The organism is Bradyrhizobium sp. ISRA430, from assembly GCF_029909975.1.
Lineage (GTDB): Bacteria > Pseudomonadota > Alphaproteobacteria > Rhizobiales > Xanthobacteraceae > Bradyrhizobium.
Map to the genome: position 1 here is coordinate 3673216 of NZ_CP094516.1, position 55819 is coordinate 3729034.

A 55819-nucleotide genomic window follows, 5' to 3' on the forward strand; every position below is an offset into this window, starting at 1 on the left:
GGTCATCACCGCGATGGGCCCGGAAGGCACTTTCGATGCGCGCTGGGACAGCCCCATCGCCAATGCCTTGCGCGACTGCGCCGGCAGCATCTCGAAGCGGCTCGGCCACGGGGTGACGCTAGCGGCGGAGTGAGCGCAGGCTGCCGCATATAACAACCGCAGTCATGCCCCGCGCAGGCGGGGCATCCAGTACGCCATGGCGCCTCGGTTCAATCGCAGGCGTCACGGAGTACTGGATCGCCCGGTCAAGCCGGGCGATGACACCGGAGGATGCGGAGCCTACTTCTCCTTCACCGGCACCGTATAGTTCAGGATCAGCCGGCCGCCGTCCGGATAGATCGTCTGTCCGGTGATGTAGGACGCATCGTCGCTCGCCAGGAACGCGACGACGGAAGCGACCTCGCTCGGCTCGCCGCCGCGGCCGATCGGGGTGCGCGATAGCACGTTCTTGCGAGCATCCTCGGAAGTGTAGATCGCCGACGCCACCATGTCGGTCAGGATCGTGCCCGGCCCGACCGCCACCACGCGGATGTCGTGCGGAGCGAGCGCGACGGCAGCGACCGACGTGAGCTGCTTCATGCCGCCCTTGGAGATGGCGTAGGTCGCGAGCGTCGGGATCGCCAGCAGCGCGTTGACCGAGGACATGTTGATGATGACCCCGCCGCCGCCTTGCGCGATCATCTGCTTCGCTGCCGCTTGCACGCCGAAGAACGCGCCCTTCAGGTTGATGGCGATGACGTCGTCGAAATCCTGCTCGGAAATCTGCAGGATGTCCTGGTTGCGGGCGACGCCGGCATTGTTGACCATGATGTCGAGCCGGCCGAATTCCTTGACGGCGGTTGCGACGAGCTGGTCGACGTCGGCGCGCTTGGCGACATTGCCAACGACGGTGCGCAAGGCATCCGGCTGTCCGAGCTCGGCGGCCGTCTTGGCGAGGCCATCGGCATCGACATCCGAGATGACGACCTTGACGCCGTCGTCGAGGAATCGCTGTGCGCAGGCCTTGCCGATGCCGCGCGCCGCGCCGGTGATGGCAGCGACCTTGCCGGAAAGTTTCATGGGTCTCACTCCAGAATAGCTGCTCGCGGCGGGCCCACGCCGGGTGAGAGCTCCGACCTAGAGCGCCGCAAAGCCGAGATGAGCACGGAACCGGTTCGTGATAAAGACGGCATCGCGTGAGGGCAGCGAGCGCGCCGGATTTTCCGCCCGCACCTTGATGACGAAAAGGCGCGGCCCGTCGGCGGGCTCGCCGATTTGCGCCGCGAGGAGCTCCACCTCCTCGATCGTTCGCACGGTTCCGGTCGTGGCGAAGCCGCAAGCCGCGGCAATCGCCGTGAGATCGACGCCGCGCCCGGTGTGGCTCGCCTGCATGCCGGTCTCGCCAAAGTGCTGGTTGTCGATCACGACGATGTCGAGATTGCGCGGGCGCGCGACACCGACGGTGGCGATGCCGCCAAGCCCCATCAACTGTTCGCCGTCGCCGGTCAGGACCAGGATTCGCTTTTCCGGTTGCGCCTGCGCCAGGCCAAGCCCGATCAGCGCGGCGCCGCCCATCGCCCCCCAGAGATAGAAATTGTCGTCGCGGTCGCCGACCGCATGCAAGTCATAGGTGGGGGAACCGAGGCCGGCGACGATCAGCGTGTCCTGGCGATGCTTCAGGAGGGTCGCCACGGCGGCGCGGCGTTCGAGCTGGGGTTGGAGCGAGCTAGGCATGTGCAATCACCACTTCTTCCGGCCGATCAGGCGCTGTCCGATCAGCACCGCGATCTGCTGATCGGCGTCATAGGCGAGCGCCGCGGCGGATTGTACGGTCTCGATCAGGTCATCCGGCGTCTCGGCGCGCATCACCGTGACGCCGATCGCCTCCAGCGACGGCTGCGTCGCGCGGCTCATCGGCACCTGCCAGGGATTGAACTCGGCCCATTCGCCGCGCATCGTCACCAGCATCAGCAGCGGAAATCGGCCGATCGCCGACAGCGACAGCATGTTGATGCAATTGCCGACTCCGCTCGACTGCATCAGCAAGACGCTGCGCTGGCCGCCAAGCCAGGCACCCGCCGCGATCGCGACACCCTCCTCCTCGGTCGTCAGCACATTGGTGGTGACGTCGCGGTCGGCAGAGAACAGGCGGATGAGCTGGCTGTGGCCGGCATCCGGCACGTAGGACATCTGCCGGACGTCGGCGGCTTTCAGGACGCGATAGAGCTCGGAAGGCCAGTCATCGCCGGCGCGGGATTCGAGATTCGGTTGAGGGCTGTGCACCGCGGGTCTCCGTTGCATTCGGAAAGCACGCTAGCGATGTTCGGGTGCGATGACTCTAACCGTCTGGCACGACCAGATATCGAGGGATTGTATAGCTCTGTCTTCCCTCTCCCCTTGTGGGAGAGGGTGGCTCGCCGCGCAGCGGCGAGACGGGTGAGGGGTCTCTCTCCGCGTGCGCATCTCGGCTTAGGAATATGCTCAAGCAACCCCTCATCCGGCGCTTCGCGCCACCTTCTTCCAGAAGGGGAGAAGGGTGGGCACCGTCACTGGGGCTTGCAGCTCAATTCGCCGCGGTCTTTGCCGCCGGCATATAAATCTGCGCGTAACCTTCCTTGATCGCGGCGGTGATGCGGTCGAGGCGGCGGTCGATGTGTTTCTCCAGGACCGAGACACAGGCGGCCTCGTCGCGCGCTTTCAACCCCTCGACGACGGCGCGGTGCTCGGCTTGCGTGTTGGAGCGGTTGATGCGGTCCATGTCGATCCAGCGCACGAATCGGATGCGGGCGTTGACGTTGCGCAGGACGCGCAGCATCTCGGCATTGTTCGACATCGCCATCAGCCGCTCGTGAAAGGTCTCATCCAACTCGACCAGCTCGACCGAGGACCGCTCGCCGGGATCCGGACCGGTCGCTTCGAGGAATTTGAGCAGCGCGTCAATGTCCTCGTCCTTGGCACGCTTGATGGCGAGGCGGATCGAGGCGACCTCGATCGACTTGCGCAGCTCGTAGAGATCGAAGATCTCGTGCGCATCGAGCTCGCGGCAGAAAAAGCCCTTGCCGGGTGTGAAGCGCAGGAAGCCTTCGGTGTTGAGGCGATTGAGCGCCTCACGCAGCGGCGTGCGGCTGACGCCGAGCCGCTTGGCCAGCTCGCCCTCATTGAGCCTTTCGCCCGGCTTGAACTCGTAGCTCACGGCCATCGCCTTGAGCTGTTCATAGACGCGATCGACGATGCTATCGGAAGCCAGTTCCACGGTTGCTCTTCATAAGCTGCATTCATGCCCGAACACAGCCGAATATACCGGGGCTGCGTGGACGATGGCAATGCAAACGAAACCCTAGCAGCGCTTGTTCAGAGCTTTGCGACGGCTGGACTTAAGCGAAGGCGCGCGGGCGCAGCCCGGCATGAAACCAGGTGATCATGGAATAGATGTCATAAACCGGTAGACCCACTTCGGCCTGCAAGGCGGCCGCATAAGGTGGCATGTTGGTACATTCGAGCACGATGGCACCGACATCCGGATGCCTGGCGACGAGCTGCTTGCCGGCCTCGACCACGTCGCGCTCGGCCTGCGCGACGTCCATATCGTCCTTCTCGGCCTTGATGAGGACGCGGAAGAATTCCTTGCCGTTCTCGGTGCCGACCAGCGGCGTATCGAGCGGCACGCCGGCACCTTCGAGATGGGCCGGCGACAGCGTCGATCCGGAGACCGTGACAAGACCTACGCGCTTGCCGGGCGGCAGCGTCGCCTGTACCCAGGGCACCTGCATCAGCGATGAGGTTGCAACGGGAACGCCGACGGCGGCCGCGATCTCCTTCTGGAACAGCGAGAGGAAGCCGCAATTGGTGGTGATGGCTTCGGCCCCTAACCGCACCAGGTCCTTGGCCGCGTCGATGAAATCCGGCAGCAGTCCGGCCGCGCCTTTCAGCACGACCTTCTCCGGCGAAGCGCCGCTCACCACGCGATAGAGCACGGGGAACGGCCAGGTCGTGCCGTTGCCCATGTCGCCGGGAATGCGGGGAAAGCGCGCCTCCAGCATCAAGATGCCGAGCGGCGCGCCATAGATCGCCTTGCCGCCGCGGGCGACACGGGAAGACGAGTTGGCTGGATAGGTCATGGTGCGATCTCAGAGGAAACGATTTGGTGCGAAAGGAGCCAGAGAAATCTCCGGCGCCTTGCCGCTCAGAAGCTGCGCGACGAGACGGCCGGTGCGGGCCGACCCGACCAGGCCGACATGGCCATGGCCGAAGGCGTAGACGATGTCACGCGAGGCGCGCGCATAGCCGATGCAGGGACGGCCGTCAGGCATGCTCGGCCGATGGCCGAACCAGGTTTTTATGCGCGAGGCAGGAACGTCCTTGGGCAGCTTGGGGAACATGCTGAAGAGGTTGTTGCGCAAGATCTCGGCGCGCTTCCAGTTCGGCTCGGCATCGAGACCTGCGATCTCGACCGTGCCGGCGGCGCGCAGGCCCTTGTCCGTCCAGTTCACCACCATCTTGGCATCGGATGCCATCATCGAATTGCGCGGACCCGATTCCGGGTTCTCGATCATGACGTGATAGCCGCGCTCGGTCTCGAGCGGCAGCGGATCGCCGACCGATGCGGTCAGCCGCTTCGAGTGCGCGCCTGCGGCGATCACCGCGGCATCGCAAGGAATCTCGCCGGTCGCGGTGACGACCGCCACGAGCTTGTCGCCGGAAAGCTTGAGACCGGTCGCCTTGGCGCGGACGAACTTTGCGCCGCTCGCCAGCGCATGATTAGCGAGGGCCGCGACATAGGCGCCGGGATCGCGGCAGCGGCCGGCCTCCTCAACCACCACGCCAAACGTGTAGCGCGGATTGAGGTCGGGTTCGCGCTGACGCATCTCGTCGGCGGAAAGCTCCATCCATTCGACGCCGACGCGCTTGCGCAGGCGCCAGCCGAGATCATTGTCGAAATTGCCGCGCGACGGGAAGACATGCATCACGCCGTTGCGCTCGATCAGCTCGGGGACACCGGCCTCCTCTGCCAGCTTCTTGTGCAGGAGCGGCGCATCCTTCAGGAGATCGCGCAGCGCGAAGGCCGTCTGCTCGACGCGCGCCTCGGTCCAGCCCGAGAGCAGGTACTTGATCAGCCAGGGCAGCGCCTTTGGCAGGTACGACCAGCGGATCGCGAGCGGCCCGAGCGGGTCCATCAGATAGCCCGGCACTTTCTTCCAGACGCCCGGCTCGGCCGGCGGAATCACCGAATGCGACGACAGCCAGCCGGCATTGCCATAGCTCGCCGCCTGCGTGCCGCCCGGCTCACCCGGATCGATCAGCGTGACGCGATGGCCCTCGCGCAGCGCCTCGATGGCGCTGATCACGCCGACAGCGCCGGCTCCGATGATGGCAACGTGGCGGCCTTGCGACATCAGCTAAGCCTTCACCTCAGGGACAAAATCCTTGCCGACGGAGATCGCGCGCGGATCGATGATGCAATGCAGGATCGACGGCTTGCCCGACGCAAGCGCGCGCTCGAACGCCGGCGCGAATTCTTCCGTGCGCTCGACGCGCTCGCCATGGCCGCCGAACGCCTTCGCATACATCGCGAAGTCCGGGTTCTTGAGCTGGGTGCCGACCACGCGACCGGGATAGTCGCGCTCCTGGTGCATGCGGATGGTGCCGTATTGCGAATTGTCGACGACGATGACGATGAACGGCGCGTCATACTGCACGGCGGTCGCGAACTCCTGGCCGTTCATCAGGAAGCAGCCGTCACCGGCGAACGCGACGACGACGCGATCCGGATATTGTCGCTTGGCAAGCACCGCCGCCGGCACGCCATAGCCCATCGAGCCCGAGGTCGGCGCGAGCTGGGCGGCAAAGCTGTGGAAGCGGTGATGGCGATGGATCCAGCCGGCATAGTTGCCGGCACCGTTGCACACGATCGCGTCCTTCGGCAGGCGGTCGCGCAGCCACGTCATGACCTGGCCGTACTGGAACGTGCCCGGCAGCTCGCGCGCCTTTTCGGTCCAGGCAAGATAGTCGGCATGCGCCTTCGCCGCCTCGCCCTTCCAGGCCGGCGTCGAAGCCGGCTTCAGCGTTTCGACGGCGGCCGCGAACGCGGCGGGCGTCGCCTGGATCGCGAGCGCTGGTTGATAGATGCGGCCGAGCTCTTCGGAGCCCGGGTGAACGTGGATCAGCTTCTGCTGCGGGGTCGGAATGTCGAGCAGCGTGTAGGACGACGACGGCATCTCCGACATGCGGCCGCCGATCAGCAGGATGACATCGGCCTTGGTGATGCGGTCCTTCAGACTCGGGCTGGGGCCGATGCCGAGGTCGCCGGCATAGTGCGAGTGATCGGCGTCGATCAGCGAGGCCCGGCGGAACGAGGTCGCGACCGGCAAGTCAAACCGCTCGACAAAGCGCGCGATGCCCTTGGTCGCGTCAGCCGTCCAGCGCGAGCCGCCGAGGATGACGAGCGGCGCCTTGGCATTGGCGAGCATGGCGCCAAGCTTTTCGACGTCGGCGGGCGCAGGCCAGCTCACCGCCGGTTCGACGCGCATCGCATCGGCGACATCAGCGGTTTCGGTCAGCATGTTCTCCGGCAGCGCGATCACCACGGGACCGGGACGGCCCTGCATCGCGACGCGGAAGGCGCGCGCGACCAGCTCCGGAATGCGATCGGGGCGATCGATCTCGACGGCCCATTTCGCCATGGTGCCGAACACCGCCTTGTAGTCGAGCTCCTGGAACGCCTCGCGCTCGCGCATGCCGGTATCGACCTGGCCGACGAACAGGATCATCGGCGTCGAGTCCTGCATCGCGATGTGGACGCCGTGGCTGGCATTGGTCGCGCCGGGGCCGCGGGTGACGAAGCAGACGCCGGGCCGGCCCGTGAGCTTGCCATAGGCTTCCGCCATCATCGCGGCGCCGCCCTCGGCGCGGCAGATCACGACGTCGATCGGGCTGTCATGCAGCGCATCGAGTGCCGCCAGATAGCTCTCGCCCGGCACGCAGGTGACGCGCTCGACGCCCTGGGCGACGAGCTGATCGATCAGGATCTGGCCCCCGGTGCGGGTGTTGCGAATGGTCATGACAGCTCCCTACAGGCTCTGGCGATGCGTTCCACCGCCTCGCGCAAGTTTTGTTCGGAGGTGGCGTAGGACAGGCGGAAATAAGGTGCAAGGCCGAAACAGCTACCCGGCACCACGGCCACGTCATGCCTCTCCAGAAGGTAGCGGCAGAACGCGCTGTCGCTGTCGATCGTGGCACCGTCGGGTGCACGGCGGCCGATCAGGCCGGCGCAGCTTGCATAGGTGTAGAACGCACCTTCCGGCCGACGGCAGGTGACCCCGTCGATGGCGTTCAGCGCATCGACGACGATGTCGCGGCGGCGCTGGAACGCGGCGCGGCGCTCGATCAGAACATCTTGCGGTCCGGTCAGCGCGGCGATCGCCGCGGCCTGGCTCACCGAGGATGGATTGGTCGTGCTCTGACTTTGCACCACGGCAATTGCCGCAATCAACTCGCGCGGGCCGCCGCCATAGCCGACGCGCCAGCCGGTCATGGCATAGGCCTTGGAGACACCGTTCACGGTCAGCGTGCGGGATTTCAGGCTCGGCTCGAGCGCCGCCGCCGTAACGAACGGCATGCCGTCATAGATCAGATGCTCGTAGATGTCGTCGGCGATCAGCCAGACATGCGGATGGCGCTTCAGCACATCGAGGATCGGGCGAAGCTGCGCCGCCGAGTAGGCCGCGCCGGTCGGATTGGACGGCGAGTTGAGCAGCAGCCAGCGCGTGCGCGGCGTGATCGCGCGTTCGAGATCGGCGGCATCGAGACGAAAGCCGTTCTCCTCGCGGCAGAGCACGTCGACCGGCGTGCCGTCGGCGATCCGCACCATGTCGGCATAGCTGGTCCAGTAGGGCGCGGCGAGGATGACCTCGTCGCCGGGACTCAAGCTCGCCATGAACGCGTTGTGGATCACCTGCTTGGCGCCGGCACCGGCGGTGATCTCGTCCGCGGCATAGACGAGGCCGTTCTCGCGGCGGAACTTCTCTGATATCGCCGCCTTCAATTCCATCGTGCCGTCGAGGATGGTGTATTTGGTCTGGCCGGCGCGAATGGCGCGCTCGGCGGCGTCCTTGGCGTGATCGGGCGTGTCGAAATCAGGCTCGCCGGCGCCTAGCACGATCACCGGCCGCCCCTCGCGCTTAAGCTTCTGCGCGACCGCGCCGATCTTCAGGATCTCCGAGACGCCGATCGCGCTGATGCGCCGCGCGGGGCGGAAGCCGGTAGCTGAAGCCTGGACGGTCACGGGAAGGCCCCTAGCCGCGCGCGGCGATGGCGATCACTTCGATGCGGTAGGCGGGATCGGCCAGCTCGACCTTGCCGCAGGCACGCGTCGGCGCGTTGCCAGGGACGACCCAGGCATCATAGACCGCGTTCATGGCGTCGAAATCGTCCATGGTCTTGAGCCAGACCTGCACGCTGAGCAGGCGCGACTTGTCGGTGCCGGCGCGCGCCAGCATGTCGTCGACCTTCGCCAGCGCCTCGCGGGTCTGCTGGGTAATATCGGCGGTCTTGGTATCCGCCACCTGCCCTGCGAGGAAAACGAGGTCGCCGAACACGGAGGCGCGGCTGCGGCGGGCGTTCTGGTCGATGCGGGTGATGTCCGACATGGCGTGTCCTTAATTCTTGGCGGCAAGTCTTAGCGGTCTGCCGCGATGATGCGGCGGCAATGATCGAGCGCGGCACCGATCAGATTGTCGCTCGCCTCCGGCGTGCGGAACGCCGAATGCGCCGACAGCGTCACGTTCGGCAGCGTGGTCAGAGGATGGCCGGCCGGCAGCGGCTCGACCGTGAAGACGTCGAGGCCGGCATGGGCGATGTGGCCCGAGCGCAGCGCGTCGAGCATCGCGTCCTCGTCGACCACCGCGCCGCGCGCGGTGTTGATCAGGATGCTGCCGGGACGCATCATCGCGATGCGCTCGCGCGACAGGAAGCCCTTGGTCTCGTCGTTGAGCAACAGATGCAGCGAAACGACGTGGCTGTCCGCGAGCAGTTTTTCCAGCGGGACGAATTCGACGCCCGGATGCGTCTTCGGCGTCCTGTTCCAGGCGATCACCTTCATGCCGCAGCCGAGCGCCATGCGCGCAGCTTCCGCGGCAATGCCGCCGAAGCCGATCAGGCCGAGCGTCTTGCCGGTGAGCTGGACGGCGTCGCGCCGCAGCCAGTTGCCTTCGCGCATGCCACGGTCCATCTCGCCAAAGCTTTTTGCAGAGGCCCACATCAGCGCGATCGCGCATTCGGCAACCGCGGTGTCGCCATAGCCCTTGATGGTGTGCACGGAGATGCCGCGCTCGCCAAGCTCTTCCGGATTCATGTAGCTGCGCGCGCCGGTGCCGAGGAAGACGACATGCTTCAGCTTGGGGCACTTGGCGGCGATCGCGGTCGGCACCGCCGTATGGTCGACGATCATGATTTCCGCGCCGTCGAGCAAGCCAGGCAGATCGTCGGGCTTGATCGACGGGTTGCGGTTGATGCCGACCGGCAGCTTGTCGGCGCGCAGCAGCTTCTCGGTCACCGCTGCCAGGGTGTCGTTCGCATCGACGAATAGGGCGCGCACAGGCCTCTCCTTCAGCTCACTTCTTTATTGCGTTCAATTTTGTATTCAGACTTGAATGCGATTTGCAACCCCAGCCAATGCAGAATTTTACTCAATCCTGCCAAGATATTGGGCTCCTTTCCGCCTCGCCGCACAAATGAACAGCAAGCTGAAATACTGTATTGCATTTTATCCTGAATACAGAAATAGTCCAGAGGCCGGACATCATCCGAGCCAAATACAAGGAGGCAAAGTCCATGAATCGCAGGGATGCACTCACCACTGTCGCGCTGGCGGGCGCCGCGATTGCCGCGAGCAGTTCGGTCAAGGCCGACGCCGCGCCGACCTCCACGCTCGATCGCATCAAGAAGAACGGCGTGCTGCGCATCGCGGTCATCGTTGGCCAGGAGCCTTATTTCCATAAGGACCTAGCCACCGGTCAGTGGTCGGGCGCCTGCGTCGAGATGGCCAACGACATAGCCAGCAAGCTCGGCGCCAAGGTCGAGACGCTGGAATCGACCTGGGGCAACCAGATCCTCGACCTGCAGGCCGACAAGGTCGACCTCGCCTTCGCCGTGAACCCGACGCCCGAGCGCGCCCTCGTCATCGACTTCTCGACGCCGATCCTGGTGCACTCCTTCACCGTCATCACCAAAAAGGGCTTTGCCAAGCCGCAGACCTGGGCCGAGCTCAACAAGCCCGAGGTCAAGATCGCCGTCGACATCGGCTCGACGCACGAGACGATCGCGCGCCGCTATTGCCCGAAGGCGACGATCCTCGGCTTCAAGAACCGCGACGAGGCGATCCTCGCGGTCGCGACTGGCCGCGCCGACTGCAACGTCTCGCTGGCGGTGCTCTCGGTCTCGACCCTGAAGAAGAACCCGAACCTTGGCGATCTCGCGATCCCGCGACCACTGCTCACGCTGCCGACCAACATGGGCATCCGCGCCGAGAGCGATCGCCGCTACAAGGATTTCCTCAGCGCCTGGGCCGACTACAACCGCTCGATGGGCCAGACCCGCGAATGGATGCTGAAGGGCTTTGAGGCGGTCGGCCTCACCGCAGACGACCTTCCGGGTGAAGTGCAGTTCTGACGGCGATGTATGTCTGGGAGTTCGCGGCGCTCAAGCCGTATTGGGGCCTGATCTGGCAAGGGCTCCTGGTCACACTGTTCTACACGGTGACCACGGTGGTCGCGGGTCTCGTGATCGGACTGACTGTCGGTATTTTGCGCACGACGGCACCGCGCTGGATCACGGTGCCGCTGCGCCTCTATATCGAGGTGTTTCGCTGCACGCCGCTCTTGGTGCAGCTCGTCTGGGTCTACTACGCCCTGCCCGTGCTGATCGGCGTCGACATGACGCCGGCAATGGCCTGCTTCATCGCGCTGTCGCTCTATGCCGGCTCGTTCTACGCGGAGATCTTTCGCGGCGGCATCGAGGCCGTCGACGTCGGCCAGTGGGAAGCCGGACGCGCCATCGGCATGCGGCGCGGAAAGATCTTCCGCCGCATCGTGCTGCCGCAGGCAACGCAGGTGATGATCCCCTCTTTCATCAACCAGACGATCATGCAGCTCAAGAACACCTCGCTGGTGTCGGTGGTCGCGGTCGGCGATCTCCTGTACCAGGGCTCGGTCATCACGGCGTCGAGCTACCGGCCGCTGGAAGTCTACACCACGATTGCCGTGCTCTATTTCGTCGTGCTGTTCCCGCTGACCCTGGTCGCAGACCAGGTCGAGCTGCGGATGGGAGCGCATCGATGAGCGCGAACGGCGCGACGCTGATCGCAAACAACATCCACAAGGCGTTCGGCGATCACGAGGTGCTCAAGGGCGTCTCGCTCTCGGTCGAACGCGGCGAGGTCGTTACCCTGATCGGCGCTTCCGGCTCCGGCAAGTCGACCTTTTTGCGCTGCCTGAACCTCCTGGAAATGCCGCAGCAGGGCGAGCTTGCGATCGGCACGCACAAATTCGCCTTCGGCAAGGGCGTGCGCGCCGCGACCGACGCGCAGCTCGCGCTGCTTCGACGCAGCGTCGGCATGGTGTTCCAGCACTTCAACCTGTTCCCGCACATGTCGGTGCTTTCCAACATCACCGAAGGCCCGGTGCAGGTGAAGGGCATGGCGCAAGCCGAAGCCAACGAGCTCGGCCGAGACCTGCTCGCCAAAGTCGGCCTCGCCGACAAGGCCGACACCTTTCCGAGCCGCTTGTCAGGCGGCCAGAAGCAGCGCGTCGCAATCGCCCGCGCGCTCGCAATGAAGCCTGATGTGATGCTGTTCGACGAGCCGACCTCGGCGCTCGATCCCGAGCTCGTCGGCGAAGTCCTCTCCGTCATCCGTGGCCTTGCCGCCGAAGGCATGACCATGGTGCTGGTCACGCACGAGATGGCCTTCGCTGCCGACGTCTCCACCCGCGTCGGCTTCATGAACGACGGCGTCATGGCCGAGATCGGCACGCCCGAAGAGACCATCCGCCAGCCGCGCAGCGAACGGCTGAAGGGGTTTTTGAGCCGGTTTCACGAGGCGAACTAGGGTCGTGTACTCCTCGACCGCGCGGCTCGGAATTTTGTGCCGATGCGGCGCTTGGTCGATAAGCCAGCGATTGCGTCGACATTTGTCGAATGATTTCGAGCTAACTGGCTCAAAGCGTAACGGCTGAATGAGCGGAGCGGGACATCTCTACGTCTTCCCCGCCAGCTCCGATAACCATGCGCGCCATCCCATTGGTGGACCGGCTCAGCGCTAGATGATTGCCTCAGTTTCGTCTTGTGATCCCGGGCCAATAAATTACGAGATATGGTCACACCGGGCTGCCTCAGGCGCATCAGGCTATTGACATAGGTCAAGATGCGGTCTTCGCAGCTCCCGACGTTTGCCGAAATCACAAGTCGGTGCCGAATGAGAACCGCGAAACACCCTGCAAACGCTACCCTGCCGTCGATACCAAGCTCTGCCGGGGGGATCGCTCGCCTCGTGTGTGCCCGACTTCGGGATGCGAAAGTTGACCCGGCTCCGATCGTCTCAGCCGCAGGCTTGGCAATCGACGACGTTGAGGACCGCAAGCGCCGCATCGACGCCAGAGCGCAGATGAGACTCCTCGAGCTCGCTGCCAGGAAATTGCAGGACGACTGCTTCGGATTCCATTTGGCTCAAGACTTCGAGCTGGGGGAGATTGGACTTCTGTACTACGTCATGGCCTCATCAGAGCGGCTCGCTGACGCCTTGCAAACTGGAGGACGTTACTGCGCGATCAACAACGAGGGCGTACGGCTGCGGACGTCCCTGGAGCGCGGATTCACCATCGGACTCGAGTATGTCAACATCGATCGTCTATCGGACCGTCACCACACGGAATTTTGGCTAATCGCGCTTGTCCGTATCTGTCGCGGATTGACTGACGGCAGGCTGGCTCCAAGGCAGATCAAACTAAAACACTACAGACGCGAAACGCCCCTGGATGTCCGATCCCAGCTTGGATGCGACATCGAGTTTGCGGCGGATAGCGACGAGGTGTTGTTTCCCTCGCGGATCGGCACGTTGCCGGTCGTTGGGGCCGATTCGCACCTCAATAAGCTGTTGCTTCAATATGCCGATGAAGCCCTGAGCAAACGGACGTCGCCGCGGGCCGAGCTACGGTCTCGTGTCGAAGATCAGATCGCCCAACTGCTTCCGCACGGCAAAGCCAACGCTGCGGAGGTCGCGCGCCGTCTTGGCATGAGCCGGAGAACTCTCGCTCGGGCTTTATCATCCGAGGGCGCAGGCTTTTCGAGCGTGCTCGAAGCGTTTCGAAATGCGCTTGCGCGCCGCTACCTCAGGGAAGAGGAGCTGCCGATTTCCCAGATCGCATGGTTGTTGGGCTACACCGAGGTCAGTTCCTTCACGCATGCCTTCGTTCGTTGGACCGGCCTCACGCCAAAGGCGTATCGGGGCTCGAACGATGTTCCCTGATACGCTGGCACAAAGCCCTGATACGGTGGCACAAAGCCTCAATTCCCTGGCACAGAATAGCAAGACTTGGCGGCTCGTATTCCGCTAGGCCAGTGCCATGCGTTCAAACAAACTCGTGTCTGAGCTCACGTCGTGTTGGTTCAAGCTAGGGGCGCGTTTTTCGGCGCCATGACCAAACACGACTGGCTATTCCTGGCTTGCTCGATCTGGTTCATCGGTCTTTTGGTGACGCTGTTCTGGATCCTGTTCGCGACTTGAAGCGACGACGCCGACCTCGGCGCTCGATGCCGAGCGCGTCCGGTAAGGTGCGCTCCTTCGTCCGCGGCTTTGCCGCCCATCTCGCGAACTACCCCTTTATGAGTACACCCTAGTGGCTGTTGAAGATCACGAGATCAAGCGCTGAACTTCCCTCGCCTAGACCCATAGTTGTGTCCGAGCCTGCACGCTGGACGCTTCGCGAAATTTCAGGCGCCGGCCGGCACGGCACACCGCACTTTAATTCCAGCAAACGCAGGAGGAGCACATGCGCAAGTCTCTCGCCGCTTTCCTTTCCGGCGTGGCTCTGGTCATTGCGGCGTCAACCGCTCTGGCCGGAGAGCAGGTCCTTGAGTTCAAGCTCGTCACCAAGCCGATCGACTACAAGGTAACAGAGGCAGCAAACATCGAAGGCCAGACGGTCGCGTCCGGCAAATTGTTCGGCGTCGCCATTTTCAAGGACGGCCGCATCGGGGTGAAGGAGTTCGTCAATTCCTCAGACTTGCTCAAAGGCTCGGGCCCCTTCTACGGCTACAGCACCTACACGTTCGAGGACGGCTCGATCACGGCGCGCTACACCGGCTCGGTCAAAGATGGAAAGTCAACGGGCGAATATACGATCCTCTCGGGGACGGGCGCCTATGCGAACGCTACGGGTACCGGCACTATCGAAAGCGCGCCGAACCCATTCAAGGGCGTCAACCTCTTGAACATCAAACTGGTCATCAGAACGCCCGGCACGTAAGCGGCCGTACGCACATAGGCGCCTCCGAAACTCTGGCGTCGTGAGGCGCGGTCTTGCTCATGCGGCGCGCCGCAACACGCGGTCTGCGGCGCGCCGGATTGCGCTGGGGGCTCGCGCCAGAGGCGGAAGCGAGAGCGGGCATTCGCCTGGCCGATGGGATAACGGCTGATCGAAGATCGCGAGCGGTTCTATTCCGAGGTTGAACTGCGGCCGGGCGCTGAGCATCTTTGGTGTCCCTCTATGCTTCGGGTCGATGGCGAGATGCGAGGCATACGCCGAGAAAGGGCAAAGTTGCTTCCGCTTGCGACGCCTGAACCAAGATCAAGTCGCTGAAGACGAATCTTCATCGAGCTTGAACTGGAGGTTCGCCCCTCAAACATCGCTCGATACATGCCTCTTGGACATTTTACACAATGGTGGAGGTAGCCCCATGCCGATCGTTCAATTTACTCGCTTCAAAACCGACAAGGCCGAGGAAATGGTCCAGATTGTCGGGCAGGCGAAGAAAATATTCGAGAAACACGGCGCCGAATTTCTTCGGCTCTCCCGTTTCCACACCGGCCAGTGGGCGGGACAGTTGTTGGTCACGACGCGCTACGCCAATTGGGAAGTTTACGGCAAGGTGCAGGAGGCCGTGGCAAAGGATCCCGAGTTCGCGCAGGTGCTGGCCAACGGCATGAAGATTTCCGAACTGCAGGGCCGTAACATCGCCGTCAGCATCGATCTCTAGTCAGGCGGCCCCGCACGCACCACGTCAAGCGCGAAAGGCCGCCGGACATAGGCCGGCGGCCTTTCAACTCTGATGATTGCACTGGCCATAAGCGGACATTGCACCAACTGGCGCATGAATGGTTCCCAGCGTAAGCTGCCAACGTCGGCCCCCAAGAGGCCGAGTGTATTTTGGGAGGATGCCAAGATGTCAGCCAGCCGTACCGTGAGCCTGTCGTTTGCGACCGCGATCCTGCTGAGTACAAGCCTACTTGGCTCCGCGCACGCAAAGCCGCTCATGATCGTCGGCCTCGACGAGAAGCTTTTGTGGGACGACAACGGCAAGCCGATCCTGGCCGCGCCGGGCAAGGATCAGGTCCTGATCGTGGATCTCGCATCCCCTGAGAGCCCGAAGATCGTCGCTTCTCTGCCGCTCAAGAACTCGGTGGTCGGACCACCGGTGAACGTTGCGATCAATCCAACCGGAACAGTCGCGCTCGTGGCTGACTCCGTCGATGTCGTCAAGGATGGCGATGCACTAAAGCAGGTGCTGGACAACAAGATTTACGTGATCGATCTGCAGGCCAACCCGCCTAAACTGACTGCCACGCTGACTGGTGGAAAACAGCCCTCCGGGCTGAGCTTCAGTCCAGATGGCAAGATGGCGCTGGTCGCCAATCGCGGCGACAACTCCATCAGTGTCCTTTCGGTAAGCGGCAGCGACGTGAAGATCATTGACAGCGTGGCGATGCCCGATAGCGTATCGCACGTGACATTCACGCCCGACGGCAAGCGAGCGCTCGTCGCCCGCTTTCCTGCTCACAAGATCTCATTGCTGGACGTCGGGGGCGACAAGGTGACGTATAGCAAGATAGACCTGCCGACCGGCCTGTGGCCCTACAATGTCGCGGTGGCGCCTGGCGGCAATATTGCGCTTACATCCGACAACGGCAACGCGGGTGCCTCGGACGGCAGCGTCGACACGGCAAGTGTCATTGATCTCGAGGCCAATCCGCCGCGCATCATCGATCGCGTGGTGGTTGGCGACGGACCGGAAGGACTAGCCATCAGTCCCAAGGGCGACGTCGCTGTTTCTGTCATTCTCCGCGGCTCCAACACGAAGAACGCGTACTTTTATGAAAAGAACGGCAGCATTTCGGTGCTGAAGATCGATGGCAAGAAAGTCACTAAGACCCAAGATATCGAGGTCGGTGGTTTGCCAGAGGCCGCGGTCTTCACGCCCGATGGCAGATACCTTCTCGTCGGCAACTACCTTACACAGGACTTCTCGATATTGAAGGTCGATGGCGCCAACGTGACGGATACCGGCAAGCGTTTCCAGGTGCCGGGACATCCCGCCTCAGCGAGGATGGGACCGTAGCGGCGGGTTGAGCAGGAGAGAGAGAGAGAGAGAGAGAGAGAGAGAGAGAGAGAGACTTTTACGGCCAAGAATTTTGTCTGGACCTGCAACAAGGAAACAAAAGAACAGGCGTACAATGAGAGAATGTAGCCGCGATCATGCGAATCGCGGACCTGAAGGTTTGCGGCTCGCTTCTTCGCAAGAGATCGATGGTAGGAGCGGATGGCGCGCGCGACGAACGCGCCCTCCGCGCGGAGCCGATCACCTGGTCCCATGTATAAATGCTTGCATCTCCTCTATGGTAAGCTTGCCATCCCTATTGCTGTCCATTGCCTTGAAAATCCGTTCGTGAGCTGCCTGAAACTCCTGCAGCGAGATTGTCCCATCACCATCGGCGTCCATCAGAGCGAACATCATACGCATCATAAAAGGTGATCCCATCGCCCTCCCACCCATCATGCCGCGCCCCATCATATGTCCTCCCATCATGCCGTGCCCCATCATACCGCCTTGCCCCATGGTGCTCGCGCCTTCCTGGTTCATGGAATGGGATTGCATTTGTTGCTGATCTGGCTGGGGCGTCATTCGGTCCTGTGCAATCGCACCGGCAATACCGCACGCCACAATGAGAGCAGATGTCGTGAGTCCCAGAACGCGCATGTACATTCGAACCTCCTCGGAAACATGCAGCCCGTCCCACTAATTCCGCACGAGCGGTATTGATCCTCCGGTACATGGTTCGAGACGCGCCGTAAGGGGGGCTCCTCACCATGAGGGTCCAAGATTTCGCCGCAAAGCAAGACCTCATCCTGAGGAGCCCGCCAAAAAGCGGGCGTCTCGAAGGATGGCCGCAGGGAATCCGCTCACGTAGGATGGGTTGAGCTCTTGCGAAACCAACCGCTCCCTACCTGTGTTTCAATAGAGTTGATGGGTTTCGCTTCGCTCTACCCATCCTACGAGCTGGCCCGGAGGTCTATGAGTCCACAACTTAGTCCCGCGAGACCCGCGGCGTCGACGGCGTGACGTTCGCCGGCGTGTGGAAATCGAGGCGCGCGCGATTTTCCTCGCGCATGCCGGTGTCGTCGCCAAACTCCAGATAATTTTGTGCGTCGAGCGTCCATTGCGGCCACGCCACCGCCGGCGTGCCCGGGTCTCCCGTGCGCGCGAAGGCGATGAGAGTGGCCATCATGCGATCCGACAGCGCGCGATCGAACTCGGTCCAGACACGCGTAGTGCGGAACTTGTTGAAGGCGTCCTGCGTGCCAAACCAATAGGGCACGTCGGACGTGTGATACGCGCCGATCTTCTGCGGATTGTCGAAGAATTCGACGCCGGGCGCAAAGGGATGCACGCGCGAGAACATGTACATGTAGAACGGCGCCTTGCCGGTCTTCTTCTGCGCCACGGCCCAGTTGCGTGTGCCAGCCTCGACTAGCCCCTCGCGCGCGGCAAGCAATCCCATCGCCTTGGCTTCGCCGTCGGTCTTGGCAGGATAGAGCGCGAGGAAGCGGTCGGCCTGATCGCCATAGAGTTTTCCTGCAGCCGCCATATAAGCTTCGAGATTCCCCGCAGTACGCAGATCGTTCGAGCTTTCGTCGCGGGTGAAGCCGGCCACCGTGGCGACGTCGTTCTGCTTTCCGGCGGCAAAGATATTCGGCACGGTGTCGGGCAGGACATGGCCGTCGATATCGAGCGGAACAGAGATCGTGCCGGCACAGCCGAGCTGGCAATCCTTCTGATCGCCAGGATCCTGTCGGCCTGAATCAGCCGCATTTCGGCGAGCGAAGACGCGCCCAGCGCCGACTGCACTTCGAGGCCGATCTTCTCGGCGTCCGGCAGCTTCGGGAATTTGAAGCGGTTGTCGAACATGCTCAGGCTCATCGCAAAGCCGCGATTGAACAGACCCTTCGCCAGCGGGCTCGCTTCGAGCGCGGATACCGACATGGCACCCGCCGACTGCCCAGTGATGGTGACGTTATCGGGATCGCCGCCAAATTGCGCGATGTTGCGCTTGATCCATTGCAGGACCGCAACCTGGTCCATCAGGCCGTAATTTCCGGAAGCACGGTGCGGCGATTCCGCGGTCAGCTCAGGATGGGCAAGATTGCCCAAAATGCCGACACGATAGTTGAAGCTGACGAAGATCGTGCCCTTCTTGGCGACGTTCTCGCCGTCGTACATCGCCATACCGCTGGAGCCGAGCGTGAAGCCGCCGCCGTAGATCCAGACCACGACGGGGAGCTTTGCGCCTGGCTTGGCCTCGCCGCTCGCCCAGATGTTCAAATAGAGGCAGTTTTCGCACGTGGCCTCCTCACCAAAATAGTGATTGAGATTGTGCCGGCGCAGCACCTGAATGCATTCAGGCGCCAACCGATCGGCATGATAGACGCCCTTCCACGCTTCGACCTTCTGCGGCGCACGCCAGCGGAGATCGCCGAGCGGCGGCGCGGCATAGGGGATGCCGAAATAGGCCTTGACGCCCGACGCCAGCATCTTGCCGGAGACCGCGCCGCTGTCGATGCTGACGGGATCGCCAGGAATGGGCGTTACGACAATCTGCGCGGATGCCGGCGCGACGACTGAGGCCGCGAGCATCGCGAGGCTCGCGCCCAACAGGACCGATTGCAACACGAGGTGTGCGAATTTGCGATTGACCACCTTCATCTTGCCTCCTTCGTTCTTCTTTTTACGCCATCGCGGCGCGATGGGACCGTTTGGTCAACTCCGCCCAGAGGCAGAAGCGCTCGCCCTGGTTGAGGGGGGCAATATGAAACGACTGGCCGAAGATCGCGAGAGGCTCGCTGCCGGACTCCAACCGCGGCCAGACTTCCGCGACGTCGGGCCGGCCGGTCGCAACGAAGCGCAGCACGCTCGCCTGAAACCGCACCGCCACCTCGACATCCGCCGGCGTCATCGGCCCGCCCTTGCGCCGCAGGATCGGGCGATCGATGAAATCAGGCAGATGCGCCCAGAGGCAGGCATTGTCGGCGCCGTGGGTCGGCCCTTGCGACAGAAACGGCTCCAGCGCCGGACGATGATCGAACCGGCTCAGCCACACCGCACCGCCGACTGCTGCGTGAAGCCGCGCCAGATCGGCCATCGGGCGGTGCCAAAACGCATCCGACAACAGCGCCTCGTAGGGATCTTCGTCGGCGCGCGCCGTCGCGCGGTAGCAGGCAGCTAAGCGCTCCCAGCCGGCATCGCCGAAGGCGGCGCGCACCTGCCGCTCGGTGATGCGGATCATCGCGGCCGGCGGGGTGCTCTGCAAAAACATCACCATCTCGTCGCGGCAGGAGCCGAGCCAGAGCGGAATGTCGCGCAAGGAGCCGTCGGCGAAGACGTCGCGCGGCTCGCGCGGGATCACGGCGCCGTCAAGCACCGGGCCGAACACGGTGCCTGATTCGGTCTCATCCGCGAGCCTCCGACCGACGCGCTCCACCGCCGCGAAGAGCTGCGGCAACGGCACATCCGCGATCGCTGCGGGATGGTGCGCAAGCTCGAGCTCGGCGAGCACGCGGACGGCGACCTCGTCGGCATGATCGACGCTCGTGATGTTTCGGCCGGGCGCGCTGAGCGCAAGGGCGCGAATGAACTTGCCCTTGGCTTGCGGCAAGGTTGCCAACGCAATCACCATGGACGCGCCGGCCGATTGGCCCGACAGCGTCACCGCGTCCGGATCGCCACCGAAATTCGCGATGTTGGCTCGCACCCAGTCGAGCGCTAAGAGCGCGTCCGACATCGCGAGATTGTTGGCCTCGTCCAGTCCGTGGCGATGGAGCTGCAGGAAGCCGAGCGGACCGAGTCGGTAGTTGATGGTGACGATCACCGCCGGACCGTGCACGGCAAGGAAGGCGCCGTCGTAATCGGCGCCGCCACCGGTGACGAAGGCGCCGCCATGAACGAAGAACAGCACCGGCAACGGGCGATCGGCGCCTGCCGGCGTCCAGATGTTCAGGCTGAGACAGGACGCCTCGTCAGCATGATCGAGGTGACCGGGCTGCGGCGCGTAGGCGCCGTAGTCCGTGCAGCGGTGCGGCTCCGTCCAGGCGCGAGGCGGTGCTGCCTTCGCAAAGCGCCGTGCGACCGCGAACGGCACGCCCTTGAAGGCGCGCACGCCAGCCCGCTCGGTGCCGACAATGAGCCCGCTCGTCGTCGGAACTACGTCGGTCAGCATGCGATCGTCACCCTGTCTTTCGCTTCAGCCGCGCGGCTTGCCGAGATCGGCGATGTCGACGGTGTGGGTTTCGCGCGCGGTCGCCGCGGATGCTGCCGAGATCACGCAGCAGCAGGCGACGAAGATCGCGACGGGGATCCAGCCATTGGGCCCCTCACCGACCAGGCTCGCGCTCACCAGCGGCGTGAAGCCGGCGGCGAGGAAGCCGAGCTGGGTGCCGATCGCGGTGCCGGAGTAGCGCACGCGCGCCTCGAACATCTCGGCATAGAAGGACGGCCAGATCGCGTTCGGCGCGGCGTAGATGATGCCGGACAGGATCATCGCGGCGGCGAAGATCGCGAGCGTATTCCCCGAGGTCACCGCGATGAAGTACGGGAACACCAGCACTGCGCAGCCGAGCACGCCGCCGATGAACACCGGCTTGCGGCCGATACGGTCGGCCAGCAGCGCCCATAGCGGCTGGGTGATCAGCGCGGTGACGTTGCCGAGCACGCCGGCCCACAGCATGGTCGGACGCGCCACGCCGAATTTGCTCGTTGCGTAGCCGAGTGCGAACACGGCGGTCATGGTGCTCACGGTGGCGATCAGCGCGCAGACGATCACGCGCAGCACATCCGACCAGTAGTCGCGCAAAAGGGCGACCACCGGGAAACGGGCGACCTTTGCCTTGTCCTTGATCGCGTTGAAGACAGGCGTTTCGGGCATGGTCCGGCGCACGAGATAGGCGACCAGCAGCACGAGCGCCGAGAGCAGGAACGGAATGCGCCAGCCCCAGCTCAAGAGCTGGTCCTCCGGCAGTCTCGACACCGGGATGAACACCAGCGTCGCCAAGATCGCGCCGGCCTGCGTGCCGCTGAGCGTCCAGCTCGTGAAGAAGGCGCGGTTGGAGTTGGCGGAGTGCTCCAGCGTCAGCGAGTTCGCCCCGCTCTGCTCGCCGGCCGCCGACAGCCCCTGCAAGAGGCGGAGCAGCGTCAGGATGATCGGCGCGGCGTTGCCGATCGCTTTGGCGTCCGGCAACAGGCCGATGGCGAGCGTCGAGCCGCCCATCAGGACGAGCGTGAATAGCAGGACCGTCTTGCGGCCGATGCGGTCGCCGAAATGACCGAGGATGATGGCGCCGACCGGCCGGGCAATGTAGCCGATGCCGAAGGAGAGCAGCGCGAGCAGCGTTGCGGTCGAGGGATTGACATTGGCGAAGAACACTTTTGGAAAGATCAGCGCGGCCGCGGTGCCGTAGATGAAGAAGTCGTAGTATTCGAGCATGCTGCCGACGAAGCTGACAAGCGCGGCGCGCTTCGGCAGCTTGTTCTCGGTGGCCTCAGTCGCGGATGGCGCGTGCAGCGACGCGGTTGACGTCAACGTCATGAAATCTCCTCCCCAATCACAGCGCTTGCTGCGGCTCGCGTCCGGCAGGTCGTCCGCCTCGCGCGTTTTATGGTTCTAGTTGCCGCAACCTCGATTTGGGACGATAATGTACGAACTAGTACGTTTATGCAAGATCGTGCCGAAGCGACGTCTCGACAGGCGAAATTTGCCTTCACGTTCAAGGTGATCCATAGGACTGGCGGGAGAAACAGTGATGCTCGAGCGCATGCCGCCCCCACCCAAGCGCACCAACGACCCCGAGCGCACCAAGCGCGACATCCTCGAAGTGGCGACGGAGGAATTCGCCCGCGAGGGCTATTCCGGCGCCCGCGTCGATGCGATCGCGGCGCGAACCCGCACCTCCAAGCGGATGATCTATTACTATTTCGGCGGCAAGGAGCAGCTCTACCTCGCGGTGCTGGCGGAGGCCTATCGCAGCATCCGCGCGCTGGAGGATCAGCTCGACATCGCGCGCTGCGACGCTCGCGAGGGACTGCGCCGGCTGATCGAGGCGACCTTCGACCACGACGAGCGCAATCCGAACTTCATCCGCCTCGTCAGCATCGAGAACATTCACTACGGCAAGCACCTCAAGCAGACGCCGCAACTGCGCCAGCTCAACGCCAGCGTGATCGCAACGCTCAGTGGCATCCTCGCGCGCGGCCGTGCGGAAGGCGTGTTTCGCGACGACGTCGACGCCATCGACCTGCATCAAGCCATCAGCTCCTACTGCTTCTTCCGCGTCGCCAATCGCCACACCTTCGGCGCGCTGTTCGACCGCGACCTCAGCGACCCGAAGGTGCTGGCGAAGAGCCGGCAGCAGATCGTGGAGATGATATTGGCCTGGCTGGCGGTGGGCAAGTGAGGGAAGCAGTCAGGCGGACGAAACCGTTCGGCACACACCGCTGTCATGCCCCGGCTTGACCGGGGCATCCAGTACGCCGCAGCTTCTCCGTATCCTCGCGCTGCCTCTCGAATACTGGATCGCCCGCCTTCGCGGGCGATGACACCAGAGTACGGAATGCTCGTGCCGCAAGCTCGTCATTGCGAGCGCCGCAAAGCGTCGAGTCCGCTCGTTGACGCGCCCGTTTCGCTGATTTTCCCGTCCCGTCAATGCCTTACGCCGCGCAAGGTCTCCTTGCCCGCGGACAGTGGTTCTACTTTGCATGGGGTTGTTTTCGCATTTTCGGTTGGAGGCCCCCGATGGGCGCCCTCACCCGCTCTTGCGCTGCCTTGCGCTCGCCAGCAGCACCAGCATGAACGAGGCTGCCGTCATCAGCGTCGAGATCGCGGCAATGGTCGGATCGATCTCGTCGCGGAGCGCGGTGAACATGCGCTTCGTCAGCGGCTGGTACTGACCGCCGGAGATGAACAGCGCGACGATGGTCTCGTCCATCGCCGAGATGAAGGCGAAGATGCCGCCGGCGACCACGCTGGACTTGATCTGCGGCAGCGTCACCGCGAAGAAGCTGCGCAGGCGGTTCATGCCGAGGCTGCGCGCCACCATCTCCTGCGCCGGATCGAAGCTCTGCAGCCCCGCAAGCACCGAAATGACCACGTAAGGCAGGCCCAGCATCACATTGGCGAGCAAGAGGCCGGGCATCGTCGCGACCAGGCCGACCCTGGCATAGACGAAGAAGATGCCGACGGCTGTGATGATGATCGGCACCACCAGCGGCAACAGCAGCATCATGTGGATCAGGCGCATGATGCGCAGCTTCGACTGGCTGATGGCATAAGCGGCGGCGACGCCAAGCGGCGTCGCGATCAGGACGGTGAGAAGCGCGAGCGTGAGTGTCACCCGCGTCGCCTGCATCCAGGCAGGGTTTGCGAAATACTGCTGGTACCAGCGCAGCGAGAGAGACGGCGGCGGGAAGGTCAGGAAGCGCGCGCTGGAGAACGAGATCGGCACGATGATCACGACCGGCAGGATCAGATAGACCAGCACAAGGGCGCTGATCACGTACAGGGCGATCCGGGCGGGCGAACGTCGCATCACTTCTGCCCCAGCACGCGATCGAGCGAGATGAAACGGCTTACGACGAAGAAGATCAGGAGCACGCCGACGAGAAGCACGACGGCGACCGCGCTCGCCGCGCCGAACTGATTGTAGAGTTCGACATTGCGGCTCACCAGCATCGACACCATCACGGTGCGGCCGCCGCCGAGCAGCTCGGGCGTGATGTAGAAGCCGAGGCAAAGCACGAACACCATGGTCGAACCGGCGAGCACGCCCGGCAGCGACAGCGGCAGGAAGACGCGAAGGAAGGTCAGCGCGGGACTCGCACCCAGGCTGGCGCCGGCCAGCATCAGATCGTTCGGGATCTTCTGCATGGTGGCGTAGAGCGGCAGCACCATGAAGGGCAGCAGGATGTGCACGGTCGCGACCCCCGTGCCGAAGGTGTTGTGGACGAGCGCAAGCGGTTCGCCGATCACATCGAGGTAGCGCAGGAACTGGTTGATCACACCTGTGCGCTGAAGTAGCGCGAGCCAGGCATAGGCGCGGACCAGCACGCTGGTCCAGAACGGCAGCACCACGAGCGCGAGGATGACGATGCTCCACCCTTTCGGCACGGCATTGGCGAGATATGCGACGGGATAGCCGAGCAGCAGCGCGAGCACGGTAACGGAGAGGCTGATCTCGAAGGTCAGCGCGAAGCTGCGCCAGTAGACGTCTTCGGTGAAGATGCGCCGGTAGTGTTCCAGCGTGAAGCCATCATGGTAGACCGACTGCCAGGCGAGCCAGCCCACCGGCAGGACGATGAGCAGGAGGATCACGAGCAGCGCCGGCGACACCAGGGCCAGCATCAGGCCGTGCTCGCGGCGCTGATGCTTTTGGGCGGGAGGTGGCACGAATGTCGTCAACGCTGCCTCGCTCGTCTCACTTCTGCATGAAGGACGCCCAGCGCTTCTCGGCCGCCTCGCCCGCCGGCGACGACCACCAGGCGTAGGACATCAGCGCCTGCTTGACCGCATTGGCCGGTTCGCTCGGCAATTGCGCGGCGCGCTCCGGCTTGATCACGCCGGTCCCGAACGCCTTGGGATTGCCGGGACCGTAGTCGATGTTGAGCGGCAGATTGGCCTGGTGCACGGGGTCGACCGCCTCGTTGAGGAACTTCACCGCTGTATCGAGGTTCGGCGCGCCCTTGAGGATGCACAGCGAGGTGCTCTGCAGGATGCCCTGATTATACGTGAAGGACACTTTCGCGCCCTCCTTGGCGACGGCGCTGACGCGGCCATTCCAGGCCATCTCCATGTCGACCTCGCCGTCGTTGAGAAGCTGTGCCGATTGCGCGCCGGAAGTCCACCACACCGTGATGTGCGGCTTGATCTCCTCGAGCTTCTTGAAGGCACGGTCGACGTCGAGCGGATAGAGCTTGTCGGGCGCGACGCCATCGGCCATCAGCGCCGCTTCGAGCGTAGCGATCGGGTGGTTGCGCAGCGCGCGGCGGCCGGGGAACCTCTTGACGTCCCAGAAATCGGCCCAGCTATTCGGCGCGTCCTTCGGGAACGTCTTCTGGCTGTAAGCAAGCACGCTGGAATAGAACTCGTAGGAGATCGAATAGGGGCTGCGATAGGCCTCCGGCATCGCCGCGGCATTGGGGATCTTCGAGAAGTCGAGCTTCTCGATCAGCCCCTGCTCGCCGCCACGCAGGCAATAGCCGGTCGGTGTGTCCACCACATCCCAGATCGGCTTGCCGCTACCGACCTGGGTCTTGATCGCAGGCCAGGCGTCGGGAACGGAGTCCTGGTTGATGGTGATGCCGAGCTTCTTGGCGGAGGGATCGAGGATTGCCACCGTCTGCGCCTGCTGATAGGCGCCGCCTTGCGAGACGAAGGTGATCTGCTCGGCGGCCCTCGCCGCGGTGCCGGTCAGCGCAATCGCGCCGAGAGAAGCGCCCAACAGGGCGTACCCAAGTCTGGCGTCCATTTTCGTTTTCATCCTCGCCTCCTCCATCACCAAACGGGATCTCATTGTCCGATTGCATCCAGGAACTGGTACCAGCCGGCGACCATCCGAACGGCCGGCTCGCGCAGCGGATAGAACGGAATGGGCCTGAGCCAGCGCGCATCGAGCAGCCCGACGTCAGGCCTCTCGCCGCGGACGAAGGCGGCGAGATAGCGTCCCATCAGGCTCGACATTGCCACGCCCGCGCCGTTGTAGCCCATCGAGAACAGCGTACGATCGTCGAGCCGGCCGATATGCGGCACGGAGTCCAGCGTCATGCCGACGAGGCCCGACCATCTGAATGCCAGCGGTACATCGGCCAGATCGGGAAAGATGCCGACCATCGCCCTGCGCAAGGCGTCGAAAGCGGGTTCGGAGTCGTGCTTGCCGAAGGCGCCGCGGCCGCCGAAGACGACGCGGTTGTCGACCATGCGGAACCAGCGCATCATGCGCTTGGTCTCGGTGTATGTGCGCCCCGTCGGCATCAGACGCCCGGCGAGATTGCGCGGCAGCTCGTCGGTCGCGATGATGGCGCTGCGAAACGGGATTAGCGTGCGCTGCATGTGCGCCGTCGCATCCGTCAGGTCGGAATAGCTGTTGGTGGCGATGATCGCTTGCTTCGCTCGCACCGCGCCTTGCGGCGTCTCGGCGACGACACCGTCCTGCTCGCGCCGCAGCCTTACGACCGGAGTTTGCTGGAAGATCGCGACACCGCGGCGTGCGACGCCGTCGGCGAGGCCGCGCACATAGTTCAGCGGATGAATGCCGCCGGAGCCGGGATTGAGGACGCCGCCGACGAAGATATCGGAACCTGTCTCGTCGCGCACTTCGCGCTTGTCGAGGATGCGGACCTCCGCATCACCCATCTCGCGCTTCATCCAGTCGGCTTCGTCGATCGCGGCTTTCAGCGTCGTCTCGTTATGCGCGGCCTTGACCTGGCCGGTGCGCGTCAATGCCGCGCTGGTGATGCCGAACTCCGACACCAGCTCCTCGACGAGATCGGTCGATTCATGCGCGATCTCATACATACGCCGCGCCATGGCGCGGCCATGAGCGGCGTCGATCTGGCGGAACGACAGGCGGAACTTTGCGGTGATCACCCCGCCATTGCGTCCGCTCGCACCCCAGCCGGGACGGTTGGCCTCGAGCACGACCGGCGCGAGGCCGCTTCTGGCGATGTGGTGCGCAGCGGACAGGCCGGTATAGCCCGCGCCGACGATCACCACATCCGCCTGACGCTCGCCCGACAGGACCGGAAAGTCGCGCGCCGGCCCAGCCGTGGCGGCCCACAGCGAGTTGGCAAATGGTAGCGCGCTCCAGTTCCGCGTCATGCCCGCGCTCACCAGTTACGCCGCTGGGCCGATCGCCGCGTCGGCGAGAGCGCTCAAGGTCGGAAAGTGAAAGTCCGGCTTGGTCAGCGTCTCGACGGCGGGCGTGCCACCGAAACCGGCCATGCCCTGGCGCCGCTCGATCCAGCACACCTTGTAGCCGAGTTTCCGCGCGATCCCGATGTCGTGATACTGGCTCTGCGCGACGTGCAGGATATCGGACTGCTTGTAGCCGAAGGCCGACTGGCGGCCCTTGTTGTAGGCGAAGAACTCCGGATTTGGTTTTGCAACTCCGGTGTCGTCGGCGCACACCGTGTCGTCGAAGGGATTGCCGAGCGCGTGGGCATAGCAGGACAGCGCGACACGGTCGGCGTTGGTCATCGCGACCAGGCGGAACTTCGTGCGCAAGCGCTTCAGCGCCTCGACGGAATCGGCAAACGGTGCCCAGCGCAGCACGGCGAGCTGGAAAGCGTCGCACGACGCGTCGTCAGCGGGCAGCCCGAGCTCCTTGGCGAGATGGCGATAGACGTGGAACATCACCTCGCTCGAGCGCTCATAGTGCTTGTCGCGACCGCGCTTGTAGGACTCGAAGATTTGGTCGTCGCTGAGCTCGGCCGGTGACCTGCCCGAGATCCTGCGCACAGCGGAAAGCACGCCGGTCTCGAAATCGATGAGGGTGCCGACCACATCGAAGGTGAGGACCTTGAAGTTGCTGAACGAGGCTGCTGTCGACATTTTGGCTTCTTCTCTCGGGTTGGACAAGGCGGGGATCAGTCGTCCCTGGGCACGACGATAGTGTCCTCGGGGTGAAGGGTGACGGTGAGGCTGCCGCCAAGCGGCGGTATGCGGCGATAGGCCTGGTGATAACTCGGCTGGCGCAGGCTGAGCGCGATCCCATCGGCGAGCGCCAGGAAGATGCGCAGGCTCTCGCCCTGGTAGACAATGTCGGTGACGATGCCGGTCAGCCGGTTGCAGGCGGCATCCTGCGCGCCATCCTCGATCAGAAGCTTCTCGCTGTGCACGGCGAGCATCAAGGCGTCGCCTGATGGAATGGCCCGCGCGCTGCGCAGCAAGGCATTGCCGAGCGCGACGCTGGAACCATCGACACGCCGGACCGGCAGCAGCGTCGCCTCGCCGATGAAGCTGGCGACGAAGGAGTCCGCGGGATGATCGTGCAGACGCTCGGGCTTATCGATCTGGATCAGCCTGCCGTCCCTCATCACGGCAACGCGGTCGCTCATGGTCAGCGCCTCGCGCTGGTCGTGAGTGACATAGATGATGGTCGCGCCGATGCGCCTGTGTAGTGCGCGCAGCTCGATCTGCATGGATTCGCGGAGCTGCTTGTCGAGCGCGGAGAGCGGCTCGTCCATCAGGATCAGGCGCGGCTCGAAGATCATGGCGCGCGCGAGCGCCACGCGCTGACGCTGACCGCCGGAGAGCTGTGCGATGCCGCGCTCCTCTTAGCCGGCAAGCCCGACCATCGTCAGCGCTGCGCGCACCTTGTCCGGCCAGATCGATTTCGGCAGACGCCGTGCGCGCAGCGGAAAAGCGACGTTCTCGCCGACGCTCATGTGCGGAAACAGCGCGTAGTTCTGGAACACCACGCCGATGTCGCGCTTGTGCGGCGGCATGTAGGTGACGTCGCGCCCACCGAAATGGATCGAGCCGGACGACGGCAGAATGAAGCCACCCAAAATGCCCAGCAGCGTGGTCTTGCCGGAGCCGGATGGACCGAGCAGCGAGACGAACTCGCCGGCGCCGACATTGAGGGACACGTCATCGAGGGCGCGAACCGGGCCGTAAGCCTTACTCGCGGATTTGATCTCGACGCTTTCCGCTCGTTTGTCCAACGATCGACCTCGTCTTCCGTCCGTCCCTTTGGCGTGCCTCTCTGCGCGCCATAAGCTTGTTTTATAGACAGGGCGGGCGAGCACCTTGCGATTGCGGCCTCACGAGCACGCAATCTTCTCTCCCGAGCCTTGTTCCCAAGCTGTCATGTCGATGACATCAGACTTGGCAAAACTCGGCAATTGCCAAATTCTTACCCACCTCATAACATGGCGTTATGCCCGAGCTGCGCCGGATGCTGCCTTCCAGTAACGCCCTGTTCGTCTTCGACGCAGCGGCGCGCAACGGCAGCTTTACCGCGGCGGCCGCCGAACTGAACGTCACGCAGCCGGCAGTGAGCCGGATGCTCGGCCAGTTCGAAGAGCATCTCGGCGTTCGCCTGTTCGATCGCACGGCGGGGCGCGCGGTGCTCACCGAGGAAGGCGAACTCTTGTATCGACGCGTGCTCGAAGGCTTTCGCAGCATCGAGACCGGGCTGGTGGAGATCGAGCGGCGCCGCAAGGGCACCGAGACCGTCACGCTCTCGGTCTCCTCCGCTTTCACCACGCATTGGCTGATGCCACGCATCGACAAGCTGCAGCGGCAGTTTCCGCAGGTCGATTTGCGCTTCCAGCTGATCTCCGGCGCGCTGCGCGGACCGGTGGACAATGTCGATCTGGGCATGCGCTTCCGCGACCGCGACGAGCCTTCATCCGGCGGCACGCTGGTAATGAAGGAAGTCACGTTGCCGGTGTGCAGCCCTGCCTATCTCGGCGAATCCGAGCCTGCCGACGGCAACACGATCATCCGGCTCGCCGAGACGCCCGGCGATTGGGCGGCGGATTATCCATCGTTCCTCACCCGGCGCTGCGCTCCGGCCAAGACGCTGAGCTTCACGGACTATGCGGTGGTGGTGCAGGCCGCCCTGCTCGGCCAGGGCATCGCGCTCGGCTGGCTGACGGTGACCTCGCACTGGCTCTTGACCGGTGCGCTGGTGCCGGCATCCGACACGCTCACCACCACACGGCGCATCTGCGAATTCCTGCCGCCGCGCAACCGGCCGATGCGCCCCATCGCGACCGAGATTCGCGACTGGATCATCGCGCAGATGAGAAGCGAAATCGCAGCGATCGACCGGCTCTATCCGAAGCTCGGAGCGATGGCCGCCTGCTACTGATGCCCGATCGCGCGGATCGCGCCGCGCAGCTCGGCAAGGCCGCGCAGGCGTCCGATCGCGGTGTAGCCGGGATTGGTGCGCTTGGTGGCGGCGAGGTCGTCGAGCATGCGGTGGCCGTGATCGGGGCGGAAGACGATCTGCCGGTCCGGCGAACGCCGCGCGTTCTCCTTCAGCAGTGCTTTCAGCACCGCAACCATGTCGACGTCGCCGTCGAGATGATCGGACTCGTAGAACGAGAGACCGTCGGCCTCGCGCTTGGTGGCGCGCAGATGCGCGAATGCGATGCGCGGGCCAAAGCGTTCGGACATCTCAGGCAGATTGTTGCCGGGACGAACGCCGAGCGAACCCGTGCATAGGCAGATGCCGTTGGCCTTCGACGGCACGGCATCGAACAGCGCCTGATAGTCGCCCGCGGTCGAGGCGACTCGCGGCAGGCCGAACAGCGGGCGCGGCGGATCGTCGGGATGCAGCGTCAAGGACACGCCGAGCTGCTCGGCGACCGGGGCGACGCGCGCGAGGAACTCGACGAGATGCTGGCGCAGGACATTTGGCGTGATCTCGCGATACTGCTCGAGCCGGTCGCGGAATTGGGGGATGGTCATCGGCTCGGTGGTCGAGCCCGGCAACGCGCTGGCGATGACCATGACCAGATAATCGATATCGGCCTGCGTCATCTGCTCGAACAGTCTTTTCGCGCGCGCTTGCTGCTCAGGTGAGTATTCCTGCAGCGCCGCGGGCCGCTTCAGGATGTGCAGCTCGAAGGCAGCAAAGCGGTCCTGGTCGAAGCGCATCGCGCGGGCGCCGTTCGGCAGCTCCCACTCGAGATCGGTGCGGCACCAGTCGACCACCGGCATGAAATTGTAGCAGATGATCTTGATGCCGGCCGCGGCCACCGCTTCGAGGCTCGCGATCCACGCCTCGATCGATCGCGTCGCCTTGCCCCCTAACCGCTTGACGTCGTCGGGGATCGGAATCGATTCCACCACCGACCAGGTCAGTTGCGAGCGGCCGGGCTGGCCGCGCTCGATGAAGTTCTTGCGCTCCTCGACCGCCTTGCGCGTCCAGGCCTCCCCGATCGGGATCTGGTGCAGCGCCGAGACGATGTCGGTCGCGCCGGCCTGCCTGACATCGTCGAGCGACACGGGATCATCGGGCCCGTACCAGCGCCATCCCTGCAGCATCATGCGCATTCTCTCCAATCAGTTCGCGGTCAGCACGACCTTGACGCTCTGCGAGCGATCGAGCGCGAGGCGGAGCGCATCGGGTGCCGTCGACAGCGGCCGCTCGGCCGTGACCAGCGACAGCACATCGACGCTGCCGGCGGCGATCAGTTCCACTGCCGTCATGAACTCGAGGCCGAAGCGGAACGAACCGCGCAGGTCGATCTCCTTCGCCATCACGGCATTCGCCGGCACCGAAATCTGGCCACCCGGCAGATTGCCGATCTGCACCACCGTGCCGCCGCGCCTGACGATGCCAATCGCGCTGGCAAGGCCCGCCGCCGTGCCGGACACCTCGAACGCGACATCATAGGGACGCGCTGCGGCCTGCGCCTTCAGGCCATCCTCGCCGCTCGCGACATTCTCGACGTGATCCGCACCGAGCCGGGTCGCAAACGCGAGCGGCGCCGGCGCGATATCCGCAACCGTGATGTCGGCGATGCCGGCCCGGCGCGCGGCGAGCATGGTCAACAGCCCGATCGGCCCGGCGCCGAAGATAATGCCGCGCTTACCCTCGATGTTGCCGGCGCGCGCGACCGCGTGCAGGCAGACCGCGAGCGGCTCGGCGAGCGCCGCCGCTTGATAGGAGACGTGATCGGGAATCTTCGCGCACTGCGCCGGGATGGCGTCGAAATAGTTGGCGAAGCCGCCCTGCATGTGCGGGGTCTTCGAGGCCGAGCCCATGAAGAAGATGTTCTCGCAAAGATTCGGCCGCCCCTCGCGGCAGGCGACGCAATGTCCGCACCAGCGCGACGGATTGACCGCGACGCGGTCGCCGACCTTCAGGCTGGCTGCGGATCCGGCGATCTCCACCACCTCCCCCGAAATCTCGTGTCCGAGCACCAAGGGCGACTTCACCACGAAATCGCCGGTGCGGGCGTGACGAAAGTAGTGCATGTCCGAACCGCAGATGCCGCCGGCACCGAAGCGGATGCGCACCATGCCTTGCGCCAGTTTCTCGAGCGGGTGCTCGATCATGCGCAGGTCTTCGGGGCCGAACAGGGTTGCGGCGAGAGCTGTGGTGGTCATTTGGACAGTCCCATGTATTTTGGCAGCCAGAGGGTCAGGTCGGGGATGTAGGTGATCGCGATCAGCGCGAGCAGCAGCGGCACCAGCCAGGGCAGGATCGCGACCGTGGTGCGCTCGACCGAGAGTTTTGCGACGCGCGCGAGCACGAACAGCACCATGCCGAGCGGCGGATGCAGCAGGCCGATCATCAGGTTCAGCGTCATGATCAGGCCGAAGTGGATCGGATCGATGCCGAGCTTGAGCACGATTGGCAGCAGGATCGGCACCAGGATGGTGATCGCGGCTATAGTGTCGATGAAGCAGCCGACGAACAGGATCAGAATGTTGGCGAGCAACAGGAACACCCATTTGTTGTGGGTGACGCTCAGCATCCAATCCGAGAGCGTCTGCGCAGCCTGCGACACCGTCAGCAACCAGGCGAAGATCGACGCGGCGGTGACGATGAAGAGCACGGACGCCGTGGTCTCGATGGTGTCGAACGTCGCCTTGGCGACCGTCTTCAACGTCATGGTGCGGTAGCGCACGAGGCCGAGGAACAGAGACCAGATCACCGCCGCGACCGCGGCCTCCGTCGGCGTGAACCATCCGAGCGTCATGCCGCCGATCAGGATTACCGGCGCCATCAGCGCCATCACCGCCGAGAAGTCGAAATACCAGTCGAGCGCGAGCAGCGCGCCGAGCCCGATGACCACAGCGAGGTTAGTGGAGAGGCCGGCGAGAGTCATCAGCCAGATCGCAAGCGGGAAGCTGAGCACGATAACGATCTCGAGGCCCGCCGAACCGAGCTGCGGCCACGAGAACGGGGTATCGCTGCCCCATTTGTTCTTGTGCGCGAAGTAGGTGACGGTCGCCATCATGAGCAGCGTCATGACGACGCCGGGAATCACACCGCCCAGGAACAGCGCCCCGATCGAGACGTTCGCCATCATGCCGTAGATCACGAAGGGCAGCGAGGGCGGGATGATGGGCCCGAGCGTCGCGGACGCCGCGGTGACGCCGACCGAGAACTCGGTGGAGTAGCCGTGGTCCTTCATCGCCTTGATTTCGATGGTGCCAAGACCGGCGGCATCGGCGATCGCGGTGCCGGACATGCCGGAGAAGATCACCGAGCCGATGATGTTGACGTGGCCGAGGCCGCCGCGCATCCAGCCGACCAGCGCGACCGCGAATTTGTAGATGCGCCCCGTCACGCCGGCAATGTTCATGAGATTGCCGGCGAGAATGAAGAAGGGAACGGCGAGCAGCGGAAAGCTCTCGACGCCGGCGATCATGCGCTGCGCCAGCGTGACGTCCGGCGTCACGCCGCTGACCAGAATATAGAGCAGCGATGAGGTCGCCATGGCGAGCGCCACGGGCAGGCCGAGCAGCATCAGGATGAGAAAGCCCCCAAGCAACAGCAGCATGTCAGCCCTCCGTTCCGTCGTAGGCGCCCGGGCGTTCGAGGATCGAATAGCCTTGCCGCCAGTTCTCGATGGCTACCTGTACCGAACGCGTGCACATCAGTGCGAAGCCGAGCAGCGCGGCGTAGTAGACGTAGTTCTTGGGAAAATTGATCGTCGTCATCGGCTCGTCGCCGATCACCTGGATGTAGATCCAGACCAGCCGGGTAGCGTAGGCAAAGAAGGCGATCCGGATCAGGTCGATCACCGTCGACAGCGCGCGCGCCATCACGTGCGGCAGATAGCGATACACCAGATCGACCTGGATGTGCCGCGACAGCCGCACACACATCGACGAGCCGACGAACACCACTCCAATCAGGCAATAGGTCGCGATCTCCTCGGTCCAGGCGTAGCTGTCGTTGAGCACGTAGCGGGTGAAGAACTGGAGGAAGACGGCGAGCGCCATCACCCAGAAGATCGCAAGCGCCAGCCAGTCCTCGAAGGCATAGATGCCGAGATCGACCTTCGGCGTCGCCTCTTCCTCGAACGTATGGGCGATCTCGTCCGCGGTGATCTGCCGGTGCATTTCGGCGGTCGACATGTGGTTACTCCCCTAAGAACTGCACGTCATTCCGGGCGACGCGTGAGCGTCGAACCCGGAATCTCGAGAGTCCGGATTCTCGCTTCGCGAGCCCCGGAACGACCGTCGGCTATTTCACCGCCTGAATCCGCTCCCAATCGGCCTTGCGATAGCCGAAGGTCTCGAACGGGACGTTCTTCATGACGATGTCGCGGAACTCGTTCTTGTCGACCTCGGTCACGGTCAGGCCCTTCTCCTTGAAGAAGCCGATGAGCTGGGCTTCCTTCTGCTTGATCTCCTCGGTCGCCTTGGCGGCGGCTTCCTGGGCGACATCGGTGAAGATCTTCTTGTCCTCGTCGCTGAGCTTCTTCCAGAGATTGCCGGAGACCACGGTGTTGAGATGGTCGACGATATGGCCGGTCAGCACGATGTGCTTCTGCACCTCGTAGAACTTCTTGGCCTCGATCGTGGTCAGCGGATTTTCCTGCGCCTCGACGGTGCCGTTTTGGAGCGCGAGATAAACTTCCGCGAAGGCGATGGGTGCGGTGTTGGCGCCGCAAGCACGCGGCATCGCGAGATAGGCGGGCACATCGGGCACGCGCATCTTGAGGCCCTTCAGGTCGGCACAGGTCTTGATCGGCTTGTTCGACGAGGTCTGGCGCACGCCGTAATAGGTGACCGCGATGATGTGGTGGCCGCTCTTGTCCTCGTAGCCCTTGGCGAGCTCCTTGAAGATGTCGCTCTTGGTGTAGGCGAGCAGATGATCGGCGTCGCGGAAGGTGTAGGGGTAATAGGTCACGCCGATCGGCGGGAAGCTCTTCGCCGCGAAGCTCGAGCCAGAGATGATGATGTCGACCGAGCCGAGCGAGAGGCCCTGATTGATGTCGGCCTCCTTGCCAAGCTGGGACGCCGGATAGACGTCGACCTGGTAGCGCCCGTTAGTGCGCTTGCCGATCTCCTGCGCGGCCCAGACCGAGGCGGTGTGGAACGGCTCCGAGGTCTCGTAGACATGGGCCCATTTCAGCTTGGTCTGCGCCGTCCCGGCAGCCGTAGTGGCAAGCATAGCGGCGATCAAGACCGCCAGCATCGCCGTCATTTTCCTGAACATCGATTTTTCCTCCATCGCTCAAGTCTGTTTTTGATCACCCGGCCCAAAGCGGGCCGCTCAACGCCATCGCCGCCGCACGCCGCTGCGCGCGGCCTGCTTTTTCGGCCGTCGTTTTGATCTTGCCGGCTTGGCGGCAGGGTGTGCCGTCCGGCTCTGGCCGGACGTCGCCGCCGCAATCTCGACGCCGAAATTCTGTGCGAACCGCTCCTGCGAGCGGGCGAGATGATTGCGCATCGCATCGCGCGCTGCGCCCGGATCACGCGCCGCGATGGCGTCGCGCACCGCACGATGCTCGTCGAGCGCAACGCGCCAGGTGCGCGGGTTCTCGAAATAATGCGCAAGCTTCGCGAAATAGGGGTTGAGGCGCTGGTCGAACAGCTCGCCGACCACACGCACCAGAACGGCGTTGCCCAGACTTCCGGCGATCGCGACGTGGAAGGCCCGGTCATGGACCATCGAGGCTTCGCCGGGATGCTCGACGTTTTCCATCGCGAGGAGCGAGGCGTCGATGCGCGCGAGGTCGTCCTTCGTCGCCATCCGCGCCGCCTGCTCGGCGATCGCGCCTTCGAGGAATTCACGGGCGCGCAACAGTTCGAACGGCCCCTCGATGACTGCAGCCGCAGCCACGGGAGCGCCCGGCCCCGCAGGCTCGATGACGTAGATGCCTGAACCAACGCGGATGCGAACGCGGCCTTCGACCTCGAGCGCGATCAGGGCTTCGCGCACCGTCGGCCGCGACACCTTGAGCTGCTCGGCGAGCTCGCGCTCGGTCGGCAAGCGGCTGCCGACCGCGTATTCACCGCTGTCGATCAAGCTTCGCAATTGATCGGCGACCTGGCGATAGAGCCGTCTCGCCTCCACAGCTTCCAGCGGCACGCTGGCCTCCCCGAAAGGGTCGCGCCGGACAGCTCGCGTCCGGCGGCCCGCCAATTTTGGAAAATTGGTCTTACCAATTGACCGGAGCATTGACCGAGGACGGGCGCCATGTCAAGCACGGGCAAAGCAAGGGGGAGACGATCATGCTGCTCGGCCGCGCCAATCTCGACCGGCTGCCGCCGGCCATCCGCCGTCCGGCCTATGACAGTTCGCGCGTCATCCCCGGCATCGTACATCTCGGTTTAGGCGCGTTTCATCGCGCCCATCAGGCCGTCGTCATCGACGACTGTCTTGCCGACGGCGCCACCGCCTGGGGCATCGTCGGCGCGAGCCTGCGCAGTCCTGACACGCGCGATGCGCTCGCCCCACAGGATCATCTCTATACGGTCGCAATTCGTGCAGCCGAAGGCCCCGAGCATCGCGTCATCGGCGCGCTGCTCGATAGCGTCGTCGCCCGCGAGAACCCGGCCCGGCTCGTCGACAGGATGGCGGATCCCGCCATCCGCATCGTCTCGCTGACGGTCACCGAGAAGGGTTATTGCCATACGCCGCAGACCGGCGATCTCGACGAGCGGCATCCGGACGTTGTGCACGACCTGAACAATCCCGACGCGCCGCGCTCGGCACCGGGCTTCATCGTCGCGGCGCTTGCGCGGCGCCGCGCGCAAGGCCTCTCGCCCTTCACCGTGCTATGCTGCGACAACCTCGCTGCCAACGGTCACACCGTGAAGCGGATCGTGACGCAGTTCGCGGCGCTGCGGTCGAAGGACCTCAGTAAATGGATCGCTGATACCGTCGCCTTCCCCTCGACCATGGTCGACCGCATCGTGCCGGAGACGACTGCTGCCGATCGCGAGGCCGTCTCCGCTGCGCTCGGCATGCGCGACGCTTGGCCGGTGATGACCGAGCCGTTCACGCAATGGGTCGTCGAGGATCGCTTCTCCGCGGGCCGGCCCGATTTCGCTGCCGCGGGCGTCGAGCTCGTCACTGATGTCAAGCCGTTCGAGCTGATGAAGCTGCGGCTGCTCAATGCCAGCCATTCGGCGCTCGCCTATCTCGGCTATCTCGCAGGCTATGAAACCATCGCCGACACCATGACCGAGCCGCACTTCGCGCGTCTCGCCGCGCAAGTGATGGAAGAGGCCGCGGTGACGTTGACGATGCCCGCCGGCACCGATCTTGCCGCCTACCGCGCCTCGCTGCTGAGGCGCTTCGCCAACCCGGCACTGCATCACCGCACCTGGCAGATCGCGATGGACGGCTCGCAGAAGCTTCCGCAACGGCTGCTCGGCGCAATGCAGGATCGCCTGGGCAAGAACCTGCCGATCGAGACGCACGCACTCGCCGTTGCCGGCTGGATGCGCTATGTCACGGCGATCGATGAACAGGGCCGTGCGATCGACGTACGCGATCCCTTGGCCGGTGAGCTTGCGGCGCTCGCGCGCGAGGCAGGTCCCGTCGCAGAGCGGCTCGCGCCGGCGCTGCTCGGCGTCGGAAAAGTGTTCGGCCCCTTGGGCAACGATCCGCGCCTGTGCGAGGCCGTGACCACCGCGCTCGACCGGCTCTATGCAGAGGGCGCACGGCGCGCGGTGGAGACGCACATCGCCACGTGACGGCCATTCGCGCCGCCGCCACGCCGATGCTGCACTGCGGTCAAATCAGCAGAAGTCGCGCTTGATTTTTCCGCGACATTGGCTCACCCCGGAGGCATGACGAAGGACAGCAAGGTCATTGCCGCCAACGCAGCCTTCTACGCCGCCTTCGCGACCGGCGACGTCGCGGGCATGGAGCGGATGTGGGCGGACGACGACACCATTTCCTGTATCCATCCCGGCTGGCCGGCGATCGTCGGGCGGGCCACCGTGATCGGGAGCTGGCGCGACATCCTGCAGAACCCGGAGCGGCCGCAGATCGTCTGCGCCGAACCGCGGGCGATCGTCGACGGCGACAGTGCGCGCGTGCTCTGCATCGAGATCGTCGACGGCACGGCGCTTGCGGCGACCAACCATTTCAAGCGCGTCGCCGACGGCTGGCGTCTCGTTCACCACCAATCGAGCCCGATCGCGCAGATCGTTGAGCAGTCCCATGAGGATGCACCGGGCCCGAGCCGGCGGTTTCACTGAAGCGCAATCGCACACGCAGCTTCAGCCTGGACGTTCCAGCTCCGACAAATCGTCCAGCACCAGGTGCGCGCCGGTAAAGTCGTCGTCCCGGAAGTACATGCTGCGTGTGATCAGGACGGGAATGCACGCGCGAGAGGCCGCAATCAGGCCATTGGCGGAATCCTCGATGGCGACACAATCGGGCGCCTTGAGCCGCAGCCGCGCCAGTATCTCCAGATACACGTCCGGCGCGGGCTTCTTGTAGCGGACATCGTCGCCGGCGACGATCGCGTCGAAGTCCGCAGCCCAGCCGTTGCCCAGCGCCCGCGACAGCAGCGCATCGATATTGCCGCGCGAGGTTGTGGTCGCGATCGCGAGCCGCTGGCCGCGTGCCCTCGCCGCGGCAAGCAGCGCCGCAACGCCGGGGCGCAGCGGACAGGAGCCCGTTTCGACCAGTTCGGCATACTGTGCGGTCTTGACGCCATGAAGCTTTGCGATGTCTTCATCCGACAATGGCGGCAGCCTGCCCTGCACCACGTCATGGGCACGGATGCGTTCCTTGCCGCCCGTCACCCGCAACAGATTCTTGTAGATGGTGCGGTCCCAATGCCAGTCGAGCCCGCAACGGACAAAGGCTTCGTTGAAGGCCTGCCGGTGCAGCTCCTCCGTCTCCGCGAGGGTGCCGTCGACATCGAAGATCAGCGCGGCGGCGCGCCGGACCAGCGCCGCGGCGGGCGCCTGGTCCGGCATGATCGAGGTCTGCAGCAAGATCCTTTCCAACGAATGCTCCCGGTCGATCGGGGTCCAACGGATTTCGAGCATGGCCGCTACTGGCAGACGAGTAAAATTGCAATATCTTTTGCCGGACCCAAAAATCTCTTATGAGCGGCTGCGCGCGGCAGCCCGGTCGGGCTCGCCGGCGATTTGGCAAGGAGACGCATGCGGCTCTTCATCTTTGGCCTTGGCTATAGTGCCCGGCGCTTCATCCGCAGATGCGGCGGCGCGTTCTCGCACATCACCGCCACGGTGCGCGATCCTGCGAAGCAGGAGAGCCTTCCCGGCATCGAGCTCCATCCGTTCCTGCGCAACGATCGCGATCTGATCGAGCGGTTGCGCAACGCCGATATCCTGCTTGCATCGATTCCGCCTGATCGCGCCGGCGATCCCGTGATCGCGGCCTTCGGAGATGCGCTCGCGGCGCGCCGTGGCCGGACGACGATCTATCTTTCCACCGTGGGCGTGTACGGCGATCATGGCGGCGCATGGGTCGACGAGAGCACCCCCGCGCGGGCCGGCCTCGAGCGCACGCGGATGCGAGTGGCCGCCGAACAGGCTTGGGTGGACGCGACACGCGGCGAAGCCGCCATCCTGCGGCTTGCCGGAATCTACGGCCCCGGCCGCAACGCGCTGGCGACGCTGCGGGCGGGATCCGCCCGCCGCGTCGTCAAGCCGGGGCAGGTCTTCAACCGGATTCACGTCGACGATATCGCCAGCGCGATCATGGCCGCGGTTCATCACCAGGGTGGCGGCACGTGGAATGTCTGCGACGATGAGCCCGCCCCGCCGCAGGACGTGATCGCCTATGCGGCGAAGCTGATGGGCGTTCCGCCGCCGGCGGAGGAAGCCTTCGAGACCGCCGCGATGTCGGAGATGGCACGCAGCTTCTATGCCGGCAACGCTCGCGTCTCCAATGCGAAGGTGAAGCGCGAGCTCGGCGTTGCGCTGGCCTTCCCGAATTATCGGCAAGGTCTCGATGCGCTGTGGGCCGCAGGCGAAGGACGCTAGGACGCGGGTTCCGCTACATCGAAAACGCGCGCCCCTGCTCCGCTTTCCCCGCAGTTGACTTCAATCCGACGCAGACGCGATCCTGAGGGCTCAGCGGCCATCTATCGTATAACGAGCCCGCCTTGGGAGGATTCAATGAAGAAGACGATCGCCATGATCGCGGCGGCGGCTGCCGTCATCACATTCAACGCGGCCAGCGCCGCACCACTGCCCGAGGCAAATCCCGACGAGGTCGGATTCTCGAAGCAAGGCCTCGCCCGGCTCGATGATTTCTTCGCGCGCGAGATCGCCGCCAAGCGCGTGCCCGGCGCAGTGGTCGCGATCGCACGCGACGGTAAGCTCGTCCACTACAAGGCTTACGGCATGCTCGATCCGGCCAAGGACACGCCGATGCCTGTTGATGCGATGTTCGCACTGGCATCGATGACCAAGCCGATGGCCGCGGTGGCGGGCTTGACGCTGATGGAGCAAGGCCGGCTGCCGCTCCAGGCCAAGCTTGCAGATTATTATCCGGGCTTTGCCGACATGAAGGTCGGCGTGATGCAGGGAGACGGCTCGCTCAAGCTCGAGCCGCAGGCCTCGCCGATCTTCATCCACGATCTCTATCGCCACACTTCCGGCCTGATGTATGGCGGCCGCCCGGACAGCTCGAGCCCGGTGGCGCGGCAATATCCCGAGGGCGTCGCACCGGCGCTGGAAGGTGACACGCTGGCCTTCATCGAACGCATCACCAAGCTGCCGCTGGCGCACCAACCGTCGACCGAGTTCGAGTACGGCTTCTCGATCGACGTGCTCGGCGCCGTGATCGAGAAGGTAAGCGAGCAGAAGCTCGGTGACTATCTCGCCGCCAATATCTGGCAGCCGCTCGGCATGAAGGATGCAACATTCCATCCGACCGAGGCGCAGCGCCAGCGCCTCGCGCGCCCCTTTGCCAACGATCCGCTGACGGGCAAGCCACAGGCCATCAAGCTGCTGGATGAGCCGACCAAATTCGACTGCGGCGGCGCCTGTTCCTTTGCGACGATCGGCGACTACGTGCGCTTCGGGCAGATGCTGCTCAACGGCGGCGAGCTCGACGGCCAGCGCATTCTCGGACCCAAGACCGTGCATCACATGACCAGCAACCACCTCGGCCCCGAGATCAAGAACAACGTGGCCAATGTCGAGCCGCATCGCGCCGGCTTCGGCTTCGGCCTCGCGGTTGCGGTCCGCACCAGCGAAGGCCTGTCGTCGGTCCCCGGCAATCCCGGCGAGTTCACCTGGAATGGCGCCTACGGCACGCAGTTCTTCTGCGATCCAAAGGAACGTCTCGTGGTGGTGGTCGGGACCGCGGCGCCCGGCGAGCTGCGGAAGTATTACCGCGAGCAGGTCCAGGACATCGTCTATGGCGCGATGGTGAAGTGAGCGGGCGCCCCGGCGCCTTGCTTTGTCCTAATCCTGAAGGCGACGCATTCGTCAATAATTGCCGGCGAAACGCAAATCACCAGCCTGCGAGCGCACGCCTTCGGGCCAGAGCCTGCCCTTGTTTCACCGGCGCGGTCTCCGGCATCAGGCTCATCGCGACAAGTCCGACGACCGCCGCGAGCAGGAGGTACCAGGCCGGCGCCAACGGATTGCCGGTGACGTGAAGGAGCCAGGTGACGACGAGCTGCGCGGTGCCGCCGAAGCTCGCGATCGCAACCGCATAGACGGTGGCGAACACGCCGCCGCGGATCCTCTGGGGCAGCGCCTCGGTGAATGTTGCGTAGAACGCGGTGAATGGCAGCGCACCGATGATCGAGAGCACGCCGAAGCCGACCAGAAGCGATAGCGCGCCGGGCGCATGGACGATCCACAGGAAGGTCGGATAGGTCAGCGCAAGCGTAGCAAGTTGCGGCCAGACCATGATCGGCTTGCGGCCCAGGCGATCCGCGAGCCAGCCGCCGAAGAGCGCACCCACGAATTGAAGACCGTTGCTGACGAGGGATACGGCGAAGGCCAATGTGGGCGTCACATGCAACGTGTTCTGCGCGTAAGTCGTCATGTACTGCGTGACGTAGGTCGAGATCGTGCCGCTCGCCAAGATCATCAACGCAAGCACGATGACGCCGATGTAACGGCGGGCGAGCGAGAGGTGGTTCGTGTGCTCGTGGCTGCCGACGGCGGCCTCGCCTTGCTGGATCGTCTCCGGCAGCGTCCGGCGCATCCAGAACCCGAACGGCAGGCAAATCGCGCCGATCAGGAACGCCACCCGCCAGCCGTAGGAATCCAGCATCTCCGGCGCCATCGTCTTGCTGAGGACGACGCCGACCAGGGCGCCCGCGGTCGCGGCAATCTCCTGGCTGGCCGGCTGCCAAGCCACCACCAGCGCCCGATGCTCCGGCGGCGCGATCTCAATGAGATAGGCGGTGGTCGGCCCGACCTCGCCGCCGAGGGCAAACCCCTGCGTCATGCGCGCTGCAATCACGATGATCGGCGCCGCAAGGCCCACTGTATTGTAGGAGGGGGTCAGCGAGATGGTCAGGATCGCCCCGCCCATCAAAGCAAAACTCAGGAGCATCGCGGGCCGCCGGCCGATCCGGTCGGAATAAATGCCGAGCACGATTCCGCCGATCGGCCGCGTGACGAAGCCCGCGCCGAAGGTTGCCAGCGACAGCATCAGGCTGCCGTACTCGCTCTGGGTCGGGAAGAAGGTGTGGCCGATCTGGATCGCGAAGAAGCTGTAGGTGATGAAGTCGTAGAACTCGAGCATGTTGCCGACGGTGGCGGCCAATGCGGCGTGTCTGACGCTGACCGGTTCGGCTTGCACGATTGCAGACGACAATTTCTCATTCCCTGGCTCTGATCGCCGCTCCGATTTAACCGTCTCTCCGCGCTGCATCGCAATATCCATTAACCGAGAAGAGCGGTTCTATTGCCGCCGTTCGCGCCTTCGCGCCCTGGACACCTTCGACGCCGTCGCACCGTTCGAGGGCTTCCATGGCAACAAATGGGTCGTTCGGTGGCGACGGAGACACATCATATCGCCTCAGCATCGCGAACTGGTCCTCAAGGTGCTGCAAATTCGCGCGCGAGCGCCGCCCATTTGACTGAAATTTTCAGAAGACTTGAGCCGCGCGATTTACCCGAACTTTCTTCGTGACGCTCTAGTTCCACTCGCGAAAGTTCCATCTCCAGAACGGAGAGGCGTCACGCGCGGCAAGTCCCTTCTTGCTTTGAGCCGACTGATCGCTCGAGAGCTTCATTCTGACCCACCCGGATTGCGCTACCAATGGCTCAATTGAATAAAGCTTTATCCGACTTGGAATGGAAATGAATTTAGCACGCGAGTCGATCGAATTGCTGGAGCAGGTCGCGCGGATCCTGTGGTTCGAAGGGACCAAGCATGGCTTGCGCGATCGCGAGTGGATGGCACTGCGCTTCCTCTCCCGCGCCAACCGGTTCTCCAGGACGCCCTCGGCGCTGGCAAGCTACGTCGGCACCACGCGCGGCACCGCCTCGTTCATCATCGGCGAGCTCGAGCGGCTCGGATATCTGGAACGGAAGCGCTCCGCCAAGGACAAGCGCTCGGTGATGCTGAGCGTCACGCAGCAGGGTAAGAAGTTCCTGGTGCGCGATCCCGTCAACGTTCTCGTCGATGCGATTACCGTTCTCGACGACGACGGCAAGATCCGCTTTCGCGACGCGTTACGGCACGTGCTTGATCAGTCGGACGCGGCCGAGCAGCGGCACCACACCGATGTCTGCAAGCGCTGCATCTTCCTCCGGGAAGATCGCACGGCCAGCGACAGCAAGACGACCGTCGAGTTCACCTGCCGCCTGTTTCGCGCAGCGATCACCGAAGCCGAGATCGATTTGCTATGCACCAGCTTCGAGCATCACCGCCAATAGAAGGCTGCCGCGATCACGGCGTTCCCTTGCGCGAGGAGTAGACGACACCTCCGCTGGCCTCGACGACCAGGCGTCCGTTCTCGTTTCTGATCTCCTCGATGCGGCCGAGGCCCGGCACTTGCTGGCCCAGCACCGCCTCGACGACTCCGTTCGGTCCTTGCAGGATCGCAATTCCCTCATAGGCTTGACGAACCGACCAGCCCTTGACCGGCTTGCGAACGACCGATGTACGTTCGGACGGCGACACCGACCCCGTGACCTCGGGCGCAGCGAGCGAAGCCATCATCGGCGTTGGCTGTGCCGAGGGCTGCGACTGTGCCATCGCCGGCGCCTGAGCCTGCGCCTGCGCGAGCTTGTCGAGCTTTGCCGTCGAGGACGAACTCACCCGCTCGATGCGATCCAGATTCTCCGCAAACCGGCCGAAGCGGTCATTGGTCGCCTTGCTGGAGAGATCGACTGCGGTGCGCAAGCCATCGAGGTTTTCGGACACGCCGGACACCTGCTTGCGCAACTGCGCGACCGTCTCACGCAAGTTCCTGATCTCGGCGTTGGCTGCGGCATTGGTCTGGACCGGTTGGGTGGTGAGATAGGCGATCACGCCGGTGCAGCCGCAGACCACGAGGCCGACAGCCGCTGCCAATGTTGCGAGCGGCGCGACCCAGGTCGGACGGGGGGGCGGCGGCTTGGCCACGATCATGGCCGGGCGGACGACGGCCGGCGCGGGCTTGGGTATCGCCATCTTGTCGAGCCGCGCCTTGGCGCGAATACGCTTGAGGCCCTCGAGCGCCTCTTTCGCCAGAGCTTCATCGTTTGCCGTCGCGGACGCGGGCCTTGTGCCCGCGGCCGGCTTGGCTGCACGCGCTGCATTGTCCTTTGCATTGCGCGTCTCCGGCGCCGGCTTGGCGGCGGCGGAGATATCCGCGGTCTCGTTGGGACGAGCTTTGCCATCGGACAACATATGAAAATGCTCCGTTCGGTTCGACACTCCGAACGAAGCTAATTGCCGAAGCTTGCCTGAAACGTGCGCACGGAAAAATCTTCCGTCACGCAAGATGCGACGTCGATTGAGTCCAATGCGTCATGCACGAGGCGAGAGTGCGACTCGAAAGCCACACACTCGCCAAGATTTCGCCAAGCTGGAGTCGCGTTGCCAAATGTGAGTCGGGTTGTCGCAAGCGAATGCACGTCAGTAGGAGTCAATCCGGGGTTGAAAGCCCCTCAATGTACCCACCCCGCAACACTACCCAAAAGGCCTGTAATTCTACAGGGCTACGGAAATTTAGAACTGCCTTAGGAAAAATATAGTTCGAAATTCAAATCAACTGATACGTTTGTATATAGCAAGAAACAACTCGAAACAAACCAACAGCATCAAGGCCGCGTACCAACAGCTTTGTTCCGCGCGCTTGATCGGGAATCGGCAATTGTTACGGTCCTAGTCAAGTGATTCTCGCCAACTGGCGAGGAGATCGACACAGTTCAGTGGTGTTCGGACGCGATGAGCAACTTGGCGCAACTGTACTAGGTCGCTTTCTCAATCCGCTCCGCGAGGTGATCCCTCAGGCACCCGCCGAGCCCAACGTCGTAGCGTTCAGTATCGAGTCGAAGTAGCAGGCCTGCAGGCGCAGGCGCTGAATGCGTAAGGCTGCCCGCGAATATCTCAACCAGAACAACGGTTCGCGGGAAGGAATGTCGTCAAACAGCATGGTTGCCGAGCCGGCGCATCACAAAAAAGCAACCGGCCGCAACAAGTGCGAAACAGGGGCGAAAGACTGATGTATATTATCGTTGATGACCGCGAGAGCGTCACGAACAGCTACGTAGGAGGGCTCGTTCGTGAAGGCGTATCGTCGATCGGCTTCTCCTGCGGGGAATTCTGGGACTGGCTGCAATCCGCGAGCGACGCGGATCTCGCAGCGGTCGACGCGTTCCTTCTGGGAGATTCCGATGCTCGCGGAAGTCTGCCTCGGGCGGTGCGCAAACGATCCGCAGCTCCCATCATCGCCGTGAGCGGCCAGAAAATGCTCAAGAACACGCTGGAGCTGTTCGAGGCGGGCGTGGACGACGTCGTCCACGTGCCGATCCATCTACGCGAAATACTCGCCCGGACGGCCGCGATCGCGCGCCGCCGGGCGGGCGACCTGCCGAGGCCGTGCGAGACCAGGATCCAGGTCTTCTTCAACGGGCGCGATCCGGAGATCGCCGGCCGCGCCCTCACCCTGCCACGCCGCGAGTTGCGTATCCTCGAATACATGGTCGGCAATCACGGAAAATGGATCACCAAGACGCAGATCTTCAACGCGGTCTATGGCATCTTCGAGTCCACGTTCGACGAGAGCGTGATCGAGAGCCATGTCAGCAAGCTGCGCAAGAAGCTCCGTGACCGCCTCGGCTTCGACGCGATCGTGGCGCGGCGTTACGTCGGATATCGGCTCAACATTCCAGCCAGCGAGGCGATGGACGAGCCGATGCAGGAGCTGGGCGAGGTCGGTATCCTGCTCAACAGGGCGCACGCCGCTCCGGCGGCGTATCCGGCCGGAAACTGACGCCGCAAGGCATCGACACGACAGCGACACCGGCCTCTGCGGCAAGACAGCCGCAGAGGCCGATGCACTTTAAGCTACAGCCTGGACGCGATGCCGGCACGTCTCGGCCGAGGCGTCACGTCACGGCTTCTGCTGGAATTCGTCCTTCGAGACGTAGTTGAAATCGTCGACCAGGACGTCCTGGACGACGTCGGCCTGCATGCGCTCATTGACGCGCTGCTTGATCGCGGCCGTGAGAACGGACAGGTCGTAGCGGGCGAGCTTCCTGAAATCCAGGCGGTCGTCCGCATAGATCCTGCGAAAAGCCTCGTCCACGACGAACGGCTCGGGCGGAACGGTGAGCTGGTGCATGGTCCGCGCCTCCACGGTGTAGACGAACCGTGCGACGATGTAGCCCTGCACGCCGCCATTCTCGACCATGGGCACGCTCAGCGCCCTCGTCTTCTGGTATTGCAGCCCGTCGAGATATTCGTCCTTGGCGGACAACAGGCTGCCGTTCTCCTTCCAGTAGGCCACGGCATAGCTCGTGCCCGCAGTGAGGATGCACACCCAAAGTCCGGCCAGCACCAGCCTGATCATTTGCGGTCCTGCGCTGCGCGACCGCTATAGGTGCCGTCCGACTCGGAATCCCTGATCGCCTTGATGATGATGGTCGCGACTTCCCGCACTGCGTCGTAGTGCATCTCGAGCAACGCACGATTTCGCTCGAGCTTCTGGCGCAGCCGCTGAATCTCCTCGGTGATCTCGGCCTCGCCGCCGGGAGGAATCCGCGCCCGCATCAGGCGGACGAACTCCAGCATGCTCCGGCTCTTGCGTGTGCTGAAGTCGTCGAAGTCGACCTTCTTTCCTGCGGCGAGTGCAACCGTCTCCTCCTCCACGATGCTCTCGAGGCGCCGGATCGCCGCCAAGAGGCCGCTGACCTGATCCGACTTCACGGCATCGGCCGCGCTGACCGCTACCTCGCCGCCGGCATTCGGCACATGCACGGGCAGCAAGGCCTCGTCAGCCACCGCGTCGGCCATAGCCTCGGCCTGTGCCGCCAGCGATTCCATCAGTTCCGTCGCGCCGTCATCTGCCTGCATGAGAAGTCCACCCCTCGACTGTCGTCACCCGTTCCAAAATCCGTCATCCGGCCTTGCCCACCTCGTCGCGAACCGCCGGGTGCGCAGCGGCGAGCTGCTTGGCAATGCCGATCCCCTTGCCCGCCGCGAGCTGATTGCCGAGCTGCTCCGCCAGCATCGACTTCCAGACGCTGCCGGCGGTTCCCTTGCCGAATACCTCCTCCGAGTCCTTCGGCAGCATCGTCTCGACGAAGGTCTGGAGGATGAAGGCCTCGAACTTGCGATACACGTCGCCCGACGCCGGCGCCTTGATTACCTGTACCGGCGCGGCATTCGGCGTCTGCACTTCCGTCGCCTTTGCCGCCGCTTGCCCGCCGGCCGCAGCCTTGCCGACCTCGGCTTCCATCGTGGCGGCAAAGTCGACATTTGACGATTTCAGAGCGTCCAGCTTCGCAGTCGCAGAGCGCTGCGTCACGGGATCGGCTGCCTCCAGGACGTCGAGCACGAGGTCGGGTGTCGCTGTCACGATCATGTTCGAATCCGGCTGGTTGGCATGGACGTCCAATCAGGCGCGGCGGGGCGTGTGCCGGCCATGTCCTCGAGCGAGCGCTTCTCGGTCTCGCGACGCTTGTCCGCGAGCGCCGCCCTCGCGACCTGCTCGAGCTGCTTGACACGCCGGCTCTCGGACCGGACCTGATCGAGCTGGCGCGAGGCCTGCGCCTGTACGGCGCGAGCGCCAATGCTCGTATTCGTCAGGCGCCGCGCGATCGACTCGCTCGATGACCCCGCCGGCAGCTCCGCACGATTGAGCGCCGCGACCAGCCAGGCCTGCTCGTCCTGCATGCTCTTCTCCTGCTGCCGAATCTGCGCGAGCCGCCATTCGGCCAGCCGGAGCTGAAGCTTGACCAGCGAGACCATGCGACCGAGTTTTTCCGCGCGCGACGTCATGGCCGATCATTCCGCCAGCCAGGACGAGACGCCGAGCATGAACTGTGTCAGCAGCTCGTCGCTGGTGAGGTAGAGCAGCAGAAAGCCACCGAACAGCACGAAGGGCACCGAGATGAAATAGACGGGAATCGCCGGCGTCAGCTTGTTGATGAGGCCGACCGACAGATTGACGATGACGGAATAGACGATGAAGGGGCTGGTGATCCTGAGCGTCAGCACGAACGCTTCCGATAGGCGGCTGGCGAGCTGATCCAGCGCCATGCTGCCGCCGAGCCGGTCGCCGGGATGCCAGACGTCGTAGGAGTTCATCAACCCGCGCAGCACCTGCCAGTGCTGGTCAGTCATGAAGAACAGCGTGGTGACGGCGGCCATGATCAGCGGCACAAGAGCCGGCGCCGGATCGGTGTCGGCGACCGGTGTGCCCGGGATGTTGCTGAGCCCGATCGCGCTCGCCATCACGGTGGCCATGGTTTGCAGCGCCAGAAAGAACACGCGCCCGCCGAGCCCGATGACGCTGCCGATCACGAGCTCGGAGCAGATCAGGAGCGCAAGGGTCAGCGGCGGCGCATTTTCCAACAGCGGCTTCAGGACCGCGATCAGGATCGGCGTCAGCGCAAACGTGGTGACGAGCGCGACGAACAGGCGAACCTGGGCCGGAACGTTGACGCTGGAATAGCCGGGCACCAGCATCAGGCAGGCGCCGATGCGGCAGAACACGATGAAGGTCACGAGCACGCTGTCGGTGAGACCGCCGATCACGACACGGCTCCGAGCGGCCTGATCTCGGCGCTGCGCGCGACTTCGACATGCGACAGGATCGGCAGGGTCGGAAACACCCTTTCCAGGATCATACGGACATAGGGGCGCGCCTCAGGAGTCACCGCGAGCACGACGCTGGTGCCGTTCTCCGTGAACTTCCGGACTGCGGCGCTGGCTTCGGTCGCGAACTGCTCGATCAGGCGCGGATCGGCATCGAACTCGACGACGTCGCCCTTGGCGTCGCGCTTCAGGCTCTGATGGAACGCGAGGTCCCAGCGATTGCCGAGGCGCACGACATTGAGCACGCCGTTGTCGGAGAGATCGCCGCAGATCTGCTGGGCGAGACGCATCCGCACGTGCTCGGCGACCTGCTCCGAGCGCCGCACGTGGGGCGCGATTTCGGCGATCGCCTCCAGGATGAGATGAAGATTGCGAATCGAGACCCGCTCGCCGAGCAGGATCTTCAGGATCGCGAGCAGGCCCGAATAGGAGATCTGCGACGGACAGAGATCATCGACCAGGCGCTTGTATTCCGGATCCAGCCGGTCGAGCAGTCCTCTCATGTCCTTGTAGGACAGGAGCTGGGCCAGGTTCGCCCTGATCACCTCGCTCAGATGCGTCAGCAGCACCGAGAGATTGTCGACCGGCCTGCAGCCCTGCCGCTTGACCTCCTCGGTGAAGGCTTCGGTCACCCACAGCGCCTTCATCCCGAAGGCCGGTTCGATCACCTCGTCGCCGGGCACGTCGGGCTTGCCGTCCTTGTCGACGAGCACCATCACCTCGCCGAGCCGCAGCTCGCCATGGGCGACACGGGTGTCGTGGATCCGGATCTGATAGCCCTTGGGATCGATCGAGAGGTTGTCGGAGAGCTTGATCTCGGGGATCACGAAGCCGTACTGTTTGGCAAACTTCTTGCGGATCTTGCTGACGCGATGGGCGAGCTCGTTGCGCGAGCCCAGCAGGTGAACGGCGAGCTGGCCGCCGAGTTGCAGCTCAATCTCCGCAGTCTTGAGCTGCTCCTTCACGGATTCCTTGGCCTCTGTCTGCGCCCGCTCGTCAGCCTTGCGCGCCTCCTCCTTCTGCTTCGCCTCCGCCTGCCGTTTCGGCAGCGAGTAGCCGACGAAGGCCATGACACCGCCGAGCAGCACGAACGGCGCCATCGGCAGTCCCGGCATCAGCGCAAGCACGAACATCATCAGCGCCGCCGCCGATACGGCGCGCGGATAGCCACCGAGCTGGCGGAGCACGGCCTGCTCCGCCGAGCCTCTGGTGCCGCCCTTGGAGACCAGGAGGCCCGCCGAGAGGGACACGATCAGTGCCGGCATCTGCGAGACCAGTCCATCGCCGACGGAGAGTTTCGTGTAGACGTCGGCGGCGCGCGCCAGCGTCAGCCCATGGTGGGTGACGCCGATGACGATGCCGCCGAAAATGTTGATCGCGGTGATGATCAGGCCGGCGATGGCGTCGCCGCGCACGAATTTCGAGGCACCGTCCATCGCTCCGAAGAACGCGCTCTCCTCTTCGAGCTCACGGCGCCGGCGCTGTGCCTCCTTGTCGTCGATCAGGCCCGCGGACAGGTCGGCATCGATCGCCATCTGCTTGCCGGGGATGGCGTCCAGGGTGAAGCGGGCGCCGACCTCGGCGATGCGGGTCGCGCCCTTGGTGATCACGACGAAATTCACCGTGACCAGGATCGCGAAGATGATCAGGCCGATGACGAAGTCGCCGCCCATGACGAATTTGGAGAAGCCGGCGACGACGTAGCCGGCGGCCTGCTCCCCCTCCCCGCCGCGCGACAGGATCAGGCGAGTGGTCGCGATGTTGAGCGCGAGCCGCAGGATCGTTGCGATCAGCAGCACGGTCGGGAAAGCCGAGAAGTCGAGCGGCCGTTGGATCCACAGCGCGACCATCAGGATCAGCGCCGACAGCGCGATCGAGACAGCGAGGCCGAGGTCGATCAGGATCGGTGGAATCGGCAGGAACAGGATCGTGAGCATGACCACGATTCCGCCCGCGAAGAACGCGTCCGCCCCCAGTCGTCGCGGGGTCGGCAGGCTAGCAGCTAACGTATCGGCCATGGTTCACCGGCAGCAGATTCCGGCCTGCAATCTGCCGCGCAAAGCTTACGCGGGGATGGTGGCCGGACGCTTTGCGGATCAGAAGCCGTGCTCGATCCGGGAATAGACCATCTCGGTGAAGGTGGAGAGATGCGCGCCGATGAAGGAGCCGGAGATGGCGACAACCAGGAGGATGACGATGATCTTCGGCACGAAGGTCAGCGTCACTTCCTGGACCTGCGTGAGCGCCTGAATCAGCGCGATGATGGTGCCGACCAGCATCGCCGCGCCGACGGCGGGCCCGGAGGCGACGATGATGGTCCAGATCGCCGCCTGGACGATGTCGAGGGCGTCCCTCTCGTTCATGCTAGCTGATCGTGAGCCCGGGCCCGACCGCGACCTTCGTCCCGTCCTCGAGGGTCGCGATGGAGCCGTCGCTGTTGATCGAGATCGACGCGACCTTGCCGGTGAATCTCGCCCCGATCGAGTCGGTGAAGCTGACGGTCTTTCCGATCAGCCCGTCGGCCTGCGACAGCGCCTGCGAGGACAGCAGCGCATCGAGCTTCGTGTTGGTCTGCATGGCCTGCTCGACGGTGGAGAGCTGCGCGAACTGGCTCATATATTGCGAGGTATCCATCGGATTGGTCGGATCCTGGTTCTTCATCTCGGCGACGAGAAGCTGAAGAAAGGTGTTGTAGTCGACGCTGTTGCTGGCCGTGGTGGTGGATTGGGTCGAGCTGGATGTCCTGCTGGTCGCGTCGGTCGCGCTGGTGACGTTCATGTGTCTCTCCGCTGTCAGGCAGCCTCGAATGGAAATTCGGTCGTCGTGCCGGCCAGGATTGCCTGCTCGACCGGGAACAGCGCCCGGATCCGCTTGAGCGCCTCGTAGTAGCGGCTCGCCCCGACCAGCTCGTCGATCGCGGCGAGGCCCTCCAGCATCTGCTTGTTCTCGCACACCGCAGACAGAGCCGCATGGTGCTGCCCGTAGAGCGCGGATGCGTCGCGGATATCCGTCGGATTCATCAGCATGAGCTGCACGATGAAATAGAGCTGGCGCATCGCCGTGGTGGCGTCGGACGCCTGCATGACCTGGCCTTCGAGCAGGAACATCACGTCGTTGACGAGCTCGACGGAAACCTTGCGGTCCACGCGCAGCACCGCGCCGTTGACGTAGATCCGCTCGCCGGCGCGCAGGGATATCCTCATTGCAGCGCGTCTCGGATCAGGCGGTTGATTTCGATGAGCTGCATCACGTCGTTCGATTTCTCTTCACGAAGACGGTCGGCTTCCTTCACGACCCATATCCCGATCGAGATGATGTCGGCACGCAGCTTGTCGGGGAGTCCGTTGTCCGGATGGGAGAGATCCTCGATGAAGATCGTCCACAGTCGCCGCACATAGAGCAGGCTCTGGACCAGCTCTTCGATACTGAAGCGACCCTTCTGGATCCGCTCCAGGCGGTCGATGCCGAGGCTGAGGGCCTGGCGCTCGCGCCCGCGCGCCTCGTGGCCGCTGTCTTCGACGACCGCTTCATAGGCTTCAAAAGTCATCAGAACCACTCTGCGCACGAGACCGGATAACGAAGCAAGGCTTGCGAGCCCGACTCAGAGATAGTTGATCAAGCTGATCTTCTGGAGCTGCGAGGTGAGCGCGAGCGCCGTCTGGATCTGGGTCTGCAAGGTATTGACGCGAACGGAGGCCTCGGTCGGATCGACCTGCTCCATCTTGACGATCTGCTCGTTGAGAATGTCGTGCTGGATCTTCAGCTTGTCCGTCGCGGCGATGACCCGCTGCTGGGTCGAGCCGACGCTGCCCCCGAGCACGGCGAGATCGTTGATCGCACCGCTGACGAGGCTGATCGCCTTATCGACGACGACCTGGAACGTATCCCTGCTCAGGCTCGTGTTTCCGAGATCGGTCATCATGGTGTAGGCCTCGGCGAGCTTGCGGAAGCCGGGTTGGTTGGCGCTGACTGAGCTGTCGACGATCTCGGTCGTGGAGATGCGGCTCGACAATGTCTGGTCGGTGGCGGACGACCAGTTGGCGTTCCAGGCCGGACTGGCGAATTCCGCATCGAAGCTCGTGTTGAGGAAGGTCTGCATCTGGGCCGGGGTGATGCTGTTCACGCCCGCCGAGGACTGCGTGACGCCGAAGGCGGCCAGGAAGTCCGCATCGACCTGATTCTTGCTGGCAGAGCCGGTGGCGTAATTCGTGACCGGCGCATTCTGCGTGTTGAGGCCGGCGAACAGGTATGAGCCGTTGTAGGAGACGTTGAGCGCGCCAATCAGGTCCTGGAGATTGGCGGATGCGCTCGGCAGGATGATTCGCGCGCCGCTGTCGGCATCGCGCGCAGCGATCAGGTTCTTGAGGAAGTCCTGGGCGGTGGTGCCGAGCTGGGTGATCCGGTTCTGAGTCACGTCGAGGCGTCCCGCGACGAGCTCGTTGGTATCGACGAGTTGATCGGCGAAACTCATGTCGGCCCGCAGGCCGACGTCGCTCCCCGTTGCGGTGCCGAGCTCGAGGCCGACATCGGCGAATCGGCCGGTGGTCGCCTCCTTCGAGGCCTTGCTCAGGGCGCTCTGGTTGTTCGTGATCGAGTATCTCAACGATGATGACAGCATCAGGGTCGAGATGTAGTTCGCGCTCATCATTACGATGCTCCCACTGCGGCTAGCAGGCTTTTCAACATATCGTCGACCGTCGAGATCAGCTTCGACGACGCCGAGTAGGTGCGCTCGACTTGGAGCATCAAAGACATCTCGTCGTCCATGTTGACGCCGTTGACGTTCGACAGCGCCGAATTACTGCGGTCGAGCAGCGTGTTCTGGTATTGGGCGTTGTCGTCGGCGGCTTTGCGCTGGCTCTCGATCCAGCTCGCCGAGGACGAGGCGAAATCGATCACGCTGCCGCTCGGCTTGCCCTGTGCGGCAGTATCGAACGGCTGCGACGCATCCATGTTGCCGATCAATTGCTGGAGCCGGGTCGAGAAGCCGGCATTGCCGGCGGTGTTGTAGTTGTAGGCCGCATTGCCGCTGATTGCGCCGTCCCGCAACAGGTTCGGGTTGCCGCCTGCGGCTGGATCGACGGACGCCGCAACCATGATCGTGCCGGCGAGACCGACCGACACGGTCGCGCTCGCAGGCATGGCCGTCGCGCCAGGATAGGTGAAGAGGCCGGGTACGTCCGGCAGCGCCGCAGCGGACTGATCGCTCTCCTTGAAGGCGCTGATCAGGCCGCGCGCGACTTCGTCGAGCTGGCTCTGATACGTGACCGCGGCATTGTCGCGCAGCTCGGCAAGGCCCGCGAGCTTGCCCGACTTGAGCGGCATTACCGAATTGGCGCCGGTCACCGGTACGCCGTCGATATAAACCGCATTTCCGGTCGTGCCGGGCGTATAGATGTTGGTTGGTGCAAAGCTCACGGACCGTGCCGTCTTGTCGAACAGCACGACACCGCTGTCGGTGTAGAGCGCCGCATCGCCGTTGGTGCGGATCGACATGGTGACGCCGACCTCCTGCGACAGCTTCGAGACGATGCTGTCGCGCTGATCGAGATAGTCGGTGACGTCGTCGCCGGCGATCGTTCCCTTCACGATCGCCGTGTTGACGGTGTCGAATTGGGCGAGGAGCTTGTTGATATTGGCGACCGAGGTCGCCATGTCGGCATCGGCGCCTTCGCGGATCGACTGCACGGTCTTGGTCGCCTGATTGAGCGAGGCCGCCATGTCCTTGGCAGAGGAGACGGCCGCCTGCGCCAGCGTGGCGTTGTCGGGCGCGTTGGCGTATTGCTGCAACGCCTGCTTCAGCTTGTTGAGCTGCGCGGTCGGTGACTGGTCGAGCTCGGGATCGTCCACCGTGGCGGCCGCGATCTTCTGGAGACCGTCATAGATCGCGCTTTGCTTGGCGGATCCCGACGTCGCGGTCAGCACGTTGCTGAACAGGCCCGAGCTTGCGGCGCGCTGGATCGCCGCGACGTAGACGCCGGCGCCGGGGAGATTGTCCAGCACGGTGATCTTGCGCGAATAGCCGGCTTGGCTGGCGCCGGCGATGTTGCGCGAGATGACCGACGACTGGACACCCGACGCCATGAGCGAGGAGCGGGCGTTGTCGAGAG

General features: G+C 64.1%; 57 protein-coding genes and 2 pseudogenes (2 of these 59 running past the window's edge). 17 read left to right on the forward strand and 42 right to left on the reverse strand.

Going from position 1 to position 55819, the window contains the following annotated elements:
* Positions 1-133: the final stretch of an IclR family transcriptional regulator gene (locus MTX21_RS17510; protein ID WP_280966021.1), read on the forward strand. 662 nt of this gene lie to the left of the window's left edge; the window shows 133 of its 795 coding nt (coding positions 663-795); the start codon falls outside the window, past its left edge; the stop codon is at positions 131-133.
* Positions 134-279: 146 nt separating this feature from the next.
* Here the strand turns inward: MTX21_RS17510 and MTX21_RS17515 are convergent, their stop codons facing one another.
* The 10 genes from MTX21_RS17515 to MTX21_RS17560 all read right to left on the reverse strand — a co-directional run bounded on the left by MTX21_RS17515 (position 280) and on the right by MTX21_RS17560 (position 9571).
* Positions 280-1059, reverse strand: coding sequence for an SDR family oxidoreductase (locus tag MTX21_RS17515; RefSeq protein WP_280966022.1), 780 nt, complete (start codon positions 1057-1059; stop codon positions 280-282).
* A 57-nt stretch (positions 1060-1116) separates the two neighbouring features.
* The gene (locus MTX21_RS17520; RefSeq protein WP_280966023.1) at positions 1117-1713 is read right to left on the reverse strand and encodes a thiamine pyrophosphate-dependent enzyme; all 597 of its coding nucleotides are present in this window, start codon (positions 1711-1713) and stop codon (positions 1117-1119) included.
* 6 nt (positions 1714-1719) lie between these two features.
* Positions 1720-2262 (reverse strand): thiamine pyrophosphate-binding protein, encoded by a 543-nt coding sequence (locus MTX21_RS17525; protein ID WP_280966024.1) that lies wholly within the window; start codon positions 2260-2262, stop codon positions 1720-1722.
* A gap of 280 nt (positions 2263-2542) precedes the next feature.
* The gene (locus tag MTX21_RS17530) at positions 2543-3232 is read right to left on the reverse strand and encodes a GntR family transcriptional regulator (RefSeq protein ID WP_280966025.1); all 690 of its coding nucleotides are present in this window, start codon (positions 3230-3232) and stop codon (positions 2543-2545) included.
* A 121-nt stretch (positions 3233-3353) separates the two neighbouring features.
* Positions 3354-4097, reverse strand: a complete 744-nt coding sequence (locus MTX21_RS17535) for an aspartate/glutamate racemase family protein (protein WP_280966026.1) — start codon at positions 4095-4097, stop codon at positions 3354-3356.
* Positions 4098-4106: 9 nt separating this feature from the next.
* A complete protein-coding gene (locus MTX21_RS17540) occupies positions 4107-5372 on the reverse strand; it encodes an FAD-binding oxidoreductase (RefSeq protein ID WP_280966027.1) in 1266 nt (421 codons plus the stop codon).
* A 3-nt stretch (positions 5373-5375) separates the two neighbouring features.
* The gene (locus tag MTX21_RS17545; RefSeq protein WP_280966028.1) at positions 5376-7037 is read right to left on the reverse strand and encodes a thiamine pyrophosphate-binding protein; all 1662 of its coding nucleotides are present in this window, start codon (positions 7035-7037) and stop codon (positions 5376-5378) included.
* Positions 7034-8260, reverse strand: coding sequence for a pyridoxal phosphate-dependent aminotransferase (locus MTX21_RS17550; RefSeq protein ID WP_280966029.1), 1227 nt, complete (start codon positions 8258-8260; stop codon positions 7034-7036). The genes MTX21_RS17545 and MTX21_RS17550 overlap by 4 nt, the downstream gene beginning before the upstream one ends.
* A 10-nt stretch (positions 8261-8270) precedes the next feature.
* Positions 8271-8624 (reverse strand): RidA family protein, encoded by a 354-nt coding sequence (locus MTX21_RS17555; RefSeq protein ID WP_280966030.1) that lies wholly within the window; start codon positions 8622-8624, stop codon positions 8271-8273.
* Positions 8625-8653: 29 nt separating this feature from the next.
* The gene (locus MTX21_RS17560) at positions 8654-9571 is read right to left on the reverse strand and encodes a D-2-hydroxyacid dehydrogenase family protein (RefSeq protein WP_280966031.1); all 918 of its coding nucleotides are present in this window, start codon (positions 9569-9571) and stop codon (positions 8654-8656) included.
* A 236-nt stretch (positions 9572-9807) separates the two neighbouring features.
* Here MTX21_RS17560 and MTX21_RS17565 point away from each other — a divergent pair, with 236 nt between their 5' ends.
* From MTX21_RS17565 to MTX21_RS17595, 7 genes are all read left to right on the forward strand, one after another.
* Positions 9808-10644, forward strand: a complete 837-nt coding sequence (locus tag MTX21_RS17565; protein WP_280966032.1) for a transporter substrate-binding domain-containing protein — start codon at positions 9808-9810, stop codon at positions 10642-10644.
* A 5-nt stretch (positions 10645-10649) separates the two neighbouring features.
* Positions 10650-11312, forward strand: coding sequence for an amino acid ABC transporter permease (locus tag MTX21_RS17570; protein WP_280966033.1), 663 nt, complete (start codon positions 10650-10652; stop codon positions 11310-11312).
* Positions 11309-12079 carry an amino acid ABC transporter ATP-binding protein gene (locus MTX21_RS17575; protein ID WP_280966034.1) on the forward strand — a complete coding sequence of 257 codons (771 nt, stop codon included), beginning with the start codon at positions 11309-11311 and terminating at the stop codon, positions 12077-12079. Before MTX21_RS17570 ends, MTX21_RS17575 begins: the two co-directional genes overlap by 4 nt.
* Before the next feature lie 501 nt (positions 12080-12580).
* Complete coding sequence (locus MTX21_RS17580) at positions 12581-13495, forward strand: AraC family transcriptional regulator ligand-binding domain-containing protein (RefSeq protein ID WP_280966035.1); 915 nt, start codon at positions 12581-12583, stop codon at positions 13493-13495.
* 523 nt (positions 13496-14018) lie between these two features.
* On the forward strand, positions 14019-14495 hold the full coding sequence (locus tag MTX21_RS17585) for a hypothetical protein (protein ID WP_280966036.1): 477 nt from the start codon (positions 14019-14021) through the stop codon (positions 14493-14495).
* A gap of 430 nt (positions 14496-14925) precedes the next feature.
* Positions 14926-15225, forward strand: a complete 300-nt coding sequence (locus MTX21_RS17590) for a hypothetical protein (protein WP_280966037.1) — start codon at positions 14926-14928, stop codon at positions 15223-15225.
* 186 nt (positions 15226-15411) lie between these two features.
* Entirely contained in the window at positions 15412-16584 is a 1173-nt protein-coding gene (locus MTX21_RS17595; RefSeq protein ID WP_280966038.1) for a YncE family protein, read from the forward strand.
* A gap of 240 nt (positions 16585-16824) precedes the next feature.
* On the opposite strand, the gene MTX21_RS17600 is transcribed toward MTX21_RS17595, so the two are convergent.
* The 5 genes and pseudogenes from MTX21_RS17600 to MTX21_RS17620 form a co-directional block, all read right to left on the reverse strand.
* Positions 16825-17229: an EF-hand domain-containing protein gene (locus tag MTX21_RS17600; protein WP_280966039.1), complete on the reverse strand. Its 405-nt coding sequence runs from the start codon at positions 17227-17229 to the stop codon at positions 16825-16827.
* A gap of 322 nt (positions 17230-17551) precedes the next feature.
* Complete coding sequence (locus MTX21_RS17605; RefSeq protein ID WP_280966040.1) at positions 17552-18223, reverse strand: carboxylesterase family protein; 672 nt, start codon at positions 18221-18223, stop codon at positions 17552-17554.
* A gap of 260 nt (positions 18224-18483) precedes the next feature.
* Positions 18484-19227: pseudogene (locus MTX21_RS17610) on the reverse strand (carboxylesterase family protein); the annotation flags it as partial.
* 22 nt (positions 19228-19249) lie between these two features.
* On the reverse strand, positions 19250-20737 hold the full coding sequence (locus MTX21_RS17615; RefSeq protein WP_280966041.1) for a carboxylesterase family protein: 1488 nt from the start codon (positions 20735-20737) through the stop codon (positions 19250-19252).
* Between the two features lie 24 nt (positions 20738-20761).
* Complete coding sequence (locus MTX21_RS17620) at positions 20762-22102, reverse strand: MFS transporter (RefSeq protein WP_280966042.1); 1341 nt, start codon at positions 22100-22102, stop codon at positions 20762-20764.
* 214 nt (positions 22103-22316) lie between these two features.
* Between MTX21_RS17620 and MTX21_RS17625 the strand changes: the two genes are divergently transcribed.
* On the forward strand, positions 22317-22967 hold the full coding sequence (locus MTX21_RS17625; RefSeq protein WP_280966043.1) for a TetR/AcrR family transcriptional regulator: 651 nt from the start codon (positions 22317-22319) through the stop codon (positions 22965-22967).
* A 348-nt stretch (positions 22968-23315) separates the two neighbouring features.
* Here the strand turns inward: MTX21_RS17625 and MTX21_RS17630 are convergent, their stop codons facing one another.
* The 6 genes and pseudogenes from MTX21_RS17630 to MTX21_RS17655 all read right to left on the reverse strand — a co-directional run bounded on the left by MTX21_RS17630 (position 23316) and on the right by MTX21_RS17655 (position 29229).
* Positions 23316-24101 (reverse strand): ABC transporter permease, encoded by a 786-nt coding sequence (locus MTX21_RS17630; RefSeq protein WP_280966044.1) that lies wholly within the window; start codon positions 24099-24101, stop codon positions 23316-23318.
* The gene (locus MTX21_RS17635) at positions 24098-24910 is read right to left on the reverse strand and encodes an ABC transporter permease (RefSeq protein WP_280971084.1); all 813 of its coding nucleotides are present in this window, start codon (positions 24908-24910) and stop codon (positions 24098-24100) included. Before MTX21_RS17635 ends, MTX21_RS17630 begins: the two co-directional genes overlap by 4 nt.
* A gap of 73 nt (positions 24911-24983) precedes the next feature.
* Positions 24984-26045, reverse strand: coding sequence for an ABC transporter substrate-binding protein (locus MTX21_RS17640; RefSeq protein ID WP_280966045.1), 1062 nt, complete (start codon positions 26043-26045; stop codon positions 24984-24986).
* Between the two features lie 29 nt (positions 26046-26074).
* Positions 26075-27382 carry an FAD-binding oxidoreductase gene (locus MTX21_RS17645; RefSeq protein ID WP_280966046.1) on the reverse strand — a complete coding sequence of 436 codons (1308 nt, stop codon included), beginning with the start codon at positions 27380-27382 and terminating at the stop codon, positions 26075-26077.
* Positions 27383-27397: 15 nt separating this feature from the next.
* Positions 27398-28114, reverse strand: a complete 717-nt coding sequence (locus MTX21_RS17650; protein ID WP_280966047.1) for an HAD family hydrolase — start codon at positions 28112-28114, stop codon at positions 27398-27400.
* A gap of 35 nt (positions 28115-28149) precedes the next feature.
* Positions 28150-29229: pseudogene (locus MTX21_RS17655) on the reverse strand (ABC transporter ATP-binding protein).
* 215 nt (positions 29230-29444) lie between these two features.
* On the opposite strand from MTX21_RS17655, the gene MTX21_RS17660 reads away from it, so the two are divergent.
* Complete coding sequence (locus tag MTX21_RS17660; RefSeq protein WP_280966048.1) at positions 29445-30383, forward strand: LysR family transcriptional regulator; 939 nt, start codon at positions 29445-29447, stop codon at positions 30381-30383.
* Here the strand turns inward: MTX21_RS17660 and uxuA are convergent.
* The 6 genes from uxuA to MTX21_RS17690 form a co-directional block, all read right to left on the reverse strand.
* Positions 30377-31567 carry a mannonate dehydratase gene (uxuA, locus tag MTX21_RS17665; protein ID WP_280966049.1) on the reverse strand — a complete coding sequence of 397 codons (1191 nt, stop codon included), beginning with the start codon at positions 31565-31567 and terminating at the stop codon, positions 30377-30379. The two genes, MTX21_RS17660 and uxuA, sit on opposite strands and share 7 nt — an antisense overlap.
* Positions 31568-31582: 15 nt before the next feature.
* Positions 31583-32632 (reverse strand): L-idonate 5-dehydrogenase, encoded by a 1050-nt coding sequence (locus MTX21_RS17670; protein WP_280966050.1) that lies wholly within the window; start codon positions 32630-32632, stop codon positions 31583-31585.
* The gene (locus tag MTX21_RS17675; protein ID WP_280966051.1) at positions 32629-34035 is read right to left on the reverse strand and encodes a TRAP transporter large permease; all 1407 of its coding nucleotides are present in this window, start codon (positions 34033-34035) and stop codon (positions 32629-32631) included. The genes MTX21_RS17670 and MTX21_RS17675 overlap by 4 nt, the downstream gene beginning before the upstream one ends.
* Before the next feature lies 1 nt (position 34036).
* The gene (locus tag MTX21_RS17680) at positions 34037-34615 is read right to left on the reverse strand and encodes a TRAP transporter small permease (protein WP_280966052.1); all 579 of its coding nucleotides are present in this window, start codon (positions 34613-34615) and stop codon (positions 34037-34039) included.
* A 109-nt stretch (positions 34616-34724) separates the two neighbouring features.
* Positions 34725-35690 (reverse strand): sialic acid TRAP transporter substrate-binding protein SiaP, encoded by a 966-nt coding sequence (locus MTX21_RS17685; RefSeq protein WP_280971085.1) that lies wholly within the window; start codon positions 35688-35690, stop codon positions 34725-34727.
* Between the two features lie 69 nt (positions 35691-35759).
* Positions 35760-36578: a FadR/GntR family transcriptional regulator gene (locus MTX21_RS17690; protein ID WP_280966053.1), complete on the reverse strand. Its 819-nt coding sequence runs from the start codon at positions 36576-36578 to the stop codon at positions 35760-35762.
* Positions 36579-36721: 143 nt separating this feature from the next.
* Here MTX21_RS17690 and MTX21_RS17695 point away from each other — a divergent pair, with 143 nt between their 5' ends.
* Entirely contained in the window at positions 36722-38191 is a 1470-nt protein-coding gene (locus MTX21_RS17695) for a mannitol dehydrogenase family protein (protein ID WP_280966054.1), read from the forward strand.
* A gap of 96 nt (positions 38192-38287) precedes the next feature.
* Positions 38288-38701: a nuclear transport factor 2 family protein gene (locus MTX21_RS17700; RefSeq protein ID WP_280966055.1), complete on the forward strand. Its 414-nt coding sequence runs from the start codon at positions 38288-38290 to the stop codon at positions 38699-38701.
* Between the two features lie 21 nt (positions 38702-38722).
* Here MTX21_RS17700 and MTX21_RS17705 read toward each other — a convergent pair whose 3' ends face one another.
* A complete protein-coding gene (locus MTX21_RS17705) occupies positions 38723-39430 on the reverse strand; it encodes an HAD family hydrolase (RefSeq protein WP_280971086.1) in 708 nt (235 codons plus the stop codon).
* Positions 39431-39619: 189 nt separating this feature from the next.
* Between MTX21_RS17705 and MTX21_RS17710 the strand changes: the two genes are divergently transcribed.
* Together MTX21_RS17710 and MTX21_RS17715 are read left to right on the forward strand one after the other, a co-directional pair.
* Positions 39620-40465 (forward strand): SDR family oxidoreductase, encoded by an 846-nt coding sequence (locus MTX21_RS17710; RefSeq protein WP_280966056.1) that lies wholly within the window; start codon positions 39620-39622, stop codon positions 40463-40465.
* 135 nt (positions 40466-40600) lie between these two features.
* The gene (locus tag MTX21_RS17715) at positions 40601-41869 is read left to right on the forward strand and encodes a serine hydrolase domain-containing protein (protein WP_280966057.1); all 1269 of its coding nucleotides are present in this window, start codon (positions 40601-40603) and stop codon (positions 41867-41869) included.
* 76 nt (positions 41870-41945) lie between these two features.
* On the opposite strand, the gene MTX21_RS17720 is transcribed toward MTX21_RS17715, so the two are convergent.
* Complete coding sequence (locus MTX21_RS17720) at positions 41946-43268, reverse strand: MFS transporter (RefSeq protein ID WP_280971390.1); 1323 nt, start codon at positions 43266-43268, stop codon at positions 41946-41948.
* Positions 43269-43756: 488 nt separating this feature from the next.
* On the opposite strand from MTX21_RS17720, the gene MTX21_RS17725 reads away from it, so the two are divergent.
* Entirely contained in the window at positions 43757-44335 is a 579-nt protein-coding gene (locus MTX21_RS17725; protein WP_280966058.1) for a MarR family transcriptional regulator, read from the forward strand.
* Between the two features lie 13 nt (positions 44336-44348).
* Here MTX21_RS17725 and MTX21_RS17730 read toward each other — a convergent pair whose 3' ends face one another.
* Positions 44349-45293, reverse strand: coding sequence for a hypothetical protein (locus MTX21_RS17730; protein ID WP_280966059.1), 945 nt, complete (start codon positions 45291-45293; stop codon positions 44349-44351).
* A 677-nt stretch (positions 45294-45970) separates the two neighbouring features.
* Here MTX21_RS17730 and MTX21_RS17735 point away from each other — a divergent pair.
* Positions 45971-46111: a hypothetical protein gene (locus MTX21_RS17735; protein ID WP_280966060.1), complete on the forward strand. Its 141-nt coding sequence runs from the start codon at positions 45971-45973 to the stop codon at positions 46109-46111.
* The gene (locus MTX21_RS17740) at positions 46111-46881 is read left to right on the forward strand and encodes a response regulator transcription factor (protein WP_280966061.1); all 771 of its coding nucleotides are present in this window, start codon (positions 46111-46113) and stop codon (positions 46879-46881) included. Before MTX21_RS17735 ends, MTX21_RS17740 begins: the two co-directional genes overlap by 1 nt.
* Positions 46882-47001: 120 nt before the next feature.
* Here MTX21_RS17740 and MTX21_RS17745 read toward each other — a convergent pair whose 3' ends face one another.
* From MTX21_RS17745 to flgK, 12 genes are all read right to left on the reverse strand, one after another.
* Complete coding sequence (locus tag MTX21_RS17745) at positions 47002-47460, reverse strand: hypothetical protein (protein WP_280966062.1); 459 nt, start codon at positions 47458-47460, stop codon at positions 47002-47004.
* On the reverse strand, positions 47457-47963 hold the full coding sequence (locus MTX21_RS17750; protein ID WP_280966063.1) for a flagellar biosynthesis protein FlgN: 507 nt from the start codon (positions 47961-47963) through the stop codon (positions 47457-47459). The genes MTX21_RS17745 and MTX21_RS17750 overlap by 4 nt, the downstream gene beginning before the upstream one ends.
* Positions 47964-48006: 43 nt before the next feature.
* Positions 48007-48474 (reverse strand): rod-binding protein, encoded by a 468-nt coding sequence (locus MTX21_RS17755; protein ID WP_280966064.1) that lies wholly within the window; start codon positions 48472-48474, stop codon positions 48007-48009.
* The gene (locus MTX21_RS17760; RefSeq protein ID WP_280966065.1) at positions 48471-48890 is read right to left on the reverse strand and encodes a hypothetical protein; all 420 of its coding nucleotides are present in this window, start codon (positions 48888-48890) and stop codon (positions 48471-48473) included. The genes MTX21_RS17755 and MTX21_RS17760 overlap by 4 nt, the downstream gene beginning before the upstream one ends.
* Positions 48891-48896: 6 nt before the next feature.
* Positions 48897-49649, reverse strand: coding sequence for a flagellar biosynthesis protein FliR (gene fliR, locus MTX21_RS17765; RefSeq protein WP_280966066.1), 753 nt, complete (start codon positions 49647-49649; stop codon positions 48897-48899).
* A complete protein-coding gene (flhA, locus tag MTX21_RS17770; RefSeq protein WP_280966067.1) occupies positions 49646-51727 on the reverse strand; it encodes a flagellar biosynthesis protein FlhA in 2082 nt (693 codons plus the stop codon). The genes fliR and flhA overlap by 4 nt, the downstream gene beginning before the upstream one ends.
* A 78-nt stretch (positions 51728-51805) precedes the next feature.
* Positions 51806-52072 carry a flagellar biosynthesis protein FliQ gene (gene fliQ, locus MTX21_RS17775; protein ID WP_280966068.1) on the reverse strand — a complete coding sequence of 89 codons (267 nt, stop codon included), beginning with the start codon at positions 52070-52072 and terminating at the stop codon, positions 51806-51808.
* Position 52073: 1 nt separating this feature from the next.
* Positions 52074-52487, reverse strand: coding sequence for a flagellar hook assembly protein FlgD (gene flgD, locus MTX21_RS17780; RefSeq protein ID WP_280966069.1), 414 nt, complete (start codon positions 52485-52487; stop codon positions 52074-52076).
* 14 nt (positions 52488-52501) lie between these two features.
* A complete protein-coding gene (gene flbT, locus MTX21_RS17785; RefSeq protein WP_280966070.1) occupies positions 52502-52912 on the reverse strand; it encodes a flagellar biosynthesis repressor FlbT in 411 nt (136 codons plus the stop codon).
* Positions 52909-53256 carry a flagellar biosynthesis regulator FlaF gene (gene flaF / locus MTX21_RS17790; RefSeq protein WP_280966071.1) on the reverse strand — a complete coding sequence of 116 codons (348 nt, stop codon included), beginning with the start codon at positions 53254-53256 and terminating at the stop codon, positions 52909-52911. The genes flbT and flaF overlap by 4 nt, the downstream gene beginning before the upstream one ends.
* Before the next feature lie 54 nt (positions 53257-53310).
* On the reverse strand, positions 53311-54357 hold the full coding sequence (locus tag MTX21_RS17795) for a flagellar hook-associated family protein (protein WP_280966072.1): 1047 nt from the start codon (positions 54355-54357) through the stop codon (positions 53311-53313).
* Positions 54357-55819 carry the 3' portion of a flagellar hook-associated protein FlgK gene (gene flgK / locus MTX21_RS17800; protein WP_280966073.1) on the reverse strand. It continues 16 nt past the right edge of the window, so the window shows 1463 of its 1479 coding nt (coding positions 17-1479); the start codon falls outside the window, past its right edge; it ends in the stop codon at positions 54357-54359. The genes MTX21_RS17795 and flgK overlap by 1 nt, the downstream gene beginning before the upstream one ends.

What these genes read in the sequence shown, in the direction of transcription:
- MTX21_RS17540 (WP_280966027.1), bottom strand. Translation starts at nt 5,372, where the DNA reads ATGTCGCAAGGCCGCCACGTTGCCATCATCGGAGCCGGCGCTGTCGGC.
- MTX21_RS17570 (WP_280966033.1), top strand. Translation starts at nt 10,650, where the DNA reads ATGTATGTCTGGGAGTTCGCGGCGCTCAAGCCGTATTGGGGCCTGATC.
- MTX21_RS17640 (WP_280966045.1), bottom strand. Translation starts at nt 26,045, where the DNA reads ATGAAAACGAAAATGGACGCCAGACTTGGGTACGCCCTGTTGGGCGCT.
- MTX21_RS17615 (WP_280966041.1), bottom strand. Translation starts at nt 20,737, where the DNA reads ATGCTGACCGACGTAGTTCCGACGACGAGCGGGCTCATTGTCGGCACC.
- MTX21_RS17685 (WP_280971085.1), bottom strand. Translation starts at nt 35,690, where the DNA reads ATGACGGCGATGCTGGCGGTCTTGATCGCCGCTATGCTTGCCACTACG.
- flbT (WP_280966070.1), bottom strand. Translation starts at nt 52,912, where the DNA reads ATGAGGATATCCCTGCGCGCCGGCGAGCGGATCTACGTCAACGGCGCG.
- MTX21_RS17565 (WP_280966032.1), top strand. Translation starts at nt 9,808, where the DNA reads ATGAATCGCAGGGATGCACTCACCACTGTCGCGCTGGCGGGCGCCGCG.
- uxuA (WP_280966049.1), bottom strand. Translation starts at nt 31,567, where the DNA reads ATGATGCTGCAGGGATGGCGCTGGTACGGGCCCGATGATCCCGTGTCG.
- MTX21_RS17660 (WP_280966048.1), top strand. Translation starts at nt 29,445, where the DNA reads ATGCCCGAGCTGCGCCGGATGCTGCCTTCCAGTAACGCCCTGTTCGTC.
- MTX21_RS17575 (WP_280966034.1), top strand. Translation starts at nt 11,309, where the DNA reads ATGAGCGCGAACGGCGCGACGCTGATCGCAAACAACATCCACAAGGCG.
- MTX21_RS17590 (WP_280966037.1), top strand. Translation starts at nt 14,926, where the DNA reads ATGCCGATCGTTCAATTTACTCGCTTCAAAACCGACAAGGCCGAGGAA.
- MTX21_RS17555 (WP_280966030.1), bottom strand. Translation starts at nt 8,624, where the DNA reads ATGTCGGACATCACCCGCATCGACCAGAACGCCCGCCGCAGCCGCGCC.
- MTX21_RS17515 (WP_280966022.1), bottom strand. Translation starts at nt 1,059, where the DNA reads ATGAAACTTTCCGGCAAGGTCGCTGCCATCACCGGCGCGGCGCGCGGC.
- MTX21_RS17700 (WP_280966055.1), top strand. Translation starts at nt 38,288, where the DNA reads ATGACGAAGGACAGCAAGGTCATTGCCGCCAACGCAGCCTTCTACGCC.
- fliQ (WP_280966068.1), bottom strand. Translation starts at nt 52,072, where the DNA reads ATGAACGAGAGGGACGCCCTCGACATCGTCCAGGCGGCGATCTGGACC.
- MTX21_RS17595 (WP_280966038.1), top strand. Translation starts at nt 15,412, where the DNA reads ATGTCAGCCAGCCGTACCGTGAGCCTGTCGTTTGCGACCGCGATCCTG.
- MTX21_RS17600 (WP_280966039.1), bottom strand. Translation starts at nt 17,229, where the DNA reads ATGTACATGCGCGTTCTGGGACTCACGACATCTGCTCTCATTGTGGCG.
- MTX21_RS17795 (WP_280966072.1), bottom strand. Translation starts at nt 54,357, where the DNA reads ATGATGAGCGCGAACTACATCTCGACCCTGATGCTGTCATCATCGTTG.
- MTX21_RS17670 (WP_280966050.1), bottom strand. Translation starts at nt 32,632, where the DNA reads ATGACCACCACAGCTCTCGCCGCAACCCTGTTCGGCCCCGAAGACCTG.
- MTX21_RS17715 (WP_280966057.1), top strand. Translation starts at nt 40,601, where the DNA reads ATGAAGAAGACGATCGCCATGATCGCGGCGGCGGCTGCCGTCATCACA.
- MTX21_RS17585 (WP_280966036.1), top strand. Translation starts at nt 14,019, where the DNA reads ATGCGCAAGTCTCTCGCCGCTTTCCTTTCCGGCGTGGCTCTGGTCATT.
- MTX21_RS17730 (WP_280966059.1), bottom strand. Translation starts at nt 45,293, where the DNA reads ATGTTGTCCGATGGCAAAGCTCGTCCCAACGAGACCGCGGATATCTCC.
- MTX21_RS17650 (WP_280966047.1), bottom strand. Translation starts at nt 28,114, where the DNA reads ATGTCGACAGCAGCCTCGTTCAGCAACTTCAAGGTCCTCACCTTCGAT.
- MTX21_RS17680 (WP_280966052.1), bottom strand. Translation starts at nt 34,615, where the DNA reads ATGTCGACCGCCGAAATGCACCGGCAGATCACCGCGGACGAGATCGCC.
- MTX21_RS17735 (WP_280966060.1), top strand. Translation starts at nt 45,971, where the DNA reads ATGCGTAAGGCTGCCCGCGAATATCTCAACCAGAACAACGGTTCGCGG.
- MTX21_RS17625 (WP_280966043.1), top strand. Translation starts at nt 22,317, where the DNA reads ATGCTCGAGCGCATGCCGCCCCCACCCAAGCGCACCAACGACCCCGAG.
- MTX21_RS17760 (WP_280966065.1), bottom strand. Translation starts at nt 48,890, where the DNA reads ATGACGTCGCGCGCGGAAAAACTCGGTCGCATGGTCTCGCTGGTCAAG.
- MTX21_RS17755 (WP_280966064.1), bottom strand. Translation starts at nt 48,474, where the DNA reads ATGATCGTGACAGCGACACCCGACCTCGTGCTCGACGTCCTGGAGGCA.
- MTX21_RS17740 (WP_280966061.1), top strand. Translation starts at nt 46,111, where the DNA reads ATGTATATTATCGTTGATGACCGCGAGAGCGTCACGAACAGCTACGTA.
- flgD (WP_280966069.1), bottom strand. Translation starts at nt 52,487, where the DNA reads ATGAACGTCACCAGCGCGACCGACGCGACCAGCAGGACATCCAGCTCG.
- MTX21_RS17645 (WP_280966046.1), bottom strand. Translation starts at nt 27,382, where the DNA reads ATGACGCGGAACTGGAGCGCGCTACCATTTGCCAACTCGCTGTGGGCC.
- MTX21_RS17705 (WP_280971086.1), bottom strand. Translation starts at nt 39,430, where the DNA reads ATGCCGGACCAGGCGCCCGCCGCGGCGCTGGTCCGGCGCGCCGCCGCG.
- MTX21_RS17635 (WP_280971084.1), bottom strand. Translation starts at nt 24,910, where the DNA reads ATGCTGGCCCTGGTGTCGCCGGCGCTGCTCGTGATCCTCCTGCTCATC.
- MTX21_RS17520 (WP_280966023.1), bottom strand. Translation starts at nt 1,713, where the DNA reads ATGCCTAGCTCGCTCCAACCCCAGCTCGAACGCCGCGCCGCCGTGGCG.
- MTX21_RS17675 (WP_280966051.1), bottom strand. Translation starts at nt 34,035, where the DNA reads ATGCTGCTGTTGCTTGGGGGCTTTCTCATCCTGATGCTGCTCGGCCTG.
- MTX21_RS17750 (WP_280966063.1), bottom strand. Translation starts at nt 47,963, where the DNA reads ATGCAGGCAGATGACGGCGCGACGGAACTGATGGAATCGCTGGCGGCA.
- MTX21_RS17535 (WP_280966026.1), bottom strand. Translation starts at nt 4,097, where the DNA reads ATGACCTATCCAGCCAACTCGTCTTCCCGTGTCGCCCGCGGCGGCAAG.
- flhA (WP_280966067.1), bottom strand. Translation starts at nt 51,727, where the DNA reads ATGGCCGATACGTTAGCTGCTAGCCTGCCGACCCCGCGACGACTGGGG.
- MTX21_RS17710 (WP_280966056.1), top strand. Translation starts at nt 39,620, where the DNA reads ATGCGGCTCTTCATCTTTGGCCTTGGCTATAGTGCCCGGCGCTTCATC.
- MTX21_RS17620 (WP_280966042.1), bottom strand. Translation starts at nt 22,102, where the DNA reads ATGACGTTGACGTCAACCGCGTCGCTGCACGCGCCATCCGCGACTGAG.
- MTX21_RS17725 (WP_280966058.1), top strand. Translation starts at nt 43,757, where the DNA reads ATGAATTTAGCACGCGAGTCGATCGAATTGCTGGAGCAGGTCGCGCGG.
- MTX21_RS17695 (WP_280966054.1), top strand. Translation starts at nt 36,722, where the DNA reads ATGCTGCTCGGCCGCGCCAATCTCGACCGGCTGCCGCCGGCCATCCGC.
- MTX21_RS17745 (WP_280966062.1), bottom strand. Translation starts at nt 47,460, where the DNA reads ATGATCAGGCTGGTGCTGGCCGGACTTTGGGTGTGCATCCTCACTGCG.
- MTX21_RS17545 (WP_280966028.1), bottom strand. Translation starts at nt 7,037, where the DNA reads ATGACCATTCGCAACACCCGCACCGGGGGCCAGATCCTGATCGATCAG.
- flaF (WP_280966071.1), bottom strand. Translation starts at nt 53,256, where the DNA reads ATGACTTTTGAAGCCTATGAAGCGGTCGTCGAAGACAGCGGCCACGAG.